The sequence below is a fragment of the Pseudanabaena sp. CCNP1317 genome (genome assembly GCF_034931345.1).
Taxonomy (GTDB): Bacteria; Cyanobacteriota; Cyanobacteriia; order Pseudanabaenales; family Pseudanabaenaceae; genus Pseudanabaena; species Pseudanabaena galeata.
In genome coordinates, this window is sequence record NZ_JAYGIF010000009.1 from 57,672 (window position 1) to 103,660 (window position 45,989).

Here is a 45,989-nt window from a genome sequence, read left to right on the forward strand (position 1 = left end):
TACCAGCGTTAAGGTTGACTCTAAGAATGGCGATCGCCTCACCTTAGAACTGATGGAAGATACCTTCTCGCGTCAACTGGTCGCCGAGATGATGATCCTTGCAGGTGAAGTCGCCGCCAAATTCGCCCAGACCAACAATATTCCCATCCCCTATCGTTATCAAGAACAGCCTGAATTGCCACCCCTCGATACTTTGATGCAATTGCCATCGGGTCCCGTGCGTGAATTTGCGATTTGTCGCTGCATGACTAAAGGTTCATTAGGGCTGTATGCGTCGCGCCATTCAGGTTTAGGTCTGGATGCCTATGCACAGGTAACTTCACCAATTCGTCGTTATAGTGATCTACTAGCCCATTGGCAAATCAAAGCTTTTTTGCGCGGGGAGTCTTTGCCTTTTACGGCGGAAATGCTCACGGCTATTCTGCAAGCGATCGATCCTGCGATTTGGGATGCTAATCAGGTCGAGAAGCAGTCGGTACGTTATTGGAGTTTAGAATATTTGCGCCGCAACAAAGATGTTGTGTGGGAAGCGCTGATGCTGGACTGGCTACGTGAAAATGAAAAGCTGGCACTAGTGCTGATTGAGGACTTAGGCTTGAAGTTACCGATGCGAATTAATCGCCAGATTCAAGTGGGCGATAATCTCCGCATTAAAACTGGTGAAGTCGATCCCCGCAAAGACATTATTTATTTCCAAGAGGCGCAGCAATCTACCTCAGTGTTAGAAATGGAAATGGAGCGAGACAGCGATCGCCTTGAATCTGAATTTGCAACTCTGTAAAAAATAATAGGTGGCACTTCGTGCCACCTATTATTTTTTAATAATTCCCCAAACAAAATATAAGACCCGCTAAGCGAGTCTTATAACCTTAATGGCGATGATCGCGTCTTGAGTTATTTCTTACTGGTATAGGAATCAACTCAGGCTGGGGCTGATTTTGACCCAAAAGGGCTTCCAGAACGCGATTTAGAATTTCGCCGATCTCTTTCAGTGCTTTCTTGATCGCTTTCACTATGCTTGGCTCCCTATCATCGTCTAGGTTTATTTACCCAATCATAACAAATCTTTTCCTAAACAAATCTAAAGCTGACATTACAGTTGCCTTTCTAATCCAATTTCTTCCTCTAGAGGGACTAAAACGCAACTCGATCGCCTCGACTTTGCCATCGGGGTAGGCGATCCCCACATAAACTAAGCCTACAGGTTTTGTCTCCGTGCCACCAGTTGGTCCCGCGATCCCCGTAATGCTAATGCCCCAGTCAGATTTGAGCTTTGACTTGACCCCGATCGCCATTTGATCAGCAACGATCGCACTGACTGCTCCATGCTGATCGAGAACTTGGCGATCGACATGGAGTAAATCAACTTTGACATCGTTGCTATAACTGATCACGCCGCCGAGGAAATAACTAGAACTTCCTGATACCTCAGTTAGCGACTCACCTAGCCATCCGCCTGTGCAGGATTCAGCAACTGATAGAGTTTGACCACTCTCTTGCAAAAGCTTGCCTGCAACTGTTGCTAGAGTGTCGTCATCACTGCCATAACAAAACTCGCCTGTGAGTTCACGAATCTCCGCTTCGACGGGAGCAATCAAGGCGATCGCCTCTTCTTGAGTATTTGCCCTTGCCGTGATTCTCAGTCTTGCCTGTCCATAATTGGCATAGGGTGCAACCGTAGGATTTTTGAGATCGAATAAATGATTAACTTTGGTGGCTAGTGCTGACTCGGCGATGCCCCAGTACAGTAAAACTTTGGAATGAAATGTCCCCTGTCCATAGTTTCTAGATTGCAGCAATGGTGCAGCAGTTTGCTCCCACATGGGATAAAGCTCACTGGGTACACCAGGGAAAGTGAGAATCAATAAATTTGGTTTAGGCTCCCAGATCATGCCGGGGGCAGTGCCAACAGGGTTATGTAAAATCTCTGCGCCCTTGGGTAGTAAAGCTTGTTTACGATTGTTAGGTGTGAGATTCCGTCCTGTCTGCGCTGCCATCTGCTGGATGCGCTCCCAAATTTCGGGACGTTCTTCGAGAGGCATATTGAAGAAATTAGCGATCGCTTCAGTGGTGAGGTCGTCGGGTGTGGGGCCAAGTCCGCCCGTAGTGATGATCAAGTTAGAACGGCTAGCCGCAATTTCTAAAGCCTGATGAATGCGATCGGGATTATCACCAACAACGGTTTGATAAAAATGTGGGACTCCCAATAGGGCAAGTTGCTGCGCCAAATACTGAGCATTGCTGTTAAGAATTTCGCCCAGCAATAGCTCAGTACCAATGCAAAGAATTTCCGCGCCAACCTTCATATAAGTACCTGTGCAAAATAAATTACCAAAACCCGTAAAGTTGTGTCCCGCAGGGGCGCAACTTTACGGGTTTTGCTTTGTAATTAATTATGCCTAGCTACTTACTTAATCTCACTAGTTTCTCAAAATAAAAGGGGTGCAAAAGCACCCCTTTTATTTTAAATCTCTCGTCGCTTCGGCTTTTCAATATTGATCCGAGGACGCTCAACTTGGACTTGTTGTCGTTCTGGCTCAGAATGCTCTGCATTTCGAGATTGATAATCGTCAGAATTTGCGTTAGGGTTTGGGTCAAAGACTTCAAATCTAGCAGTATGACCAGCTTCTTCGGCTGCGGTCATAACCACTGTCCGAACCGCTTGGATTGTCCGTCCCCCTTTACCAAAAATTCGCCCCCGATCTTCTGGATCGAAAGCAACTCTGATCCAGACGCGATCGCTTTTGTTATTTGACTCAAAATCTACCCGAAGCGCCTCTGGATGAGCTAATAATGGCTTCAGCAAAAAACTAATTAAGGCGTTATAGTCTGGCACAAGTTTAGATCGGCACAAATTAGAAATTAATTCAGAGAATTAGGCAGTAACGAGATCAAATACCTTCGCTTTTTCGAGAATGCGACGTACTGTGTCAGTAGGTTGAGCGCCTTGCTTAATGCGAAGCACGATCGCTGGTACATCGAGTTGGGTTTCTTTGGTACGTGGGTTGTAGAAACCGAGTTCAGCAAGGGGACGACCATCGCGACGGCTAGTACTGTTTACGGCAACGATGCGATAGCTGGCTTCAAATTTTTTGCCAAATCGCTTTAATCTCAACTTCATCATGGGTTTATGGCTCTAGTTTCTGGGGGTGATCTAGTTCAATACTATTTGGATATTTTAGCAGGCTTATTAATATAGCATTATTTCAGGCTTTAAATAAGCGATGTACAACTATTTTTGAGATAATGACCTGTGGTTGTTTGAGCTATTTGAAATCCAATGTGCTTATTACCGACATTCATCACTTCTTAACATACTTGCAAGCTTCTTAAACATAGGCAAAATTCTTTTTACGAAAATCTGTCATTATAGGGCTCTAATCCAAAAAATATTTTCAATTGTTAAACTCTATTGGGAAATTTGAATACAATCCTTTACATAACTTAGTTTTCATGCATATTGCTATAACGCTTTTATAATCGCGTTTAAGATCTAATTTTATGACCGAGTTGATCAAGTGTCTCTAGAACAGACTGGAGCTGAGTTTGCCGCTGCTCGACTAAAAGATCTAAATTGTCAAACATGTACTTTACGTGTTTGTAAGCATTGTCTAGCAAGGCAAGTAGGAATTTACTGTCACCCGCAATCTCTTTGCAAGATGGGGATCTAGTCCGTTGCAATAATGAGTCTACAGAACTCGACTGAACAAGCAAAGGATCAGGTTGACGGGGGGGATTAGAAGGCGATCGCTCAGCCTCTAAATGTTGAATAGTTTGTTGTAAATTTTCAATCACTCCATACATTTCCATTGGGTCAAAAACCCGTAATAGACTTGTTTGTGTCACAATTCCTAACCCCTGCCCCCAGTTCCAAGACACCACTAATCGCCCCACGCGCCTTTTCTGCATTTGCTGATGAGCCATCCACAACGAATCCTCAGGACTGAGGAGAAATAGGGGCGTACTCATCACCGTTTGAGCCTGAGTTTTTTGCAGATCGATTTGAAGAGATTGAAACTGCACAATATCTCGCTCCGTCACAATACCAACGGGGCAGTCATTATCTTCAGTATTTTGTTGCACGATCACCACACAGCCCACGCAATGCTCGGTCATTAACTGCGCCAATTGCAAGACCGTGGCAGAGAGTGGGGCATGCACCACCTTATTGGTCATCACATCCGATACGCGACGAAACTGCAAGAGATTAGCTGGGCGCATAATTTTGCGAATACTTTCTTGGGAAATAACCCCGACCAAATGTCCTTGGTCATCCACAATCGGCAAATGACGAATCTTGTAGCGGCGAAATAAAAACAGTGGGGCAAAAATGTCTTGCATGGATTGCTGCGGCAACGTGATCATCGGATACACCATCACATCGGCGACGGTTATCTCAGTCAAGTTAAGCCCTTTTGCGGTGAGTCTAACCACATCGCGTTCTGTCAAAATCCCCAATAGTTCTTGCCCTTTCATTACCAACACACAGCTAGTATGAACCTCTTTGGCGGAAGGGGTTGACAACGCTTGGTCATCTGTCAGTACACAAATAATGTCATGCGTCTGACTGAGCAAAGCGATCGCCTCCACCAATGGAGTGTTTGGTGGCAGCGTCAACGGGTGTCGATCGATGACATCTTCTAGATTAGGAGCCCAACTCTGAAATGTATCGAGTGGCATCAGCACCTTCCTGTAAACCGAAAAGTCAAGATAGGAGATTGAGCCTCCCTACAGGAAATAACCCAGCCCTTCATAGCAGCTAAAACCGTCCCAAAAACTATCCCAGAATGTAGTGTCATCTGACCTCTTCAAGAGAAATGTAAAGTTTTATTGCTATTAGTTTCAAATCTATACCAGTTTTGCACAGACATAGGTGTATGATAGAGGGATGTTACAGACTAAGTGTTAGAGCCATTTACCTAGAAGTATTAGATTCTCTATATGGTTGTCAGTTTAGATATCATCAAGCGCTAGGGGGGATGCTTCAGGGTTTTGTTCATCCTGAGATGCTACTCCTGAGATTCTGGACAGCTTTCCGTAGAGTCGATCGAGCACTCGTTTTACGGAAATACGATGCCACAGTTGACCTCGTTTGGTGGTGTACCCATTTTCATTGAGCCAATCGGCGATCTTCTGTAACGATTTCCCAGATTTGTGATGACGGCGAATTAGTTCAATGACCTGAGACTCTTCTGGGTCATTCACTAATTCACCATCTACTGATCGTTGCCCAAACGCAGGCGATCCGTAGCCCGCATAACCACCGTTGCTTGCTTTTATTTGCCTGCCTTGCTCTAGGCGCTCCCAGGCAGATAAATTGTTTGAAGGAACTGCTGTCATGGTGGTGTCTATTTCAATGACTTGCAAGAACACTATATCCCAACTTAACGCCTTAAATTTGTTTTGATTAGGAGTACCGCATGGCAACTTACAAAGTAAAACTCGTGAATGACGAGGGATTAGATGTCACCATCGATGTCCCAGACGATCAAACCGTTTACGAAGCCGCAGTCGAAGCGGACATTGACTTACCAATTTCTTGTCGAGCCGGGTCTTGTTCTAGCTGTGCTGGCAAACTGATTTCTGGTGAAGTGGATCAGTCGGATCAATCATTTTTAGATGAAGACCAAGTGAATGATGGGTTTGTGCTGACCTGTGTTACTTATCCCCGCTCCAATTGCACGATTAAAACGCACCAAGAAGAAAATTTGTACTAAGTCACACAGTACTTAAGTCACACATCATCAATTTGGAGATATAAACATGGGTACGGCTAAATTTATTCAAGATGAAACTGAATTTGATTCCCTATTGAGCAATGAATCACTCATGGTTGTAGATTGCACCGCAACTTGGTGTGGTCCTTGCAAACTAGTTGCGCCGTTAATCGATCGACTGGCTGAGGACTATAGCGATCGCGCAAAAGTCCTCAAACTGGACGTGACCGATAACAAAGCCGTAGCCAAACGCTTTGGAATTAGAAGTATTCCAGCCGTCATGGTATTTAAACAGGGCGAATTGATGGAAACGTTAATTGGGGTTAAGCCCTATGAAGAATTTATGGCTGCGGTAGAACGACAGCGATAGTATTCCAATGTGTGTTCCCCCTTGTTTCTGAACATTTCCTTATCACGCGATCATTCAATTTTGAAATGCAACGATGAACAAAATTATGAAAATTCGATGTCCCAACTGCGGCAGCGAGGCTCAACGGCTCTTTAGCACTCGCTTAACCATTGGGTGCAAGTGCCCAAGACTACAAGTGACTCAGACCGAATGTCCAACCTGCGACTATTTCATGACGACATGTTCACAAAACGGTGCAGTACTTGAAGCCTATGCACCTGGCATTCAGGAGAAAGCTGCCTCCCGACCAGATTCAGCGATCGCCCTCTTACCTCTCTGCTATCTGTGATGAAATTAGCACCCAGCACATTACTTTCTGGGCAATACTAGCCAATTTTTAACATATTCCAGTTATCCCATTCAATAAAAATTTAAATTCCTATATTACTTTCTGGGCAATACTAGCCAATTTTTAACATATTCCAGTTATCCCATTCAATAAAAATTTAAATTCCTATGATGCAAGCTGAAGAAATCATGACCCCAAACGTTGTCACCATTCGTGGCTCGGCAACGGTTGCAGATGCTGTGAAGTTGATGAAAGACAAACACCTACGGGGACTGATAGTCGAACCACGCCATGAACAAGACCCCTATGGGATGGTGACCGAAACCGACATTATCTACAAAGTGGCAGCCTTTGGTCTCGATCCCAAGACAGTGCGGGTTTACGAAATTATGGTTAAGCCCTGTGTGGTCATCAATCCCGAACTGGGTGTGGAATATGTGGCTCGGTTATTTGCTCAAACCCACATTCGTCGAGCACCTGTGATTCAGGGCAAAACCTTGCTAGGTATTGTTTCCGTCAGTGACATTCTCTTTAAGAGTGACTTTGTAGAAAATCCGAAACGACTGTTTATTGAAGATGAAATCGAAATTGCCCGTGAAGACGCGCGAACTATTTGTATAGCAAGGGGGAGCACCTCTCCAGAGTGTGCTGCGGCTTGGGATGCGCTTGAGGAACTCCAGTCGGAATTCGCCCATCAACGGGTCAAAAAAAAGGAAGCGGAAGCCGCCCATCAACAGGTCGAAAAAAAGGAGCAGAATTCACTCCTGTCGTACTGCGAGGATAATCCCAATGCCTTGGAATGTCGAATTTATGACGATTAGATCCTTCTCTCCCAAAATTGTTTATGAATTTTTGTGATAAGTTGAGCAAGGCTATGACTCGCAATCAGAGTTTGCTCTCTGTTGAACTCGCTCCAAATCCTCAAATATGGCCTCAACACTTAGGTGGTTGGGAAGGAGCTCATGGTCATATTTGGGAATTACAGGAATGGTTGCAATGGTTGATTGTTGAAACGTCTGATTTAGTTTGCGCTTACACGCTAACTTTTGAGTTCTATCGCGCATTGGGGGCTTCGGGGCTAGGATTATTGCGGCAGATCCTGGCGACCATCCCACATCACATTCCAGTTATTCTAGATGCTCAGCATAGCGACAGTCATACCAGCAGAATTTTTGCCCAGATGATCTTTAAAGTCTGGCAGGTAGATGCAGTTACCCTCAATCCATACATTGGGCAAGATGGCGTGACTCCCTTTCTCATCTATCCTGATAAAGCTGTATTTATCTTGTGTGCTACGGACAATTCTTCAACAGCAATGTTGCAAGAATATCCGACCCGTCAATCGCCATTCTATCTGAATTTAGTAGAGCAAGCTAAAACTTGGGGGATTGCAGAGCAGTTGGGGTTAGAAGTGGCTGGCAGTGCTGATGTCTTTGCCCGCATCCGTGCGATTTCGCCTGAGCGGTTGATCTTAGCGGATGACATTTCGCTAGAGCCAACAGAATTAAAAGTATTTCTGAAAGCAGGACTGACCTCTAATGCTGATGGGCTTATTATTTCTACTCCCGATGATCTGTTAAGCCTTGAATCTCCCAGAAATGCCATCAAATCGCTACGGAATGACATCAACCAGATGAGAGCAGACATGAATCAGGGAAATCCAACCTGTTCGGTTTGGTTTTCAAATGTGTGCATTCTGCAAGAACATCTCCATAAGGATTTGATTTTGCAGCTTTATGACATTGGCTGCATCCAGTTTGGGAAATTTGTCCAAGCATCTGGTGCGACGTTTCCCTATTATATTGACCTACGCACCATAATTTCACATCCTCAAGTATTTGAGCAAGTCCTCAAAGCCTATGCCAATATTCTTCAAACTTTGACGTTCGATCGCATTGCAGGCATTCCCTACGGCTCATTGCCCACGGCAACGGGTTTGGGGTTGCGCCTCAACTACCCCATGATTTTTCCTCGCAAAGAGGTCAAAGCCCACGGAACTCGTCGTTTAATTGAAGGGCAATTTCAGGAAGGTGAAACGGTTGTGTTGATTGATGACGTTCTGATCACAGGTAAGAGTGTGCTAGAAGGCATCGAACAACTGCAATCTGTGGGTTTAGTGGTGAAGGATGTGGTTGTATTGATCGATCACGAAGGGGATGTGACCCATAAACTAGCGCGTCAGGGTTATCAAGCCCATACGGTGTTGAAATTTTCTGAAATTGCCAAAACGTTATACGAAGCTGGTCGTTTAGAATCAGCGCAACTCGATATTTTATTGACGACTTGCGCTTGATTTTAAAGGTTTATTCGGCAGACTGTCTTACTTTTCCTTTAAGTAAGCCCTTTAAGCAAGCGATGTGCAACTATTTTTGAGCTACCAACTTGTGGTTGTTTGAGCTCCCGAAAATTCAAATTTATCATAAGTACAATACGAGGAACCAATGCTTTCAGACTTTTAGTTGCGCATCGCGTTTTAAATCGTAGATAATATGATTGTTATCTATGATTTAAACCTGTGCCATTTTTTCGTCAATACATTGCACCATTCATCATTTTTGCCATCTTTTTATTTACGTTAGTACTAGTTAGCTCTCGCGCTTTCTTGCCAGACGACATGGTTGCCCCTGCCCCCATCGGCATGATTTCGGGCATCTCTCTTATCTCTTAGCTTTAAAGCACCATGACTGAACTTACTTGGCAGCGAAGACATGTAATCTCGCTGGCTGATTTTACGCCGAATGATTATGAAACGGTTTTGCAGACAGCCGTTAGCTTTTTAGAAGTGCTGTCGCGTCGCAATAAAAAAGTACCAACTTTGCAGAGCAAGGTTGTCGCTAATTTGTTTTTTGAATCTTCGACCCGTACCCGTAATAGTTTTGAGCTTGCCGCCAAGCGACTTTCGGCGGACACCTTAAATTTTACCCCTGGCACATCTGCACTTACTAAGGGCGAAACGATTCTTGATACAGCAAGAACTTTTCTGGCGATGGGTACAGATATTATGGTGATTCGCCATCAGTCGGCAGGTGTGCCTTTGGCGATCGCCCGTGATATGGATGCTCTCAGTGGCAAAGTGGCGATCCTCAATGCTGGTGATGGCAAGCACGAACACCCCTCCCAAGCTTTATTGGATTTATTGACCCTTTGCATGTATCTCAATCCCAAAGTGCCAACAGCTAAGGATCTAAAGGGCAAAAAAATAGCGATTGTCGGTGATATTTTGCATTCACGAGTAGCGCGATCTAATCTTTGGAGTTTGCTGACTAATGGTGCAGATGTACATCTAGCCGCACCGCCAACATTATTACCGCCAGAATTTGCCGAATATGGCGCAAAAATTCATTACACCCTTGAGCCAGCCCTTGAGGATGCGGATTTTGTGATGACTTTGCGTTTGCAAATGGAGCGCATGGGGCAATTTCTAATTCCGAGTTTGCGGGAATATCATGCAAGGTATGGAATTACACGTGATCGCCTTGCCAAATGTGCGCCGAATGTCCAAGTTCTGCACCCCGGCCCCGTTAATCGTGGTGTGGAGATTAGCTCTGATCTAATGGATGATCCCCGCCTGAGCCTGATCGATAAACAGGTGACTAACGGCGTAGCGATCAGGATGAGCTTGTTATATTTACTCGGCACAGCAATTTAAAGTCTTGCGAGTTCTTGCTAATAGGATTGCTATAGACTAGTCAGATTTAGAAGCAGGAGAGATAGAATAGAACTTATGTTTACCATGTCTTAACCTGATGTCAGACACACTTACGTTGGCAGCATTACCGATTTTGGCGATCGCACCATCTCAACTTTTAAGGGGAAACGGGATTTTAGCGCAACTCCCAAAATATTTATCGCGTTATGGAAATAAGGTGTTAGTCATTGCTGGGAAAAATGCGAAGCAAGTCACTATCAGCTATCTCCAAAATTCCGATCTGGAAATTGTCTTTGCTGAGGCAATCTCTGATTGCAACGATACAAATCTGGCTTTGTTGAGTCAAAAGGTTCTACAAGAAAACCCTCACGTAATTGTTGGTATTGGCGGCGGAAAAGTTTTAGATACAGCAAAACTGATCGCGTATCAGAACAAATTACCAATCGCGACTGTTCCTACAACTGGTGCAACCTGTGCGGCTTGGACAGCCCTAAGTAATGTCTATGAAGCCCATGGAGCCTTTGCCTATGACGTGACCCTTGATCGCTGTCCAGACTTGATGATTGTTGATTATGATGTAATTGCGACTGCGCCCAAGCGAACCCTCGTTTCAGGTATTGGAGACGCGATCGCCAAGTGGTATGAGTCATCGGTCAGTAGTGGCAGTAGTGACAAAACGATGGTGATTGCCGCAGTTCAAGAAGCCAGAATTCTGCGTGATATTTTGTTCCAAAAATCAGCCGAGGCGATCTCTAATCCTAATAGTCAAGTATGGCGCGAAGTAGTTGATGCCACGGTCTGTCTTGCAGGCGCGATTGGTGGTATCGGTGGTGCAAATTGTCGCACTGTTGCGGCTCATGCGATTCATAATGCGCTAACTCACCTACATCAAACTCACGGTACACTTCACGGCGAAAAAGTTGCCTATGGCATTTTGGTACAGCTTCGGCTAGAAGAATTTCAAGGCAATCAATTAGCAGCCTCGTCGCGCCATCAATTGTTAAAGTTTTATCAAGAGATTGGCTTACCGATAAATCTTGTGGATTTGGGCTTAGGTCAAGTTACCCTCGCTGAGTTAGAACAGATTGCTGAAATAGCCTGTCAACCTAATTCGGATATTCACCGCTTACCCTTTACCGTTTGTCCTAGCCAAGTTTTAGCGGCGATGGTTTCCACAACAAGTCCAATTGCAGCCACCGTTTAAATAAAAAGCCTCGCTTCGCGAGGCTTTTTATTTGCTTAGCGAACGCTAGGCAATTCAATCTCGATCGCCTGTTGCTGCATTTTCTTGAATACGTTATAAAAACCATTGGCTCTTGAAGGCGTAAGACTTGCCACTAAACCTGTGTCTTTAATAAAATCAGGAGTAAGTATCTCAATCTCTTTTTGAGTCAAACCACCCATACAGACTGCTAATAAACCAACAAACCCCTTGCTAATCAAAGCATCAGAGTCGCCAGCAAACACAACATGCTCATTCTCATCTAACTCGGCAACAACAAACACCTGTGAAACACATCCCTGCACTTTGTTTTCAGGTATTTTGAGTGATTCTGGGAGTTCGGCTAATTTCTTTCCGTACAAAATCAATTGTTCGTAGCGTTGTTTTGGATCGGTGAGCCTTTGAAATCGCTGGACGATGCGGTCAATGGCTTCGGGTAAATGGGTCGGACTTGGCATTAGCTTTGAAAATACTTGAGAAAAAGATAAAAGATCTTGGAACTATTCCAGTTTAAAGGATCTGATCGCATCTTGTAGGGCGATCGCTAGCTAATACTAATACCACCTCAGTTTGGATTAATTTCAAACCAGCTTCTATAGCAATGTAAGTTTAGCTTAGGACATAAAACCAAAAAGATGAGTGGCGGCGCGAAGCGCCGCCACTCATCTTTTTGGTTTTGATTTGTCCTATATATATCTCTTGCGTTGCTATAGATAGGGTTCTAGGAGCTAAAACAGTAAAAGCCTCGCGAAGCGAGGCTTTTACTGTTTTGGCTTTTAAACTTTTGTAGCTTTTGTCGAACTGGCGTTAATTAGCGTCAGTTCGACAAAAGCGAAAAATGGTAAGAATCGTTTAGCGATTCTTACCATTTTTCGCCATTTGCGTCTTGCTTCGCAAGACGCAAATGGCTATATCGAACTCACGTTTAATTAAAAGCTAAACCCAGTAAGGATTTTAAAAACACAAAATGGCTACGCCATTTTGTGTTTTGGTATTACTTGTCAGTGGTTACATCGAGGATTAACTGTATGTGCGCGGTGTGTATACTCTGATGCGATCGCCTATTTCTACAGTCTTAGTCTTACTAGATCCAACAATGATCACCGTTTGCATATCAGCAAGTTCAGGAACTAATTCTGCAAGAGTAATTACCCGCACATTTTCGCCTTTGCGCCCCATCTTGTGACCTAAAATGACAGGTGTATTAGGCGATCTCCATTTTAATAATGTCTCTTTGGCAGCAGGAAGTTGCCATTTACGCTTCGTAGAAATGGGATTGTAAATTGCGATTACAAAATCAGCTTGGGCTGCGGCTGCTAATCTCTGTTCAATAATTTCCCAAGGCTTGAGAATATCTGAAAGAGATATCGTACAAAAATCATGCCCAATCGGTGCACCGATCGCTGCCGATGCTGCTTGCATTGCAGATATACCAGGGGCAACATGAATATCGATCTGACTCCATTTGGGATCAGGATTATCATCTAGAACTTCAAAAACTGCGGAAGCCATGCCATAGATTCCCGCATCACCCGATGAAATGATTACTACAGATTTGCCCTCAGTGGCAAGATCGAGTGCGTGACGGGCGCGTTCTAATTCCACCCGATTATCGGAAGCATGGACAGTCTTTCCCTCCGTGAATTCTTTAACTAGATTCACATAGGTTTTATATCCCACAAAATCTGTTGCTGATTCGAGAATTGTTTTGACTTCGGGAGACATCCATTTAGCAGCCCCAGGTCCTATGCCAACGACTGAGACTTTGCCCATAGGCTTTAGATTTAAAGTAGATTCTATTTGATATATCAGATATTTGGAATTAAGATTAGAAGCGATCGCTTCTAATCTTAATTCACTAGAAATCACTTCTATCGTATGAATAGCATCATCTGCAAAGGGAAGATTACTCTCACTTAACCAAGGTGCATCACCTAAGAGTTTAACATTTGCTCCTGCTAATAAATCTGCTAAGAAAGTCTTGGCTTGTTCATCGGAATTTAGCAACCGATAGTTAGAGGGTGGAGATAAAAGAGAAGTTTGAAAGCGAATATCACCTGTAGTCGTAATAGCAGGTTGGACTTTGAGTACCTCAGCGATAGCTCTTGCTATTTCATTTGTACCATTGAGTCCACCTAATAAAGGTACAACTGCGCTACCGTCTTCAGCGATCGCAATTACGGGAGGTTCAGCACGTTTATCTGAAAGCAATGGTGCGAGGGATCGAATCAAAATTCCTGCTGCACAAATACCAATAATCGGATGTCCTTGACTAAATAATTCGCCAACGGTTTTACTGAACTTTTCATATTGGCAATCAGCAGTTTGGGTGCGCGAAGCAAGTCCATAAATTATGGCATTAGGAATTACGAGTTGGATTTGCCTAGCGATCGCAATACTTTTCTCTCCTAAGATGATGATGGCAGAAGGTTTCATGGTTGGTAACGGACATAGTGGAAACCAATTATAAAAGCAAAGCGCTCGCTACGTGGGCGTTTTGCTTTTTGAGGTTTTAGTCGCCATCATTCATAAGCAGACGCATTGCCATCATTGCAAATAACAATGCGGCGATCGCTTTGAGTATTTTTGTTGGTAAAAATACTGAGATACTGTCACCAAGAAATACACCTACCCCGCTTGCTAGTAACAATGCAGCCGCAGAACCAATAAAAACGTATCTAGGTGCTACTGAACTACCACTTAAGCTCATGGTTGCTAATTGGCTTTTGTCACCTAATTCTGACAAGAAAATTGTACCGAAGCTTAGAAATAATAATTGCCAGTCCATATTTTTTAAGCGATCGCTTCCCACAATAAACTAAGTGACAAAATCAGAAAACTCAAGCCAGCGAGGGTATTTAGCAAACTTGGTGAGAAAGTTTTAGCTAGCCATTTACCTGCGATTACGCCTAATAGGCTAGTGGAGACTAAGGCGATCGCTGCTCCAGCAAATACAACCCAAGGCTGATGTGATTGCGCTGAAATCACTAAAACACTCAGTTGAGTTTTATCTCCAATTTCAGCAAGAAATACGGTAATAAAAGTTGTGGCAATAATTTGCCAATGCTCAGACTTTTTCTGATCTTTTACTGGTGATGTCATTATTACATTAGCTTGCTCAAGATCTTGATTGTTCAATTTAGGCTTTGCAGACATCATTTACAAGCGTTATTCAAACTTTTCATAATCATTTCATGGTTTATGCAATAAAACAAGAAACGTAGAGACAATTTATAAAGTAGAGAGGTAGAGAAGAACCCATTTAAGAATTACTTTCTGCGGTTAAAAGCTCTAAAAGATCCCCCTCAATCCCCCTTAAAAAGGGGGAAGAATTTAATTCTCCCCCCTTTTTAAGGGGGGCTGGGGGGGATCTAGACAATTCTTAAATGATTTCTAAAGTAGAGAGGCAGAATCGTCATAGAGAGGCTGCTGTGCTGATAGCTGTCGTCAGATTTGTTAGCACTTTAAATCCAAAGTACAAAATATCTACTCTATTTTGCTGCAATTCTCATTATAACAATCGTTTTTTTGAAAACCTGCCGTTGGCAGGCTTTCAAAAAAAACGATGTTGGTATTTCCAGCGCCTTCGGCGCTGGAAATACCAACATCGTTTTCATAATGAGAATTGCTAGCTATTTTCTGCTTGTACAACAAATGCGACTTGTTTGCGAGGTAACACCAAATCATAAATACTTAAATTTAAAATCACTATAATTATTGCAGATCTTAAATGGATTGGTTTCCCCATACGTTTTGACATCACATAGATAAGAGTGATTTTGACAAACATAGTTTAGGTCTTGTTAAACAAAAAATAATACTTGCAATTTTGGTAAAATCTACTATAATAAAAACACACCAGATTCTATCCCCACCAAAATCATGAGCGCGATAACTGTCAATCCTGCTGTGAGCCTGAAATCTGACACTCTGAATATTGCCACGGACGAATATGGACTGCTGACTGACCTATATCAACTGACAATGGGCGCTTGCTATGTGCGTGAAGGTTGCGATCGCAAGCGTGCTAGTTTCGAGTTGTTTGTGCGTCGTCTTCCTGAAGGCTTTGGCTATCTGATTGCGATGGGTATTGCCCAAGCCGTGGAATATTTGCAAAATCTCCATTTCACCTATGAGCAAATCGCGGCTCTACAAGCAACGGGAATCTTCTCCAAAGCTGATCGCCGTTTTTGGGAACTATTACAAAACTTCCGCTTTGAGGGAGATCTGTGGGCGGTAACCGAGGGAACAGCGATGTTTGCGAATGAACCCTTCTTAAGAATCGAAGCACCACTTTGGCAAGCGCAATTAGTGGAAACCTATTTGCTGAATACAATCAACTATCAAACTCTGATTGCTACTAGAGCCGCCAGAATGCGTGATGTAGCAGGTGATCGCCTTACCCTTTTAGAATTTGGCACAAGACGCGCCTTTAGTCCCCAAGCGTCACTGTGGGCTGCAAGAGCCGCCCTCGCCGCAGGAATGGATGCGACTTCTAATGTACTAGCAGCGCTGAAACTTGGTAGACAACCAAGCGGTACAATGGCTCATGCATTGGTTATGGCGTTGAGTGCTACGGAAGGTAGTGAAGCACAAGCATTTAGTGCCTTCCATCAGGTTTTTCCAAATAGCCCTCTCTTGATCGATACCTTCGATACACTCGCCGCTGCTCGAAATCTCGCTGAAAAAGTCAACTCTGGGAAGATGCAAGTCAAAGGTATTCGTATTGATTCAGGCGATATTGCCGCAGTTTCTAAGGAAGTGAAAGCTCTTCTGCCTGACGCTGCAATTTTTGCTAGTGGTGATATTGACGAAGCCGAGATTCTGCGTTTAAGAGGATTAGGAGCGCCCATTGATGGCTACGGCATCGGCACAAAATTAGTCACAGGTGTTCCTGTAAATGGAGTTTATAAATTAGTAGAAATTGATAATATTCCTGTTTCCAAAAAGTCAAACGGGAAGCAGTCGATCGCAGGTCGCAAACAAATCTGGCGCAGTTTTGAGAATGGTATAGTAAAAGGCGATCGCCTCACTCATATCGCTGAACTTCCCCAACCCAACGAGCAGCCACTCCTAGAATGCATCATGCACAATGGCGAGATGTTGAAGTCTTTGGATGATTTGGATGCGATCGCGCAACGCACTTGTAATTCTGTGAAGTCCTTGCCCCAAGAAGTTCGCTATATTGCTAATCCAGCGACAGTGCCTGTAACAGTTGAGATGTAATACTAAATCACAAAATGGCTACGCCATTTTGTGATTTTAACGTGAGTTCGATATAGCCATTTGCGTCGTGCTTCGCACGCCGTAAATGGCGAAAAATGGTAAGAATCGCTCAGCGATTCTTACCATTTTTCGCTTTCGTCGAACTGACGTGATTTTAAAACCCTTGCTGGGTTTGGCTTTTAAGTAGCTAGGCATAAATAAACTAAAAACCTAGAAAGCAGTCGCTTTACAAAATTCTAAACTCGATGAAGCATGGCGCGATCGCCTCAATCGAGGTTTAGCAAATTTGCAAGCAGTTGCCGATTCCTTAGAATCACAAAGTTAACAGTTTCGAGATTTTCTGTTGTATCTGAACTCATGTAGGATTGCTGTAGCCCTAAATATAGTTAACGAGCGTGCAATCTTCTCATCCTATTTCGACTGAATCAGAGCATTTATCTGTAGCCGATCGCATTGAATCTTTTAAAGCAGGGTTTCTTGGCGCGATCGCTAGTGTATTCGCATTTTTTGCGATCGCCCTATTACATCACTTTTTACAGAATTTTCTGTCTGTACAACTAATCAGCAGCTTTGAGCTTAGCAATCCCTTCATTTTGCTAATTAAGCTAGGCATAATTGGCTTTTCAGGTTTTTTATTTGCGGTTACCTATCGCTATATCGTGCGGCGCGATCGCAACTCCCATCTCAAATCAGGCGCAATTCTAGCTTTTGCCTGTATCCGTAGTTTTGGAGCAATTGATCATGACTTGCCTACACTAACGCTCTTGCCTTTAGTCCAACTAGCTTTAGTAAGCGCCATCCTGCTACTTGAAAATGTTGCATGGTTAGCGATCGTCCAAAGTCTCCTCGAAACCGCAATTCAGTACAAATGGATCGCTGCTTTTGGCTCAGCAAAGGATTGATAAATTTATGGCTATTCAAATCTGGCAATGGGTCACCGAGCCACTTGCTCTAGAATTCATGCGAAATGCCCTGATTGCAGGTGGTTTGGCAGGAATTATTTGTCCAGCGATCGGGTGCTTCTTGATCGTTCAACGGATGGCGTTGCTGGGGGATGTGATGACGCATACGGTGATGCCGGGAATGGCGATCGCCTTTTTTTGGCGGATTGACGTAGCGATCGGTGCGTTTATTTCAGGGATTGGCAGTGCTTTTTTAATAGCATGGCTGCGATCGCAAACTCGCGTCAAGGTTGATGCGGCAATGGCTTTGACTTCATCGAGTTTCTTTGCGATCGGGATTTTGTTAATTTCCTTGCTGAAAATCAAAATTGATCTGCATGGCTTTTTGTTTGGCGATATTCTCAGCGTTACGCCAACCGATACGATTCGCGCAGGAATTATTACCGTGATTGTGCTGGCGGCGATCGCCATGTTTTATAAGCAATTACTTTTTTATACCTTTGATCGCATTGGTGCAAAGGCTTTGGGACTACCCGTGAATCTGATTTATTTAGGGTTAATGGCAGGTGTGACTTTGACGATTATTGCTAGTATGCAAACGATGGGCGTGGTGTTGGTGGTGTCGCTCTTAGTAGGGCCCGCGATTACCGCCTATTTATTAGTTAAAGAATTGCATCAGATGATTTTTGTAGCTGCGGGGTTAGGTGTGGCGGCAAGTGCGATCGGGTTATATGCCAGTTACTATCTCAATTTGCCTTCTGGCCCAGCGATCGTGTTAGCGGTACTGCTGTTATTTTTACTGACTTTAGTTTTTAGTCCCAGTCAAGGCTTACTCACAGGCAAATAAAAAGCGGCGCGATGCGCCGCTTTTTATTTGCCTGATGTTACACAGAAGAAGTTCCTGCGATGGCGTAAGTCTAGGGCTGGCACGGGGGCGCAGCCCCTACAAAATCTATATTGTTTGGTAGGGGCAATGCCCCCGTGCTTGCCCTGTCACGCTAGCAGCAACAGATCTCATCTAAAATTCCACATGACATCAGTTTTTGAGGAAAAAGTTTGATTTATGCTTCGGTCGTTTCTTCAGTTACGCTTTCTTCAGGTGCTTCAGTCACTTCAGCAATAACTTCTTCCACAACTGGTTGTGGCTTGGTGGGCTTTGGTCCTCTGACCAAAGCAAGATTTACGGGAGCCTTGACTTCTTCATCCCTTCCGCCTCTTTTATCTCTCTTGCCCTTACCACCATCACGGCCAGAACGCTTTTTGTCGGAGTCGTCAGACTGTCTAGCGCTAGGTGTGGTTTCGGTTGTTTCGGGTTTTAGCTGACGGTCTGCTTTCTTGATAGGACGTTCTACCATTGTTAAATTCCTGATTAACTTGATGTATTTGTATCCTAGCCTGTTTAGGCATAATCTCGCGAACAAAAGTAGAAAGGGCGCAAAGCGCCCCCATAAAACTCTAAAAGTAGAGGTGGCGCTTCGCGCCACCTCTACTTTTAGGGTTTTACAAACTATTGACTGATGTTACGCAGCAGATGATGAAACTCTTGTTGATAGCAAAGCAGGGCAACCACGGGGGGGATTGCCCCTACCTGAAGATTCATGTTTTGTAGGGGCAGCGCCCCCGTGCCAGCCCCAAACATCGGCTATCGCAGGAATTCTATCTACGTAAGGTGAGCTATTGATTTAGCTAGAAATTTAATTGGTGATCGCCTGAAAATCATGGGTACATTTTCTATCCCTAATGTTATCGATAGACTTAGAGGTTCCGTAGTTAGGAATACAAAATCACAGTTTGGCTAGCAATTACTCTCAAAGCATTCTAAGCAGCGATTTAAGAAGTTAGCCAATGACAAATCACTATCCCGTTGTAATTGTTGGCGGTGGTCAGGCGGGTCTATCCATGAGCTATTGCTTAAAGGAAAGAGACTTAGACCATATAGTTTTTGAGAAAAATCAGATTGCGAATGCATGGCGATCGCAGCGATGGGATTCCTTTTGCTTAGTCACACCTAATTGGCAATGCCAACTTCCTGGCTATCCCTATAAAGGTAATGAGCCAGAAGGTTTCATCAAAAAAGATGAAATCGTAGCCTATATCGAAAATTACGCTCGATCTTTTGATCCTCCGATTCGGGAAGGCGTAGAAGTTCTGAATTTACGACGAGGCGATCGCGGTATTTTTGAAGTGACAACCAGTATTGGTGATTACACCGCCGATCAGGTTGTCGTCGCAGCAGGTGCATACCATCAGCCCAAGATTCCTAAAATCTCGCAACGCTTGCCAGAGCATATTTTGCAGGTGCATTCTTCAAAATACAAAAATCCTGAATCTCTTCCTGATGGTGCGGTTTTGGTAATTGGTACTGGTCAATCGGGCTGCCAGATTGCCGAAGATTTACATCTGGCTGGGCGCAAAGTTCATCTATGTGTCGGTAGTGCGCCGCGATCTCCCCGTCGTTATCGCGGTAAGGACGCAGTGGAATGGCTAGATTTAATGGGATATTATGAACTTTCCATCGATCAGCATCCCCAAAAAGAAAAAGTCCGTTCTAAAGCTAATCATTATCTAACAGGACGTGATGGTGGTAGAGAAATCGATTTGCGCCGCTTTGCTCTGGAAGGAATGCAGCTACATGGCAGGTTGAAAAATATCTCTAGTCATAAGTTGGAATTCTTTAACGATCTTAAGCAAAATCTCGATGGTGCTGATGCAGTTTCCGAGAGCATTAAGAAAACGATTGACAATTTTATTGCTAAAAACAATCTTGATGCACCCCTTGAGCCTCCCTATCAACCCGTCTGGCAACCAGAAATGGATATTCCCGATCTAGACTTGGCTGAGGCGAATATTACAACTGTGATCTGGTGTACGGGCTTTCAATCGGACTTTAGTTGGATCGAGATTCCTGTATTTGATGGCAAGGGCTATCCAGGACACGATCGCGGTGTGACTGAGGTAAAAGGCTTGTACTTTTTGGGGTTACCTTGGCTCTATACATGGGGTTCGGGCAGATTCTCAGGAGTTGCTAAAGATGCGACTTATCTCGCGGATTACATCATGGCGCGGCGCAAGGTTGCCCATGTCAGTGATTGGACTGTGGTTAATGAGTTTTTACTCGGCTCATGATCACCTATCGAAATCGATAGGTAAGCGATCGCATTTTGATGAATTCCTAAAGAAAGCGATCGGCTTCCTATCGATAAAGATAGAGTTCTCTTTTTCGTAACCAGAGATACAAAATGGAACCTCAGATAGAAACTAATCTGACTTCAAGTTCTTAGTTAGATATGAGCTTTTAGCTTTTAGCTCTTGGCTCTTAGCTTTTAGCTTTTAGCTTTTAGCTTTTAGCTTTTAGCTTTTAGCTTTTAGCTTTTAGCTTTTAGCTTTTAGCTTTTAGCTTTTAGCTTTTAGCTTTGTTACTGATAGTCGGATTTTAGATATTAAAGAAGTTCTGAACCTCAAATTTTAAAGCTAACAGCCAAAAGCTAATAGCTAACAGCCTCTCCAACATCCACTCTTAAAGGAAACAACAATGCCTGAAGTAACTGCTCCTGCTCACCAGACTGGCGATTTCTTTGTGAACTATGAAGAGAAAGTATTTGAGGATGTCAAAGCTGAACCGGGGGAGAAAGCCCTTGTCACTTTCCATACTGTCGCCTTTGAAGGTTCAATCGGTTTTGTGAACCTTTTGCAAGCTACTCGATTGCTTCGCAAAGGTTTTGAGACTTCGATTTTGCTCTATGGACCTGGGGTAACTCTGGGTGTACAGCGTGGTTTCCCAAAACTAGGCGATGCTGCTTTCCCGGGCCATCAGAATTTCAATGACCAAATCTCAAAATTCATGTCTGAAGGTGGCAAGGTTTATGCCTGTCGCTTTGCCCTACAAGCTCTCTATGGACATGGTGAGCCATCACTAATTCCTGGTATTCGTCCGATTAGTCCTCTGGATGTATTAGATATCATTCTATTGCATCGCAAGGATAACGCCTTCATTCTTGATACTTGGACTCTATAAGGACTTCACAAAATCGTGGATTATTCACGCAAAGTTAGAGCCGCCGCTGTCCAAATCAGTCCTGTGCTGTTCAGTCGCGATGGTACAACTGAGAAAGTCCTGCAAGCGATCGCCAATGCTGCAAAAGAAGGCGCTCAGATCGTCGTTTTCCCTGAAACCTTCGTTCCCTACTATCCTTACTTTTCCTTCGTGCAACCGCCCGTAATGATGGGAAAAGAACATATGCGACTTTACGAAGAAGCTGTTGTTGTGCCTAGTCCTGTTACGGATGCGGTCAGTCAAGCCGCGCGATCGCATAGCATCGTTGTTGTGTTGGGTGTGAATGAACGCGACGGTGGTTCGCTTTATAACACGCAGCTAATTTTCGATGCCGATGGTTCGCTGTTACTGAAGCGGCGCAAAATCACCCCGACCTATCATGAACGGATGGTGTGGGGACAGGGTGATGGCGCAGGTTTGAAGGTAGTAGATACTGCGGTTGGGAAAGTCGGCGCTCTAGCTTGTTGGGAGCATTACAATCCCTTGGCAAGATTTGCTTTGATGTCTCAGCATGAACAGATTCACTGCGCTCAATTTCCGGGTTCTTTAGTTGGACAGATTTTTGCTGACCAAATCGAAGTTACGATCCGTCATCATGCCCTTGAGTCTGGATGCTTTGTGATTAATGCCACAGGTTGGCTCTCGGCAGAGCAAGTAAGTCAAATTACCAGTGATGAGAAACTCCAAAAGGCTCTAAGTGGTGGTTGCAATACTGCAATTATTGGCCCAGAAGGAAATCATCTTTGTCCACCAATTACAGATGGAGAAGGCATGGCGATCGCTGATTTAGACTTCTCGCTGATCACCAAACGCAAGCGGATGATGGACTCGGTTGGACATTATGCGCGTCCAGATTTGCTTCAGGCTCATTTGAATGCTGAGGCTTTTGCAGGGTTCCAGATCGATGGTTTTGATCAGGGATTAAATGTAATGGATTTTTCATGCCAAGAACAAGGGGCTTAAGCCCCTTGCCTACCTGATTAAGTATGAATTTAAAAATCCGATCGCAAGTTTCGATAGGAGCATAACCCTTAATGAATAAGCAACAATTAATTACGGAATTACAGACTAAGGGTTTGCAACTGGTTGATCGCCAAATGGGCGCTAACGGTCGCAAAGGTGGCGCAGGCCCTTCCGATCATAAGGCGATCGCCATCGATGGCACAACAGTCATGGTTCCCGTCTTTAATAGTTCAGCAGCTAGCTCTCCCTATACGGTGGAGATTAATGCCGAAACTAGCGAGTTGATTTTAGAGTCAGGAAAAGAAGCGATCGCGCCCATTACTTTTCCTAAGTCTCCTAACTTCTATAATCTCACCACCAGCGATGGCATTCCCTATTGGAAAATCGCATTGCTTCACAGCCACGATGTGCTAGCAACAACGGTTTTGCAGACCTGTATGCGCTATAACAATACGGATACGTCCTGTCAATTTTGTGCGATCGGGCAATCCCTCGAAGCAGGACGTACCATCGCTCGCAAAACTCCTGCTCAACTAGCCGAAGTTGCCGAAGCTGCGGTGCGCTTGGATGGAGTTAAGAACATGGTGATGACTACGGGGACACCAAATACGAGCGATCGCGGTGCGGCTTATTTGACGGAATGTGCCAAAGCCATCAAAGCAAAAGTGGATATTCCCATTCAAGCTCAATGCGAACCTCCCGATGATTTTATCTGGTTTGAGCGCATGAAGGCAGCAGGTATTGACACTCTAGGAATGCATTTGGAAGCTGCTGATCCCAAAGTTCGCGCCAAAATCATGGCTGGCAAAGCAAGCGTTCCCCTTGACTATTATTTTGAAGCCTTTGCTGCTGCCGTCAAAGTATTTGGCTGGGGTCAGGTCAGCACCTATCTCTTAGCAGGCTTAGGCGATAGTCTAGAAACTCTGGTGGAAACCTGCGATCGCCTAATTAACATCGGTGTTTATCCCTTTGTCGTTCCCTTTGTACCAATTAGCGGCACGCCATTAGCAAATCATCCTGCACCGACGACGGAGTTTATGTTTGCGGTTTATGAGCAGGTGGGTACATTGCTAAAGCGATCGCAGATGTCTTCCGCCGATATCAAAGCAGGATGCGCGAAATGTGGCGCTTGTTCAGCACTTTCTCTTTTTGAATAAGCCCCTCACCCCTAGCACTTTAGGCTAACCTGTACACATTAGTTATCAGCTATATCATGATTCACTAAAGATCCCCCTCAATCCCCCTTAAAAAGGGGGAAGAAGAAAATTCTCCCCCCTTTTTAAGGGGGGCTGGGGGGGATCTAAACCTTAAAACGCAGATAGCAAGACTTGTGTATATAGGAGGGAGAGGGGGGATAAAAATTTGCCTCACGCCTCTTCTCCTTTAGGAGAAGGGGCGTGAGGGCATAATATTAAACTTAGGGATAATTATCATGACTGCCGCTTATATTTTCAAACTAGCATCTACACCACAAGAAATCGATGCCTATTTCGAGCTTCGCAAAGCGATCTTTGTAGAAGAACAATATGTATTTGAAGAGAATGATGTCGATGACATTGATGCGATCGCTTATCCGATTGTGGCGATTAATCCTGAGAATAATCAAGTTGTGGGCGTTGTCCGCATCTATGAAACCGAAAAAGGCATCTGGTATGGTGGTAGATTAGGCACGCATAAAGACTATCGTAGAGGTTGGCAAATTGGTAAAGGCTTGATTTACAAAGCAGTGACTACCGCAAATACATGGGGCTGTGATCGCTTTTTTGCTACAGTCCAAATCCAGAATGTGCGCTTCTTCCAACGTTTACATTGGGAATCTCTTAAAGAAATGACGATCTGCGATCGCCCTCATCATTTTATGGAAGCTGATCTTAACTTCTATCCCCCAAGCGATGAAATTCGTCCTACTTATCCTGCTCAAATCCGTGAGGCTTCCTAGATGCTGGCGGAACTTGCAGCAAAACTTAGAGCATCTATGGGTATCTTGCACAAGCAAGATATTCAGATTACGGCAAGAGGGCTAGGTGAGCAATGGAATGATGCAATTCTGTTAGGTGATGACTGTGCGGCAATTCGCGATCGCGAAGGCTATTTGTTACTTGCCGCTGAGGGGATGTTACCGCAATTAATCGAAACAGATCCTTGGTTTGCGGGTTGGTGCGCGGTGATGGTTAATGTTAGTGACATTTACTCAATGGGGGGGGAACCGATAGCTGTTGTTGATACGCTCTGGAGTCAATCACCTGACTCAATTTCTGAATTATTAGCTGGAATGAAAGCGGCGGCTATTGCTTATCAAGTGCCAATTGTTGGTGGACATACAAATTGCCGTAGTCCATATAACGCCTTATCTGTTGCCATTCTCGGACGCGCCCAGAAGTTGCTCACCAGTTTTAACGCAAAGCCCAATGATGTCTTGTTAGTGGCGATCGATATGCGTGGTCAGTTTCATCCTGATTACCCATTTTGGAATGCGGCAACTAAAGCCGATCCACAGCAATTACGGGAGAATTTATCAATCTTGCCATATATCGCTAAATCAGAATTCTGTGATGCTGCCAAAGACATCAGTATGGGCGGGATTATCGGCACTTTACTAATGCTTACGGAAACTTCTAATTGTGGTGCAACTCTCGATTTAGATCAGATTCCCTGTCCTGAGAATGTACCCTTAGAACGTTGGCTGATTTCCTTTCCTAGTTATGGATTTCTATTAAGTATTCGTCCTAAAAAAGTAGAATCAGTTCAAGCTCTTTTTCATGCTCAAAATTTAGTTTGTGCGGTAGTTGGCGAGGTTCAAGCAGAGAAAGAAGTGATTCTGCGATCGCAAGGCGAGTCAACTCTATTTTGGGACTTCTCTCAACAATCTTTAACTGGATTTAGCAATCACTAAAAAAGCCTTGCTTTGCAAGGCTTTTTTAGTGATTGCTGTTACGTGGAACCCTCATCCCCTAACCCCTTCTCCCGCAGGAGAAGGGGAGCAAAATCCATATTATTTTCTTGTTCCCCTCTCCTGCGGGCTACCGTGTACACACAAGTCATAAAACCCAGTCAAGTCAACAATTAATCGCCCCCTAGCCCCCAATTCTGGGGGAACAAGAAAATAAAATTCTTTCAAAGTCCCCCAGAATTGGGGGATTTAGGGGGCTTAGATAAATCAAAACGTAGACAGTTAGACTTGTGTGTACACCGTAGCTCCTGCGGGAGAGGGGCTAGGGGTGAGGGCGTTCCACGCAACAGCAATCACTAACTTCTCAATGTTGCTTGGAACTTCTCTTCGAGTAAGTCACGTACTTTTTGATGGACAGGATTAATATCGACATCAGTTAAAGTGCGATCGCTTGCTCGATAAACTAGTCTAAAGGCAAGACTACGCGAACCTTCAGGAACACCTTTACCGATGTATTGATCAAAGAGCGTCACAGAATCAAGTAGCTCGCCGCCCACATGGGTAATCGATCGCTGAATATCGGCAACCGTGAACTTCAATGGTGCAAAGAAGGCAATATCGCGATCGCTGCTGGGATAGGTCGAGAATGACTGAAAAGTAGGAATCGACTTTTTCATCATCGCATCGAGCAAAGTATAGAAATCTAGCTCAAAGGCATAAATCTCATCAGGAAGTTCCTTCTCGGCGCGTAACTGGGGATGTAACTGTCCGAATGTACCAAGGCGTTCACCAGAAATCCACAGAGAAGCAGTACGTCCGGGGTGTAAGCGTTCATCCTTTTGATCAGGTTGGTATTCCACAGTTACCGAGAGATTGTGGAAAACGGAATCAAGCAAACCTTTGGCTTCATAGAAATTCAACGGCTTAGAATCATGCTGCCATGCGCCCACGGTCGGATCGCCGCCGAAAATACCCGCAATGCGATCGGTTTCATCGCTACCTGCTTCATCGAGCCAGAACACACGCCCAATCTCAAAGCCATTCAAGATGCCATTACCTTGATTGATGTTAAAAGCACATGCCTCAATCAAATTAGTGAGTAAATCTCCCCGCAAGGCTCCATACTCGATCGCTACAGGATTATTGATTTTCACCTGATGTGATTCAGTGGGAGGGCATAGGGACATATGCATCACTTCTGTTAAGCCCACGGCTCGGAAAGCTGCGCGAATCATCCGACCACCTTCTTGATCGGCTGAGAGGAATCCAAACTCGGTTCTCGCAGGTAAAGTCTCTACAAATTTGTCATAGCCATAGATCCGTGCAATCTCTTCCACCAAGTCAATTTCGCGCTCAATGTCGGCATAGCGATAGGGAGGAACGGTGACTTTCCATGTGGCATAGCTACCTTCTTCAATCGGTTGCTTTTCAAGTTCAAAGGACAAAACCTTGAGAGTCTGCTCAACTTCAGCTTCCGATAGCAAAGCTAAGGCATCATCATCTTCGCGATCGACTTCACCAAGAACTTGCCAAACTTTAGTCAAGCGTAAGTCGATGGTACGAATTGCCTTAGAACGCGCATCGACAATGCTCTGTTCCACAACTTCACCGCCAGCCATCTCTGTAATCATCTGGATTGCTTTTGCCGAAGCCGACTCGATCGCCGATTGGTTAACGCCTCGTTCATAGCGTGCTGATGCTTCCGTGCGTAAGCCTTGAGCGCGTGCCGATCGCCTTGTAGTAACCTGCGTAAATAGAGCCGCTTCTAAAACAATATTGGTAGTTTTTTCAGAAACTTCGGTTTCTGCGCCCCCCATCACTCCTGCGATCGCGATCGGTTTGTCGCCCGACGTAATCAAAAAGTTTTGGCTGGTGAGAGTGCGATCGGTATCGTCAAGGGTTTTGATTTTTTCTCCAGATTTGGCAAAGCGCACCCCGATCTTGATACCATCAGCTAAAGTATCTGCATCAAAGGCATGGAGAGGCTGTCCCCATTCCAACAAAATGTAATTGGTAATATCGACAATATTGTTAATTGATCGCATCCCAGCCGCTTCCACACGCCGCTTCAGCCATTCGGGAGATTCTGCAACCTTTACGCCTTTAATCAATGTACCAATATAGGCGGGACAAGATTTGGGATCTTCTACGGTAACCCATTTCGCTGTCTTGGGTTGAAAATCTGTAGTAGCTAGGGGCAAGCGCACCTCTTTACCCAACAAAGCCGCCACTTCACGGGCAATACCCACCACACTGAGGGCATCGGCACGGTTTGCGGTCGAGGTGACATCAAGGATTGCATCGTCTAAACCTAGCAATGGACGCACATCTGCGCCGACGGTCACACCTTCAGGGAATTCATGGATGCCACTGGACTCTTTGGCTAGCCCAATCTCGGCTAGAGAGCAAATCATGCCTTCAGAACGCTCGCCACGCAATTTAGTTGGGCGAAGTTTCAAATCAATGGTCGGTAAATAAGTCCCAATCGTGGCTACAGGCACAAACAAGCCCTGTCTAGCATTTGCCGCACCACAGACAATTTGCAAGGGTTCGGGTGCGCCAATATCAACTTTACATACCTGTAATTTGTCAGCGTTGGGATGACGCTCGGCTGTGAGGATATGACCTACCACCACGCCCTCAGCCCATGTCCTGCGATCTTCGATTGACTCGACTTCAAAGCCTGCCATAGTCAGTTTTTCATCTAGCTCTTGGGGCGAGAGATCGCAGTCTACAAGTTCACGGAGCCAATTCAGAGAGATACGCATTGGAAAATTATGGAGAAAAGAGTATTAAGAAATATTCAGGCTATTGTAGTTTAGCAAAATCCGCACTCCAAACTCATTATACCAATTCACGAAAGTGTGACAACACTTTTGTGAATTGAAAACCAAACCCAGTAAGGGTTTTCAAAACTAAAAATGGCTATGCCATTTTTAGTTTTGGTATTAAGTGTATGGCATGACGCTATAGCCCTGATTCTAGGCTTGCTGTATGGGCGATCAAACCCAAAAGAGAGTAGCGGCGCGAAGCGCCGCTACTCTCTTTTGGGTTTGCTATAGCTGAATGATTTGATTTAGGCGATCGCATACTTGAGTAAACAAATCGTTATCCAATTTGCTCAGTGGATGAGGCTTGGCTCCACGAAGCCGCCAGTCAAAAGACTTTGGTTGATGGCAGAGAACGTAGCTGGTTTTACTGCGTGAGGCTTTGCCAACAGCGACGGCAAAGGGGTTATCAGCATTGTATGCAGCCGTCGTCATTGGTAAGCCAATCACGATCGCGGTTTTGTCATTGAATATGTGTGGTGATAGCACTAAAAAAGGATGAATGTCTCGCATTTCTTTGCCTACCTGCGGATTGCAGTCAATCCAGATAATATCTTGGCGATCGGGTATCCAATCTTTGGAGGCTTTTACCACTTTTCTGCGCCTAGCTTTTGAGAGGTGGTCATAACTTCACCGCCATGTCGAACAGGGTCAAACTGGGCGAGACGTTCTTTGAGTGTTAATGGGGGATTGGGAACTGGAGCAATAATTACGGCTCCATCAATTACGGAGAGGCGCACGCGCTGATTGACTTTTAAGTTTGCGGCACGGGCGATCGCGGCGGGTAAGCGGACTCCTAAGTTATTTCCCCATGTTTTGATATCTAGTATTGCTTCGGTCATGAGGTTTATACTTATATTTCTATGTTTAAACATAAGTATAAACATTTTGCAGTGCGATCGTATAACGTTTTTCAAGCAAGCGAGGTACAGAGGTTTGTTTGAAAAACGCTATATATAAAAATTGACTTTCGATACAGCAATTATCTTGATATTAAAAGAAAGCTTATTATTTGTAGGATGCGTTAGTGCAACGTAACGCATCAATTAGCCGTCAATTATGGGTTACGCTATCGCTAACCCATCCTACGTGGAAAGTTTTCGTTAGAATGGCAACAGATGTGGAGGATGCCGATCTATGACAAGGATCTTTTTGGCGAGGACTGAGGAACAGAAAAGATTTCGGGAAGTGTTGCGATCGCTGCAACCAAATGCTGGTTCGCGATGGTTCTCAGAAAATTTGCCCACAGTGGTGAAATATTTACCTGCGAAGAAAGAAGTGGTCAGTACATCACCACATATTTTCTTGCTCTATGGCGAAGGTGGAATGGGCAAAACAAGTCTGGGGCGGCGATTTTGTGAATTGGCTGGAGAAGAGTTTCCTAATTGCTTTGACGTTTTGCGATTGGATTGGGAAGAGGCAAAGAATGAGGATCAATCGCTGAATGTGGGACATGAATCAATTCGTCCTGAATCGGTATTGGCGACGATTTATTTGGCGGTGAGTAAGGGGCGTGAGGGGATTTTTGAGAAATATCGACAGGTGGAGAAAACGCTGAAGCAAATTGAGGAGAAGGTGGATAAGGAACTGCAAGCAAGGCAGGGAGAGGGAGCAGAATATGCGCCGATTTTGAAAAAGGGTTTGAGTTGGTCATTGGGAGCCTTGCGGAAACTGCCTCATGTAGAGATGATTCTGGGGGCGGGAGATGGCACAGTGGATGAGGCGATCGCGGATGGGGCGGTGAGTGCCTTAGTGGGGTTGATGAAAAAGAAGTTGTCCTTGGAGGAACGCAGGATTTTTGCGACACCGCATCGACAATTGGCTGAGGCTTTGGGGCATGGCTTACAGGCAATTTCTACACAGAAGCCCTTAGTGCTTTTGTTGGATACCTATGAGATTGTCGATCGCCTTGAGTGCGATCGCGTGTTGCGAATGGTAATTAAGGCGGCGGGTCGGCGGGTGGTTTGGGCGATCGCGGGTCGGGCAAATCTGGCGGATAGCTATCGGTTATCGCAGGATTATTTTCGCGGCTATCGAGATGAGTTTTCGGAAAATCTCTATGTTTACCCGATGAGTGAGTTTAGTCGGGAGCAGGTGAGTGAATATTTCGCACATCCTGAAATCAATGTGCCTCTGAGTGATGAGGCGGCGGAGTCAGTGAAACAGTTTAGTTTGGGGATTCCCTTTGTGGTGCAGCAAATTGCGGCGATGCGTCAACAGGGGATCGATCTGGCAACGATTCTCAGCGCTCCATCGGCGGATCGTGATGATGAGTCGCCCCGTGAGGCGGTGGTTAGGGCAACGAGCGATCGCTTTTTACGGTATTGCTTGGATGAGCAGGACAAAAAGGCGGTGTATGCGATGGCGATGATGCGTCGTCCTGATAATGAGTTGTTAAAGGCGATGCTGGGGGTGACTGACCTTGAGCCAGAAATGCGATCGCTGAAGGCAAGGCATTCGTTTGTGTTGTTGGAGGGTAAGGGCATTAGGCTCCATGACAAACTAGAGAGCTTTTTGCAAGATTATCTGCGTTGTGGGTTAGCGGGACAGTCACCAATGGTGCGGGAGTTGAGCGATCGGGCTGTGGCTTATTTGGAACCGCGTTTGGATGAATGGACTCAGGAGTTTACGGATACGGCGGATTATTTCGAGTCGGATCGGATTGCGAATGGGTTGTTGGATTTGGTGCAGTTTAAGTTTTGGCAAGATGTGGAGGTTGGCTGGCGCTATGCTGTGCCACTTTTTGTGGAGAGTTGGCAATATAACAGCGATTGGCAAAAGCAACTTTTGGGAGTTATTGAGACTTTTCAGGTGCGGTTCGATGGTGATAGTAAAAAGCGCTTGAAAATCTTTACTGAAGATTTAGATTATTACTATTTCGATTCTGATAGTCGGAAAATTTTGCTGGATGAGTTGGAGAAGTTGGCAAAACGGGGTTGGATTGATGGCGATCGTAAAAATGAACGCATGGTAATTCTCTTTTTACAACATGGGCGATTACTTTATGAACTGGAAGGCTATTCAGAATGTCTTCATATATATCTTGAAGCAGAAAAGCGACTCCCTGAAACTGCACTACATTTACGAAAAGATTTAGCAGAAGAATTTAGTGGAATTGGCTATAAGTTTCTCAGGAAAGACGGTAAACTAATCGCATCGACTGAAGCCCAGATTGCTTATCAAAATTCTGTTGCATTAAATCCTGATGATTCTAGTTCATGGAGAGAGTTAGGAGTTAGTCTTCACCAATTAGAACAGTATGAATTAGCGATCGCATCCTATCAACGAGCGATCAGCCTAGACCCCAAAAATGCTTATCCCCACAACGACTTGGGTAATACCTACTCCGATCAAGGGAAATATGAATTAGCGATCGCATCCTATCAACAGGCAATAGAACTCGACCCAAATGATGCCTATCCCCACAACGGCTTGGGCAATGTCTACCAAGCACAAGGAGAATACGAATTAGCGATCGCATCCTATCAACAGGCGATCGACCTTGATCCAAAATTTGCCAATCCCCACAACAATTTGGGCGATGTCTACTGCTATCAAGGAAAGTGCGAATTAGCGATCGTATCCTATCAACAGGCGATCAACCTCGATCCGAATTATGCCAATCCCCACAACAATTTGGGCAATGTCTACAACAATCAAGGAAAGTACGAATTAGCGATCGCATCCTATCAACAGGCGATCAACCTTGATCCAAAATTTGCCTATCCCCACAACAATTTGGGCAATGTCTACAACAATCAAGGAAAGTACGAATTAGCGATCGCATCCTATCAACAGGCGATCAACCTCGACACAAAAGATGCTTATCCCCACAACGGTTTGGCAGAGGTCTACCAAGCACAAGGAGAATACGAATTAGCGATCGCATCCTATCAACAGGCGATCGACCTCGACCCAAAATTTGCCTATCCCCATAACAATTTGGGAAATGTCTACAAAGCACAAGGAGAATACGAATTAGCGATCGCCTCCTATCAACAAGCGATCAATCTTGACCCTGACAGAGGTTCTTACAGTAGTAATTTAGCTGGAGTCTACTTCTTGCAAGGACAGTATGAATTAGCGCTCACTAACATACAAAAAGCTATCAAAATCAACCCTGACTATCCTGATTACAATAATGCTTTGGGTCTGATCTATCTATTCCAAGGAAAGTATGAATTAGCGATCAAAGCCTTGCAAAAGGGAATCACCCTCAACTCTAAAAAAGATGCTTCCCAGCAATTTATTTTAGGTATTGTAATGGGTATACAAGGCAATCAAGAAGAAGCTATTACTATATGGAAACAAAGTTTAGAACTTGTTACTAGTAATTCTCCAAACGAAATAATTGCTTGTTCAATTTGTCAAATTCTCATTGGTGAAATTGAGCAAGGCATAAAAAGTTTTCAAGAGATTTTAGCAACAAAAAACCTGCCAATTTCGGAACTATCACTTGATCTTAGGATTACAGAACTTATAGCGCAATTTCCTACTAAAATTGAGGGCATTGATACTGTGATGGAGATGCTGCGTCAGGCGATTGCGAAAGCGCAATAAGTTGAGGCTTAACATTTGCGTCACAATTTTAAAACCCATCACAGAAATCTCGATCCGCAAATGCTATGCCCTCTCTGCATTTACAGACAATTTGTCCCTGCGTTGCGAAGTTTTGGGCAGAGCATTCCCAAAAGAAGATGATCTGAACAATTAGAAATTCTTGCGGGAATGCACTGCCCCTACAGTTCGATTCTATGGGCGCGAATAAATAATGACATTAACAAAAATCGAGGATCTGGATATACATTCGGATTCTGTTGAGGCTTAGCGATCGCCTCCAAGTTTTGTAGAGCGACTAGATACTGAGGATTTAGGCGATATCACTAGCTATCAATACCAGTGACAAATCAATTAAACCTTATCCCTCAATTCCAAAGAAGCTTTAGCTTGTGATTCCAATTTTTCTCGAATAGCAACTTGCACTTTTTGATCGAAATTAAGATCGCTAGGACTAGCAATAACCCTGAGAGAACGCTGATTAAGACGATCTAAATAAGCCTGAAGAGCAGCGCGATCGCCGCGATGCTTCAGAAAATATTGCTTCAGTTCAGCCTTAGACATAGAATCATAATCAACTTTCATCTGCAAACTCTCCATTAGGTAAAACTTGAAACTCTAGCTCTTCCTCATATCCAGCCAAGATATATATATTTTGGGTTCTCTCATCAATACAAATAAGGTGTATAGGTTGGAGCATTGTATAAGTTAGCTGATAGCAGATACGATACAAGCTACTTAACTGGCTATCAGTGGGCATTCCATTTATTCACTCAATATTTTGAAGTTTATTTGTTAATAGCCAAGTACCTTGTCATTCTAGATAAATATTAACAAATTATTCTGCTATAGCGATCGGCAAATGGCAAATTATGAGGTAGTTTTTTCCCTAGATCATCATAAAGTTCCCGAATAGCCTCAAACGCATCGCGCACTTTGAGCCTAACTGGTGCAAGGCATTAATTTTCTGAAAACTCAAATAGTGAGTATTGACTGATAATCTGTTTTAATAAACCGTCAAGTTTTGTAGAGCGATTAGATACTGAGGATTTTAGGCGATCGCCCTGCAAATATAGCTCAAGCTTGCAGAAATCTATTTAGATTTCTATGAGCTTGAGCTAGTGATTCTTATTTAATTGCCAAAAAGACTAATGAACTTCGCCGCGCTTAGCCTCAGCATCAATAGGCTTAGCTAAATACACCAGTAACAACTGCCAGAAAATCGCTACGAATAAAGGCAACTTCTGCAAAGTCTTCACAAACTGAGGGCGATCGCTATCATTAATCGCCATCAGCTTGAAATTGTAATCAGCGCATTTCTCCAATCTAGGAAAAAAGTCGGGATGACTAGTATCAAGCACCGCAGGAAACGCACTAATTGCAGTGTGATTAGTATTGACCACCACTTGCTTGTTATATTCGCGAGCATCTAAACCGATGGATTTATAGAAATCAGCCCGTTCAAACACGGTAATCGTATGCGTAGCAAATACCGTCAACAGGAAGAACCGCGCCCATAGTTTGGCTTTCCATGTACCCCATAGCGCTGGCTGCGATCGCAACAAAACCTTAAAGAAATCGCCGTGACGATTCTCATCTTGACACCAGCTTTCAAAGTATTTGAAAAGTGGATAGAACTGATTTTCGGGATGATCCTTCAAATGATAATGCACGAGAATATAGCGCCAGTAGCCAATTTTCTCGGACAAGTAAACGGTGTAAATTACCCATTCTGGTTTAAAGAAAGTATAGCTGCGCTTCTTAGTCATATTCACCAAGTCCAGCGACAGATTAAAATCCTTCATCGCCTTATTCAAAAATCCTGCATGACGCGCTTCATCCCTTGCCATGAGATTGAAGGCTTCGGCTAACAGAGGACTGCGATCGCTGAGTTGGCGAGACAGTTCTTTAAATAGCAAAAATCCAGAAAACTCTGAAGTACAGGAACGCTCTAGAAAATCAATAAAAGCGGCGCGAGTCTCCCCATCAATATGTTCCCAAGACTGCAAAAACTCGTTATCCCGTTTGTAGTGATAGCGATTGTAATCAGTGCGAAGCTCTTCAACTACGGCTTCCAGTTCTGCCTGTTGCGATGAGACATCCATCTTCGCAACCTTGTCATAGTCGGTAGTATAGAATCTGGGAGTTAAGAGGGTTTCTTTAACAGGAACTTTGATACCTTCACGGAGAAGTTCGGGTTCGGGTCTAGAGTGAATTGAAACCATTGTAGTAATTTAGTTATAAAGGTTTTTATAAAGTTTGAGGTGTGCGATCCCCCTCAATCCCCCTTGTAAAGGGGGAAGAATTAAATTCTCCCCCCTTTACAAGGGGGGCTGGGGGGGATCTATTGATTTTGGAAAAACTGAATCATCTTTTGGTCTTCACCCTTGATATGGTGAGTCAACCATTCAGTAAGAAATTGAGTAAGTTCTGTTGTTACTGCTTCGGTATTACGATCGCGAAACTTTAACAGTAGCCGATCTACCTTGGACAAGAGGTAATCGTGCGTATGTTTGTGGCGATCGTAATCAGGATAATTTACCGCCATCATCAAAGCCTCTTCCGTTTGAAAATGCTCGATGGTGTGATTCGCTAGGGCTTCTAGAAGCTCTTGGATTGTATAAATATTTTGTCTTGCGACAACAGCATCATGGAGGGCATTAACAATCTCAAATAGTTGTTGATGTTGTCCATCGACCTGTGAGTTACCAGTGTTATATTCCTGTTGCCAACAAGCGATCGATTTAGTCAAAGTAGAAAGCATGAATTTATAGAATCAATGTATGTGTGAGGTTGTGCTTTGCTCAAACAGCGAATTTAAGAAACCATATCGAAGTCCATTTGTCCGCGAAATCCAGTAAAAACACGAGTACCATCCTTAAGAATATGAATTTCGGTTTGATCGCTTGCCCAATCAATTTTGTCGGCAAAAGCGGGATTAAAGACATGCAAACGCTGATTGCGCGACGAAACAGGAGAATCGGGAGCGTGAATGGCAAGAGCCGCAATATAGGGACCATCAATCAAAATATCCAGTTGGTCGAGAAGATCCTCGGCTCCCTCTGGGGCGCTAGGCGATCGCAGTTCCGCTAATGTGTATCCCGTAAACGACATCACATTCAGTCCTGAGGCTTTGACCTGCTTGGCTAGGGCGGCTAAGGCAGGAGCCTGCAAAAATGGCTCACCTCCAGAAAAGGTGACTCCTTGATTGGCGGGTTCGCTGAGAATGCGTTCGGAGAGTTCCTCTACTGACACGAGTTGATTAATGGCTAACGACCAAGATGCTGGATTAAAGCAGTCAGGGCATTCACGCCAGCAACCCTGTACCCAGACCACAGCACGACAACCAGGTCCATTTACCTCAGAGCGATTTAGATAGCCCATGATATTCAGTTGTGGTGTCATGTCAACCTCCAAAGTTTCTTTAGATTTTTTAGACCGCAACCTTGGAAGCCATTGAAGAATTACTTTCTATGGTCAAAGACTCTAAGAGATCCCCCACCCCCCCCTTATAAAGGGGGAAGAAGATAATTCTCCCCCCTTTATAAGGGGGGGGTGGGGGGATCTAGACAATTCTTAAATGGTTTCTTATCTAGACTGACCTTGAGAATTTGTCAAGATCGTTCTTTTTCAGATAGGCATCAAACACTGAGGCAATATTGCGGATCAGCAAGCGTCCCGCAGGCGTGACCTCAATGCGATCGCGTTCTAGTTCAATCAAGCCATCTGACTGTAGTTGTCGCAATTGCAAGCGTTCTGGTGCAAAATATTTACCAAAATCGCGATCGCAGGTTAAGTGATATTTAGCTTCAATCTCTTGCTGCGAGAGTTCAAATTGACACATCAGTTCCATAATTACGGAACGACGCAAAATGTCATCGGCATTGAGAGTAACACCACGCTCAATCGGCAATTCGCCCGCATCGATCGCCTTATAAAAGTCCTGTAAACCCTTATGGTTTTGGGTATAGACGTTTTGCAACATACTGATCGAGGTCATGCCAAAGCCTAAGAGATCAGATTCAGGCTTGGTGGTATATCCTTGGAAATTACGATGTAAATTACCTTCACGCTGAGCGATCGCCAGTTCATCATTAGGCTTCGCGAAGTGATCCATGCCGATAAACACATAACCATGCTTGGTTAGAGTTTCAATGGTCATCTGCATGATTTGTAACTTCTCTTCTGGTGAAGGCAAAGTTGCAGGATCAATTTTCTTCTTCTGTAATGGCTTCAGCCAAGGAACATAGGCGAAGTTAAATACAGCAATGCGATCGGGATTAAGGGCGATCGTTTTGGTGAGGGTTTCGCGAAATGTGTCTAGGGTTTGATAGGGCAATCCATAGATGAGGTCAACGTTTACGCCTTCAAAGCCCACTTCCCGCATCCATTCCATTCCCTGAAACAGCATTTCTTCAGGTTGAATGCGATTAACTGCTTCTTGAACCTTAGGATTAAAATCCTGAATGCCAAAACTAATGCGATTAAATCCAAGGTTTCTTAAACCTTGCAAATATTCCTTAGTCAGCGATCGCGGATTCACTTCAAGGGAAATTTCGGCATCTTCGGCAAAAGTGAAATGCTTATGCAAACTTTGCCATAATCTCTCCACCTGATCAAAGGAGAAATAATTAGGAGTGCCGCCGCCCCAGTGCATTTGGTGAACTAGGCGATCGCGATCAACTGTGGTTGCCACTTGTTCAATATGACGAATCAAATAACCTAAATAAGGTTCGGCAATTTCCTTGCGAGAGCTAATTACCGTATTGCATCCGCAAAAATAACAGGGTGCATCACAGAAGGGAATATGGGCATAGAGAGATAGAGGTGTTTTCTGCAAATTTCCAGCCGCGATCGCTCCCCGAAAATCAATTTTCTGAAAGCTTTCGTTTAATTCAGTTGCAGGTGGATAGCTGGTATATCTGGGTACGGGCTGATCATATTTATGTAAAAGATTAATATCAAATTTAACTGTCTGTGTTGCTGTATGCATTCATTCACTTCCTAAATTTAAGGGGTGAGAATAAACAGCGCAAGGCGCTGTTTATTCTCATGATTTTTATGCTGCGTGGCTATGGTGACGCTCAGTACTACCAGCCCGATCCTGCTTGGTGAGCAGGTCAAAGACATGGGGATCGAGTACGGCTCTAACATCAGCTTCTAACTCATCCACCACATTCCGATTGAGTGTAAAAGCATAATTTGCTTCTTCCACAATTCTCAAAATTGTGGCTTCATCCACAACCAGAGAATCTAAAGCATGGCGATACTTCTCTTTAAATTCCTTTTTCGCCTCAATGGTTGGCAATTGCTCAAATTCATAGAAAGTCGTGCCGCGATCGCTTGGCAAATCTAACGCTGAACGAATAATATGTTTCAAGGCTTGCCCACCTGATAGATCGCCCATATAGCGCGTGTAGGAATGGGCTATTAAACAGGCGGGATCAGTATTGGAAAGATCGATTAAGCGATCAACATAAACTTGTCCTGCTTTGAGAGGGACGATTTGCGATCGCCAATCATCACCAAAATAAAAAGCTAAATCCTGTTCTAAATTTGACTGGCGATCAATTTCGGGGAAATACATTTTCCCGACAATTGGATGATCAGCATGGCGCTTTAGTTCTGCTTCGAGGGTACTGTAAACAAGATAGAGGTTAGCCAATAATTTTCTAAACGGTACAATTTCCACAATACCCTTGAGAAAGCATTTCATAAATGCAGTATTCTCGGCAGCAGTATGAGATTTTTGTGTACCTTCGCGTAGACGGGTAGCTAAGTGACTAGTCATCGGCATTTACTCACGCAACTTAATCACTGCATCCTAAACTTTATACCTATATCCAATGTCAAGCAAAGTTATGTTAAGGATTATCGTGATCGCCGATTAACGTCGCCACTCAATCCTTAATCTCAGAATGTCGTACCGTTCTCTAATCGGACGGTACGGCATTCTGGATTTGTCTTCAAGCTCCAATATCAGTGTTCCACATAACATCACGCCAGTTCGACAAAAGCGAAAAATGGTAAGAATTGCTTAGCGATTCTTACCATTTTTCGCCATTTGCGGTGTGCTTTGCACACCGCAAATGGCTATATCGAATTCACGTTAACATCAGTTCATAACTATGCTGAGCTACCTATGTCCCATGCGTTTAGGAATTGCCTCATTAAAGTTTTTGGTAATTTGCGTTAGGGATACAGCGATCGCCTGCTCTTGCCCCACCATAATCTCTAAATTCTTGTCTGCATTACTAACAGTGCCGATATATTGCCAATTATGACCTAACTGATTGGTGAGATAGATTTCCCATGCATAGCGATCGCCATCTTTAACAGAAACGACAATTCGACTCGCACCTTCACCAAAGAGAACTTGAGTGAGATGGTGACCTTCAGGATTGGCGAGTTGAATTTGCGCGGTGAGTTTGCCAGAGATACTTGATTCGGAGATCGCCACGGCTAGCCCACCTTCAGCGCAATCATGGGCTGACTGGACTAATCCTTGGGTAATGCCCTGACGACAAGCGAATTGCACTTTACGTTCTAGGTCAAAATCAACAGGTTGGGGACGACCTGTTACTTCTCCAATAACCGAAGCAAGATACTCTGAACCAGCCAAACTACTGCGATCGCTACCGAGTAGATAAATCGCATCACCCACGGATTGCCAGCCCTGACCGCAAACCTTAGTGACATCCTCAACTAAGCCCACCATACCAATTACAGGCGTAGGATAGATCGGTTGGGCGTTACCTTCGGAATCAATGGTTTCGTTGTAGAGTGAGACATTGCCGCCAGTCACAGGCGTTGACAACTCGCGACAAGCATCAGCAATTCCGCGACAAGCTTCGTGAAGTTGCCAATAACCGATCGCATTTTCAGGACTGCCAAAGTTCAAATTGTCGGTGACAGATAGCGGTTCAGAGCCAACGCAGGAGAGATTACGCGCAGCTTCGGCAACTGCTAGTTTTGCACCTTCATAGGGGTCAAGATAAACATAACGAGCGTTACAATCAACCGTAGCAGCAACACCGACAAGAGAATCAATTTGAGCTTGGGCTGTTCCCAATTCGCCAACTCCAAAGCCTTGACCGCGTAAACGAATCACTGCGGCATCGGCTCCCCCAGGAAAGATCACCGTATTATTTTGAACTTGGTGATCGTATTGACGATAGACCCATGATTTAGAGGCGATCGCAGGAGTATCGAGTAATTGCAAAAGAGCATCATTGGGAGAAATGGATTTAAAAGTAGCGATCGCCGCTTTCTCATCCCAATCCCAAGCTTTCTTAGCATAGACGGGAGTATCAGCAAGCTGACGATGATAGATGGGAGTATTGTCAGCGAGTGCTGTAGCGGGAATTTCCGCAGCAACTTCCCCATGCCAAAGAATTCGCACAATCGGTTCCGCTAAAACTTCTCCAGCAACAACCGCATGAAGTCCCCAACGCTCAAAAATATCAATAAGTTCCTGTTCTCTTCCCTTATGCGCCACAAAGAGCATCCGTTCCTGTGATTCTGACAACAGATATTCATAGGGAGTCATTCCTGTTTCTCTGGCAGGAATTTTATCTAGATCGAGAACTACACCCACACCACCTTTAGCTGCCATTTCAGAAGTGGAGCAGGTCAAACCCGCCGCACCCATATCTTGAGCTGCGACAACTGCACCTGTTTTGAATGCTTCCAAACAAGCTTCGACTAGGGATTTTTCTAAAAAGGGATCGCCGACCTGTACCGCCGAACGGCTCTGCTCCGACTTGTCCGAAATTTCAGTACTAGCAAAACTCGCTCCCTTCATCCCATCTCGTCCTGTGGTAGAGCCAACATAAATCACAGGATTACCAGTACCTGAAGCTCCAGACTTAACGATTTCCTTGGTTTCCATAATGCCGATCGCCATTGCGTTGACGAGGGGATTACGGTTATAGGCTTTATCAAAATAGACCTCACCGCCAACGGTAGGAACGCCGATACAGTTGCCGTAACCAGCAATGCCATTGACAATGCCATTGACACGACTACGCACCCAAGGATCAGAGAGTTCACCAAATCGCAGTGAATTCAAAATAGCGACGGGACGCGCTCCCATCGTAAAAATATCGCGTAAAATGCCGCCTACACCTGTCGCCGCGCCCTGATATGGCTCCACTGCCGAAGGACGGTTATGGCTTTCGATTTTAAAACTAATGGCAATATCATCGGTAATTTTGACTACGCCTGCATTTTCTCCCGGTCCAACGAGAATGCGATCGCCTGTGGTGGGAAATTGCTTAAGTAACGGACGCGAATTTTTGTAGCAGCAATGCTCAGACCACATCACACCAAACATCCCCAATTCGGCTTTGTTAGGTTCACGACCAAGGCGATCGCAAATCATTTGATATTCATCTAGGGTCAAGCCTTCAGACTTAATTTCATCGGGAGAAAATTTGGTAATGATATTTGCGGTCATAGTTAACGTGCGACAAATCTTGGGCGGTCAATATCGATCTTATACCAAAACACAAAACGGCTACGCCGTTTTGTGTTTTGAAACCCGTTACTAGGTTTGACTTTTATGAATTGGTACAGCTTACTCAAGCTTGAAGTAGCCCAGAGAAATTTTTGAAAGCGCTGCAAAGCAGCGCTTTCAAAAATTTCTCTGGGCTGTAATACAGTGCTTTGCAATGTATTACAAAGAGTCAGGATCGATACCAAGTTCACGCAACTTAGCAGCTAACTTATCAGCGCGTTTGCCCTGCTGTTCCGACTGTTCTGCACTCCATAGCAGTAAGTTACCTGAGCGATCCCACCAGCGCAACCAGTTCATAGACTGTCCTAACCTCTCCCCAGACCAAATTCCTAAGAATAAATTTAGTTCTGGAATCCATACTTGTCCTTGAGCATTTGGCTCCTGTACATTGTATTTCCCATTTTCTAAGCAACGTACTTCGAGACTTGGTGCATAAGGATCATACGTGACATATGTTGGCACTTGCAGAATCTGTTGATAGAAATACAGTTTGCCATAGGGAGGAGTTGATCTAACTGAGAGTTCACCGCATTCCGTCTCAGATAGAAACTCCATCACCACGCTAACAGGTTCGCCTTCGATATTTTGAGTGTAACTGCGGCGAACAGTTCCCTTAGTTACAGGATAAACTTTAGGCACATAGAACCAATCAGGAGCTTTGACAATGATTTTGTTGTTTACTGTAGCAACTAGTCCAAAATTAGAACCGATCAGCATATCTGATTGTATAAGTTTTGCTGCGCCTAACGCATCAGTAAGAGCAGCAGCTAGAGTCGGTTGTTGAATATTTTCCACAGGATCGTCAGATAAAACGAAATCATCAGGCAAAGCTTCCCAAGAAATAGTTGGCTCGATTTTGGTAGGTGGTATTTGGAGAATCATAAAATTGATCTCAACAAAAGAGTTGACCTGACTTGCTTTGGCTAGACTCCAGTATATCAAAATATATTGATAAAAATCCAAAAGGCAGAAGGGGCGCTTTGCTCCCCTTCTGCCTTTTGGGTTTTATGTTGTCTTTTTTAATGCGGTCGAAATCAGGCGATCGCTGTCGATCGCAAATAGTGAAGGAAAATCTTGAGAAGGAAGAGTCATCGAACTGATAAAGTCAACTTTCCAGCGTTGGCTATAGGTTGGGGGAAGAGACACGATTTGATCTTGTGAGACCTTTTGCAAAGCAGGTTGAGAATTACTGAGTATGCCAACTAAATCTTCATTTTGACGATGGACAATAATCAAGGATGGTTTGGAGGCAACGATCGCACCATTAACAACTAACTGTGGGACATTATCTACTTTTGCTTTAGTTTGACCAAATAGGATTTTTCCAAGATCGATAATCGGCACATTCTCTCCGAGAAATGTGATTTTAGGAATATGTTTGTCTAGGGGGATTACCCGATAAATAGATTCTATCGGGAGAATAAACCAAGCGAGACGTAAGCGAAATGCAACATATTGCTTACCAATATCAGGTCGAAGTTCTGAAAGTCGTTGCGATCGGAGGGAAGAAATGGCTGGCATAATTTGTAATTGATAATTCGTAATTCGTAATTAATTAGCTACAAGTTGAGATAAAGTTTGCAGAAGTTCGTTGTCTTTAAAAGGTTTGGCAAAGTACGCCGATGCTCCTAAGCGCATTGCTAAATCTCGATGTTTCGCACCACTGCGAGAAGTGAGCATCACCACAGGGATATTTTTGCAATTCTCATCACTACGAGATTGAACTAGGAAACCAAATCCATCTAGACGAGGCATTTCAATATCACAGATGACAGCACTGACTTGAGAACTCTTCGGTAATGTTTGTAATTTCCGTAACTTCTCCATTGCTTCCAAACCATCCTTAGCTTGTTCTACTCGATAGCCAGATTTTTCCAAGGTCATCGCTAAGAATCTACGCACGTTAATAGAATCGTCAACGACTAACACTGTAACGCGTCGATCGCTTCGCTCAGATGGCAAAGTCAGGGTTTTGCTAGGAGCTTCGTCAATATCTGCGATCGCCCAGGTAAGTAAGTTGTCAATATCCACCAGTGGCACAAGTTTGCCGCCGCCTAAAATTGCACAACCCATAAATCCTGTTGGCATCGCGATTAAACTTTGCACACCACGGATCGTTACTTCCTGCTCACCCCAGTAACGATCAACTTGTAATCCAAAGGGAACGTTATTGCGGGTGACAATTAGCATTAAAGGTTCGTCTACAATCGGACGGTTTTCGGTTTCACTTTGGAATTGTGGGCGTGAGAAGTGTAGGCGATCGCCTAATTTTAATAAAGGCACGGAATAGCCTTGCCAATCCAACACTTCTTGATTTGCAACTGTATAGATCGAAGTGTCTTTAATTAAGAGGATTTCTTCAACAGCACTAGTGAGAATTGCCATCTGCAAACCATTGCTCTCAAATAAAAGCACTCGCGCAATTGAGAGAGACACTGGCACTGTCAAGATAAAAGTTGTTCCTTGCCCAGATTCTGTTTCGACTCGAACGCTGCCACCAATCACATTCAAATTGGAGCGCACCACGTCCATACCAACACCACGACCTGAAAGCTCAGTCACGCGATCGGCGGTACTAAATCCTGCTTCAAAAATCAACTCCATTAGTTCAGTCTCACTAGAGCCATCAAGATCACTCTCGCTTAATCCCAACTGCAAAGCGCGATCGCGTAGCTTGGTGAAATTAATACCATTGCCATCATCACTGACAGTGATTACTGTTTGATTACCACGATATCCTGCGGCAATTTCGATCTTTCCTTTTGGCGATTTACCCTGATTTATTCGGCATTCTGGTGTTTCAATGCCATGATCAAAGGCATTGCGAATTAGATGTAAAAGCGGATCTTCCAAAACTTCTAAAACCGATCGCTCAACTAAAGTCGAACTCCCACGCACGATAAGTTCAACCTGTTTGCCGTGAGCTAATGACAAATCCCGTAACAGTCGGGGAAAGCGTCCTAATACTTCACTGAGCATTCGCATTCTGGCTTGTTCGATCGCTGTTTGCATTTGACGAGACGCTCGACCCAGTTCCCGTTCTGTGCCTTCCGTATCCGTTAAGGCAGTTTCTAAGTCGCTGGAAACCTCCTGTAACTGCACCACACTATCCATGATTTCCCGTGATAGCACATGTAACTCGCTATAGGAGTCCATTTCTAATAAATCAAAGCGACTAGTATAGGGGAGAAGTGATTCGCTGTTTGGACTTTGATTGGTAAAGCGATCGCCTTTAATATCGCCCTTAATATTGCCCTTAATACTTGTCAGCGTTTCCGAGGCAATTACTGCATTGATCGGAATGAAAGATTCTGAGGAGGTTGCCACCCGATCATATGCGTCTCTAAGTTGGGCATTAGATTGCTCTAAACCATGCATTCTCGTATTTAAAAGCTGAACTAGATCGCGCATCCGTTTTAGCTGAAGTCGTAATCCGCTGCGTTCAGCATTCAACTCACCAAAGCGATCGCTAAGGGCTTCTAGCTGACGCAAAGGTATCCTAATTGTCGCATCTAGACTTTGCTCAGAGGTTGAAGGATCGTTAACTACTGGGGAATGTTCCGTGTTTAAATCTTGGAAATCCGCCAGATCGAGCGAAGATTGGTCAAGACTAATAGTTTCATCTTCATGCAGAAAATCACTGTCTAATACTTCTTGAGTATTTTCGCCGAGATTAAAAGTATTGAGAGAATCTGGGTCTGCATCTAAGCGAGATGGTGCTATTTCAAAATGCTCAGGTAAAGCCTGAAACTGACTAACCAAAACAAGGGCTTGCGATCGCCTCCAAGCTTCTAGAGCCGCAGTCGTCACCTCTTGAAGATTATGGTCTTTATTAGCTAAGGCTGTACTAATCTCCCCACAAAGTTGGCTAAATGCTGGTAATTCCAACATTTCACCTAAACAGCCAAATTCTTGACTAGTAAGTTCAAATTCTTCCCTTAGTACTTTTGAATTTTGATCAGCAAGTACATTGGTTAACCTTTCTAGACAAGCATCTACTTCCGTTGCAAACATGAGGACACGCATATCCTGTCCTGCTTCTTCAGAAAGTAAACTCGCTTCATCCTTCGCTGATAAGTCTCCTAAGATTTCATGCAGTTGTTGGAAGGGAGAATTAATATGTTCTTGCAACCAGTTTTCTGGAGGAATTTTCCGATGCTTATGAATCTTGGCAACCTTGCCCATCCCATCGATCGCACTAAGAAATAGGCTTTCGATCTCAGGAGTTGTGCTTTTGTTACCCGTTTGTAAAATTTTAAAAAAGTCTTCTAGTTGGTGAGCGAGTTCGCTGAGAGCCATAAAGCCCATCATCCCCGCGCCACCTTTCATCGAGTGGGCGGCTCGCAAAATCTTATCGAGGGCCGATCGCTGCAACCCGCGATCGCTTAAGCCAATGATTTCTGTTTCTATATCCGCCAAAAAATCTTTAACTTCGTCGAGAAATAGCAATCGAACTTCCCATTCGCGATCGGTTAATGTATTAGTTGCCATATCGACCTCTTGTTTTAGCAATTAATTAGCTCTTAGCTGTTAGCTGTTAGCTCTTAGCTGTTAGCTGTTAGCTGTTAGCTCTTAGCTGTTAGCTAACAGCTTTATTATTGTGTGTATTGACAAATTAAATCTAGCAGAATCCTAAATAAAGCTAAAAGCTAAAAGCTAAAAGCTAAAAGCTAAAAGCTAAAAGCTAAAAGCTAAAAGCTAAAAGCTAAAAGCTAAAAGCTAAAAGCTAAAAGCTAAAAGCTAAAAGCTAAAAGCTAAAAGCTAA

The 45,989-nt window shown here is 44.2% G+C and carries 43 protein-coding genes (1 of these 43 only partly in view); 17 read left to right on the top strand and 26 right to left on the bottom strand.

Features of this window, described 5'->3' with window-relative positions; all coding sequences use genetic code 11:
* Positions 1-781, top strand: partial view of a ribonuclease catalytic domain-containing protein gene (locus VB775_RS05290; protein WP_281005615.1) — the 3' portion only. It extends 1,301 nt beyond the left edge of the window; 781 of the gene's 2,082 nt are visible here — the last part of the coding sequence; the start codon falls outside the window, past its left edge; the stop codon is at positions 779-781.
* Between the two features lie 88 nt (positions 782-869).
* Here the strand turns inward: VB775_RS05290 and VB775_RS05295 are convergent, their stop codons facing one another.
* The 6 genes from VB775_RS05295 to VB775_RS05320 all read right to left on the bottom strand — a co-directional run bounded on the left by VB775_RS05295 (position 870) and on the right by VB775_RS05320 (position 5,340).
* Complete coding sequence (locus VB775_RS05295) at positions 870-1,013, bottom strand: hypothetical protein (RefSeq protein ID WP_176453178.1); 144 nt, start codon at positions 1,011-1,013, stop codon at positions 870-872.
* A gap of 33 nt (positions 1,014-1,046) precedes the next feature.
* Positions 1,047-2,306: a competence/damage-inducible protein A gene (locus tag VB775_RS05300; protein ID WP_281005616.1), complete on the bottom strand. Its 1,260-nt coding sequence runs from the start codon at positions 2,304-2,306 to the stop codon at positions 1,047-1,049.
* A 158-nt stretch (positions 2,307-2,464) separates the two neighbouring features.
* Complete coding sequence (locus VB775_RS05305; RefSeq protein WP_281005617.1) at positions 2,465-2,836, bottom strand: KH domain-containing protein; 372 nt, start codon at positions 2,834-2,836, stop codon at positions 2,465-2,467.
* Positions 2,837-2,875: 39 nt separating this feature from the next.
* Complete coding sequence (rpsP, locus tag VB775_RS05310; protein WP_094532087.1) at positions 2,876-3,124, bottom strand: 30S ribosomal protein S16; 249 nt, start codon at positions 3,122-3,124, stop codon at positions 2,876-2,878.
* A gap of 362 nt (positions 3,125-3,486) precedes the next feature.
* Positions 3,487-4,680: a CBS domain-containing protein gene (locus tag VB775_RS05315; protein WP_281005618.1), complete on the bottom strand. Its 1,194-nt coding sequence runs from the start codon at positions 4,678-4,680 to the stop codon at positions 3,487-3,489.
* A gap of 273 nt (positions 4,681-4,953) precedes the next feature.
* On the bottom strand, positions 4,954-5,340 hold the full coding sequence (locus tag VB775_RS05320; protein ID WP_407072933.1) for a recombinase family protein: 387 nt from the start codon (positions 5,338-5,340) through the stop codon (positions 4,954-4,956).
* Positions 5,341-5,420: 80 nt separating this feature from the next.
* Here VB775_RS05320 and VB775_RS05325 point away from each other — a divergent pair, with 80 nt between their 5' ends.
* The 4 genes from VB775_RS05325 to VB775_RS05340 all read left to right on the top strand — a co-directional run bounded on the left by VB775_RS05325 (position 5,421) and on the right by VB775_RS05340 (position 8,708).
* Positions 5,421-5,717: a 2Fe-2S iron-sulfur cluster-binding protein gene (locus tag VB775_RS05325; RefSeq protein WP_281005620.1), complete on the top strand. Its 297-nt coding sequence runs from the start codon at positions 5,421-5,423 to the stop codon at positions 5,715-5,717.
* Between the two features lie 46 nt (positions 5,718-5,763).
* Complete coding sequence (gene trxA / locus VB775_RS05330; RefSeq protein WP_281005621.1) at positions 5,764-6,087, top strand: thioredoxin; 324 nt, start codon at positions 5,764-5,766, stop codon at positions 6,085-6,087.
* 495 nt (positions 6,088-6,582) lie between these two features.
* Positions 6,583-7,236: a CBS domain-containing protein gene (locus VB775_RS05335; protein ID WP_323216654.1), complete on the top strand. Its 654-nt coding sequence runs from the start codon at positions 6,583-6,585 to the stop codon at positions 7,234-7,236.
* 23 nt (positions 7,237-7,259) lie between these two features.
* Positions 7,260-8,708, top strand: a complete 1,449-nt coding sequence (locus VB775_RS05340; protein WP_281005623.1) for a bifunctional orotidine-5'-phosphate decarboxylase/orotate phosphoribosyltransferase — start codon at positions 7,260-7,262, stop codon at positions 8,706-8,708.
* A gap of 236 nt (positions 8,709-8,944) precedes the next feature.
* Here VB775_RS05340 and VB775_RS05345 read toward each other — a convergent pair whose 3' ends face one another.
* Positions 8,945-9,067, bottom strand: a complete 123-nt coding sequence (locus VB775_RS05345) for a hypothetical protein (RefSeq protein ID WP_254923627.1) — start codon at positions 9,065-9,067, stop codon at positions 8,945-8,947.
* Positions 9,068-9,095: 28 nt separating this feature from the next.
* Between VB775_RS05345 and VB775_RS05350 the strand changes: the two genes are divergently transcribed.
* Positions 9,096-10,064: an aspartate carbamoyltransferase catalytic subunit gene (locus VB775_RS05350; protein ID WP_281005624.1), complete on the top strand. Its 969-nt coding sequence runs from the start codon at positions 9,096-9,098 to the stop codon at positions 10,062-10,064.
* A gap of 97 nt (positions 10,065-10,161) precedes the next feature.
* Positions 10,162-11,268 (top strand): iron-containing alcohol dehydrogenase family protein, encoded by a 1,107-nt coding sequence (locus VB775_RS05355; protein ID WP_281005625.1) that lies wholly within the window; start codon positions 10,162-10,164, stop codon positions 11,266-11,268.
* 35 nt (positions 11,269-11,303) lie between these two features.
* Here the strand turns inward: VB775_RS05355 and VB775_RS05360 are convergent, their stop codons facing one another.
* The 4 genes from VB775_RS05360 to VB775_RS05375 all read right to left on the bottom strand — a co-directional run bounded on the left by VB775_RS05360 (position 11,304) and on the right by VB775_RS05375 (position 14,388).
* Complete coding sequence (locus VB775_RS05360) at positions 11,304-11,744, bottom strand: SufE family protein (RefSeq protein WP_281005626.1); 441 nt, start codon at positions 11,742-11,744, stop codon at positions 11,304-11,306.
* A gap of 562 nt (positions 11,745-12,306) precedes the next feature.
* On the bottom strand, positions 12,307-13,722 hold the full coding sequence (gene cobJ / locus VB775_RS05365; RefSeq protein ID WP_281005627.1) for a precorrin-3B C(17)-methyltransferase: 1,416 nt from the start codon (positions 13,720-13,722) through the stop codon (positions 12,307-12,309).
* 76 nt (positions 13,723-13,798) lie between these two features.
* Positions 13,799-14,074: a TMEM165/GDT1 family protein gene (locus tag VB775_RS05370; RefSeq protein ID WP_281005628.1), complete on the bottom strand. Its 276-nt coding sequence runs from the start codon at positions 14,072-14,074 to the stop codon at positions 13,799-13,801.
* Positions 14,075-14,079: 5 nt separating this feature from the next.
* On the bottom strand, positions 14,080-14,388 hold the full coding sequence (locus VB775_RS05375) for a TMEM165/GDT1 family protein (RefSeq protein ID WP_281005629.1): 309 nt from the start codon (positions 14,386-14,388) through the stop codon (positions 14,080-14,082).
* A gap of 780 nt (positions 14,389-15,168) precedes the next feature.
* On the opposite strand from VB775_RS05375, the gene VB775_RS05380 reads away from it, so the two are divergent.
* The 3 genes from VB775_RS05380 (at position 15,169) to VB775_RS05390 (ending at position 18,261) form a co-directional block, all read left to right on the top strand.
* The gene (locus VB775_RS05380; RefSeq protein ID WP_281005630.1) at positions 15,169-16,512 is read left to right on the top strand and encodes a nicotinate phosphoribosyltransferase; all 1,344 of its coding nucleotides are present in this window, start codon (positions 15,169-15,171) and stop codon (positions 16,510-16,512) included.
* A gap of 395 nt (positions 16,513-16,907) precedes the next feature.
* Positions 16,908-17,414 (top strand): hypothetical protein, encoded by a 507-nt coding sequence (locus tag VB775_RS05385; protein WP_281005631.1) that lies wholly within the window; start codon positions 16,908-16,910, stop codon positions 17,412-17,414.
* 7 nt (positions 17,415-17,421) lie between these two features.
* On the top strand, positions 17,422-18,261 hold the full coding sequence (locus VB775_RS05390; RefSeq protein WP_281005632.1) for a metal ABC transporter permease: 840 nt from the start codon (positions 17,422-17,424) through the stop codon (positions 18,259-18,261).
* A gap of 214 nt (positions 18,262-18,475) precedes the next feature.
* Here VB775_RS05390 and VB775_RS05395 read toward each other — a convergent pair whose 3' ends face one another.
* Positions 18,476-18,769, bottom strand: coding sequence for a hypothetical protein (locus VB775_RS05395; protein ID WP_281005633.1), 294 nt, complete (start codon positions 18,767-18,769; stop codon positions 18,476-18,478).
* A 490-nt stretch (positions 18,770-19,259) separates the two neighbouring features.
* Here VB775_RS05395 and VB775_RS05400 point away from each other — a divergent pair, with 490 nt between their 5' ends.
* From VB775_RS05400 to VB775_RS05425, 6 genes are all read left to right on the top strand, one after another.
* Positions 19,260-20,540, top strand: a complete 1,281-nt coding sequence (locus tag VB775_RS05400; protein ID WP_281005634.1) for an MSMEG_0569 family flavin-dependent oxidoreductase — start codon at positions 19,260-19,262, stop codon at positions 20,538-20,540.
* A 406-nt stretch (positions 20,541-20,946) separates the two neighbouring features.
* The gene (locus VB775_RS05405) at positions 20,947-21,429 is read left to right on the top strand and encodes an MSMEG_0572/Sll0783 family nitrogen starvation response protein (RefSeq protein WP_094534132.1); all 483 of its coding nucleotides are present in this window, start codon (positions 20,947-20,949) and stop codon (positions 21,427-21,429) included.
* Between the two features lie 15 nt (positions 21,430-21,444).
* Positions 21,445-22,431: a Nit6803 family nitrilase gene (locus tag VB775_RS05410; RefSeq protein ID WP_281005635.1), complete on the top strand. Its 987-nt coding sequence runs from the start codon at positions 21,445-21,447 to the stop codon at positions 22,429-22,431.
* 71 nt (positions 22,432-22,502) lie between these two features.
* Complete coding sequence (locus VB775_RS05415; RefSeq protein WP_281005636.1) at positions 22,503-23,588, top strand: MSMEG_0568 family radical SAM protein; 1,086 nt, start codon at positions 22,503-22,505, stop codon at positions 23,586-23,588.
* A gap of 275 nt (positions 23,589-23,863) precedes the next feature.
* The gene (locus VB775_RS05420; protein WP_281005637.1) at positions 23,864-24,370 is read left to right on the top strand and encodes an MSMEG_0567/Sll0786 family nitrogen starvation N-acetyltransferase; all 507 of its coding nucleotides are present in this window, start codon (positions 23,864-23,866) and stop codon (positions 24,368-24,370) included.
* Entirely contained in the window at positions 24,371-25,324 is a 954-nt protein-coding gene (locus VB775_RS05425) for a sll0787 family AIR synthase-like protein (RefSeq protein WP_281005638.1), read from the top strand.
* A gap of 353 nt (positions 25,325-25,677) precedes the next feature.
* On the opposite strand, the gene pheT is transcribed toward VB775_RS05425, so the two are convergent.
* The 3 genes from pheT to VB775_RS05440 all read right to left on the bottom strand — a co-directional run bounded on the left by pheT (position 25,678) and on the right by VB775_RS05440 (position 28,991).
* The gene (pheT, locus tag VB775_RS05430) at positions 25,678-28,089 is read right to left on the bottom strand and encodes a phenylalanine--tRNA ligase subunit beta (RefSeq protein ID WP_281005639.1); all 2,412 of its coding nucleotides are present in this window, start codon (positions 28,087-28,089) and stop codon (positions 25,678-25,680) included.
* Between the two features lie 288 nt (positions 28,090-28,377).
* On the bottom strand, positions 28,378-28,743 hold the full coding sequence (locus VB775_RS05435; protein ID WP_281005640.1) for a type II toxin-antitoxin system PemK/MazF family toxin: 366 nt from the start codon (positions 28,741-28,743) through the stop codon (positions 28,378-28,380).
* Positions 28,737-28,991 carry an AbrB/MazE/SpoVT family DNA-binding domain-containing protein gene (locus VB775_RS05440; RefSeq protein ID WP_281005641.1) on the bottom strand — a complete coding sequence of 85 codons (255 nt, stop codon included), beginning with the start codon at positions 28,989-28,991 and terminating at the stop codon, positions 28,737-28,739. Before VB775_RS05440 ends, VB775_RS05435 begins: the two co-directional genes overlap by 7 nt.
* A 295-nt stretch (positions 28,992-29,286) precedes the next feature.
* Here VB775_RS05440 and VB775_RS05445 point away from each other — a divergent pair, with 295 nt between their 5' ends.
* Positions 29,287-32,709: a tetratricopeptide repeat protein gene (locus VB775_RS05445; protein ID WP_281005642.1), complete on the top strand. Its 3,423-nt coding sequence runs from the start codon at positions 29,287-29,289 to the stop codon at positions 32,707-32,709.
* Positions 32,710-33,060: 351 nt separating this feature from the next.
* Here VB775_RS05445 and VB775_RS05450 read toward each other — a convergent pair whose 3' ends face one another.
* The 11 genes from VB775_RS05450 to VB775_RS05500 form a co-directional block, all read right to left on the bottom strand.
* Positions 33,061-33,291: a DUF6887 family protein gene (locus VB775_RS05450; protein WP_281005643.1), complete on the bottom strand. Its 231-nt coding sequence runs from the start codon at positions 33,289-33,291 to the stop codon at positions 33,061-33,063.
* Positions 33,281-33,466 carry a DUF6888 family protein gene (locus tag VB775_RS05455; RefSeq protein WP_323216655.1) on the bottom strand — a complete coding sequence of 62 codons (186 nt, stop codon included), beginning with the start codon at positions 33,464-33,466 and terminating at the stop codon, positions 33,281-33,283. The genes VB775_RS05450 and VB775_RS05455 overlap by 11 nt, the downstream gene beginning before the upstream one ends.
* 388 nt (positions 33,467-33,854) lie before the next feature.
* Positions 33,855-34,931: a magnesium-protoporphyrin IX monomethyl ester (oxidative) cyclase gene (gene acsF / locus VB775_RS05460; RefSeq protein ID WP_281005645.1), complete on the bottom strand. Its 1,077-nt coding sequence runs from the start codon at positions 34,929-34,931 to the stop codon at positions 33,855-33,857.
* Positions 34,932-35,050: 119 nt separating this feature from the next.
* Positions 35,051-35,470 (bottom strand): bacteriohemerythrin, encoded by a 420-nt coding sequence (locus tag VB775_RS05465; RefSeq protein ID WP_281005646.1) that lies wholly within the window; start codon positions 35,468-35,470, stop codon positions 35,051-35,053.
* 53 nt (positions 35,471-35,523) lie between these two features.
* Positions 35,524-36,111: a 4Fe-4S single cluster domain-containing protein gene (locus tag VB775_RS05470; RefSeq protein ID WP_281005647.1), complete on the bottom strand. Its 588-nt coding sequence runs from the start codon at positions 36,109-36,111 to the stop codon at positions 35,524-35,526.
* Positions 36,112-36,298: 187 nt separating this feature from the next.
* The gene (gene hemN / locus VB775_RS05475; protein WP_281005648.1) at positions 36,299-37,699 is read right to left on the bottom strand and encodes an oxygen-independent coproporphyrinogen III oxidase; all 1,401 of its coding nucleotides are present in this window, start codon (positions 37,697-37,699) and stop codon (positions 36,299-36,301) included.
* 66 nt (positions 37,700-37,765) lie between these two features.
* Positions 37,766-38,497: a heme oxygenase (biliverdin-producing) gene (locus tag VB775_RS05480; protein ID WP_281005649.1), complete on the bottom strand. Its 732-nt coding sequence runs from the start codon at positions 38,495-38,497 to the stop codon at positions 37,766-37,768.
* 345 nt (positions 38,498-38,842) lie between these two features.
* Positions 38,843-41,164 (bottom strand): phosphoribosylformylglycinamidine synthase subunit PurL, encoded by a 2,322-nt coding sequence (gene purL / locus VB775_RS05485; protein ID WP_281005650.1) that lies wholly within the window; start codon positions 41,162-41,164, stop codon positions 38,843-38,845.
* A 219-nt stretch (positions 41,165-41,383) separates the two neighbouring features.
* Positions 41,384-42,106 carry a Uma2 family endonuclease gene (locus VB775_RS05490; RefSeq protein WP_281005651.1) on the bottom strand — a complete coding sequence of 241 codons (723 nt, stop codon included), beginning with the start codon at positions 42,104-42,106 and terminating at the stop codon, positions 41,384-41,386.
* Positions 42,107-42,229: 123 nt separating this feature from the next.
* The gene (locus VB775_RS05495; RefSeq protein WP_281005652.1) at positions 42,230-42,745 is read right to left on the bottom strand and encodes a chemotaxis protein CheW; all 516 of its coding nucleotides are present in this window, start codon (positions 42,743-42,745) and stop codon (positions 42,230-42,232) included.
* A gap of 30 nt (positions 42,746-42,775) precedes the next feature.
* Complete coding sequence (locus VB775_RS05500) at positions 42,776-45,736, bottom strand: hybrid sensor histidine kinase/response regulator (RefSeq protein ID WP_323216656.1); 2,961 nt, start codon at positions 45,734-45,736, stop codon at positions 42,776-42,778.
* Positions 45,737-45,989 lie beyond the last annotated feature (253 nt).

Coding starts and splice junctions, on each gene's coding strand:
- VB775_RS05300 (WP_281005616.1), bottom strand. CDS start 2,306: ATGAAGGTTGGCGCGGAAATTCTTTGCATTGGTACTGAGCTATTGCTG.
- rpsP (WP_094532087.1), bottom strand. CDS start 3,124: ATGATGAAGTTGAGATTAAAGCGATTTGGCAAAAAATTTGAAGCCAGC.
- VB775_RS05315 (WP_281005618.1), bottom strand. CDS start 4,680: ATGCCACTCGATACATTTCAGAGTTGGGCTCCTAATCTAGAAGATGTC.
- VB775_RS05320 (WP_407072933.1), bottom strand. CDS start 5,340: ATGACAGCAGTTCCTTCAAACAATTTATCTGCCTGGGAGCGCCTAGAG.
- VB775_RS05325 (WP_281005620.1), top strand. CDS start 5,421: ATGGCAACTTACAAAGTAAAACTCGTGAATGACGAGGGATTAGATGTC.
- trxA (WP_281005621.1), top strand. CDS start 5,764: ATGGGTACGGCTAAATTTATTCAAGATGAAACTGAATTTGATTCCCTA.
- VB775_RS05335 (WP_323216654.1), top strand. CDS start 6,583: ATGATGCAAGCTGAAGAAATCATGACCCCAAACGTTGTCACCATTCGT.
- VB775_RS05340 (WP_281005623.1), top strand. CDS start 7,260: ATGAATTTTTGTGATAAGTTGAGCAAGGCTATGACTCGCAATCAGAGT.
- VB775_RS05345 (WP_254923627.1), bottom strand. CDS start 9,067: ATGCCCGAAATCATGCCGATGGGGGCAGGGGCAACCATGTCGTCTGGC.
- VB775_RS05350 (WP_281005624.1), top strand. CDS start 9,096: ATGACTGAACTTACTTGGCAGCGAAGACATGTAATCTCGCTGGCTGAT.
- VB775_RS05355 (WP_281005625.1), top strand. CDS start 10,162: ATGTCAGACACACTTACGTTGGCAGCATTACCGATTTTGGCGATCGCA.
- VB775_RS05360 (WP_281005626.1), bottom strand. CDS start 11,744: ATGCCAAGTCCGACCCATTTACCCGAAGCCATTGACCGCATCGTCCAG.
- cobJ (WP_281005627.1), bottom strand. CDS start 13,722: ATGAAACCTTCTGCCATCATCATCTTAGGAGAGAAAAGTATTGCGATC.
- VB775_RS05370 (WP_281005628.1), bottom strand. CDS start 14,074: ATGGACTGGCAATTATTATTTCTAAGCTTCGGTACAATTTTCTTGTCA.
- VB775_RS05375 (WP_281005629.1), bottom strand. CDS start 14,388: ATGACATCACCAGTAAAAGATCAGAAAAAGTCTGAGCATTGGCAAATT.
- VB775_RS05380 (WP_281005630.1), top strand. CDS start 15,169: ATGAGCGCGATAACTGTCAATCCTGCTGTGAGCCTGAAATCTGACACT.
- VB775_RS05390 (WP_281005632.1), top strand. CDS start 17,422: ATGGCTATTCAAATCTGGCAATGGGTCACCGAGCCACTTGCTCTAGAA.
- VB775_RS05395 (WP_281005633.1), bottom strand. CDS start 18,769: ATGGTAGAACGTCCTATCAAGAAAGCAGACCGTCAGCTAAAACCCGAA.
- VB775_RS05400 (WP_281005634.1), top strand. CDS start 19,260: ATGACAAATCACTATCCCGTTGTAATTGTTGGCGGTGGTCAGGCGGGT.
- VB775_RS05405 (WP_094534132.1), top strand. CDS start 20,947: ATGCCTGAAGTAACTGCTCCTGCTCACCAGACTGGCGATTTCTTTGTG.
- VB775_RS05415 (WP_281005636.1), top strand. CDS start 22,503: ATGAATAAGCAACAATTAATTACGGAATTACAGACTAAGGGTTTGCAA.
- VB775_RS05420 (WP_281005637.1), top strand. CDS start 23,864: ATGACTGCCGCTTATATTTTCAAACTAGCATCTACACCACAAGAAATC.
- VB775_RS05425 (WP_281005638.1), top strand. CDS start 24,371: ATGCTGGCGGAACTTGCAGCAAAACTTAGAGCATCTATGGGTATCTTG.
- pheT (WP_281005639.1), bottom strand. CDS start 28,089: ATGCGTATCTCTCTGAATTGGCTCCGTGAACTTGTAGACTGCGATCTC.
- VB775_RS05440 (WP_281005641.1), bottom strand. CDS start 28,991: ATGACCGAAGCAATACTAGATATCAAAACATGGGGAAATAACTTAGGA.
- VB775_RS05445 (WP_281005642.1), top strand. CDS start 29,287: ATGACAAGGATCTTTTTGGCGAGGACTGAGGAACAGAAAAGATTTCGG.
- VB775_RS05450 (WP_281005643.1), bottom strand. CDS start 33,291: ATGAAAGTTGATTATGATTCTATGTCTAAGGCTGAACTGAAGCAATAT.
- VB775_RS05455 (WP_323216655.1), bottom strand. CDS start 33,466: ATGCCCACTGATAGCCAGTTAAGTAGCTTGTATCGTATCTGCTATCAG.
- acsF (WP_281005645.1), bottom strand. CDS start 34,931: ATGGTTTCAATTCACTCTAGACCCGAACCCGAACTTCTCCGTGAAGGT.
- VB775_RS05465 (WP_281005646.1), bottom strand. CDS start 35,470: ATGCTTTCTACTTTGACTAAATCGATCGCTTGTTGGCAACAGGAATAT.
- VB775_RS05470 (WP_281005647.1), bottom strand. CDS start 36,111: ATGACACCACAACTGAATATCATGGGCTATCTAAATCGCTCTGAGGTA.
- hemN (WP_281005648.1), bottom strand. CDS start 37,699: ATGCATACAGCAACACAGACAGTTAAATTTGATATTAATCTTTTACAT.
- VB775_RS05480 (WP_281005649.1), bottom strand. CDS start 38,497: ATGACTAGTCACTTAGCTACCCGTCTACGCGAAGGTACACAAAAATCT.
- purL (WP_281005650.1), bottom strand. CDS start 41,164: ATGACCGCAAATATCATTACCAAATTTTCTCCCGATGAAATTAAGTCT.
- VB775_RS05490 (WP_281005651.1), bottom strand. CDS start 42,106: ATGATTCTCCAAATACCACCTACCAAAATCGAGCCAACTATTTCTTGG.
- VB775_RS05495 (WP_281005652.1), bottom strand. CDS start 42,745: ATGCCAGCCATTTCTTCCCTCCGATCGCAACGACTTTCAGAACTTCGA.